This is a genomic window from uncultured Methanobrevibacter sp. (genome assembly GCF_937881195.1).
Classification (GTDB): domain Archaea; phylum Methanobacteriota; class Methanobacteria; order Methanobacteriales; family Methanobacteriaceae; genus Methanobinarius.
Window position 1 is genome coordinate 57,672 of the sequence record NZ_CALGFC010000025.1, and the last position, 57,671, is coordinate 115,342.

The 57,671-nt window shown below is 24.4% G+C and carries 43 protein-coding genes and 3 pseudogenes (2 of these 46 cut by a window edge); 39 read left to right on the forward strand and 7 right to left on the reverse strand.

What is annotated here, in order from left to right:
- A pseudogene (locus Q0087_RS03810) lies at positions 1 to 599 on the forward strand (MFS transporter); its annotated part reaches 640 nt to the left of the window's first position; the annotation flags it as partial.
- Positions 600 to 641: 42 nt separating this feature from the next.
- A complete protein-coding gene (locus Q0087_RS03815) occupies positions 642 to 1,088 on the forward strand; it encodes a CBS domain-containing protein (protein ID WP_297898437.1) in 447 nt (148 codons plus the stop codon).
- A 197-nt stretch (positions 1,089 to 1,285) separates the two neighbouring features.
- On the opposite strand, the gene aroC is transcribed toward Q0087_RS03815, so the two are convergent.
- Positions 1,286 to 2,383: a chorismate synthase gene (aroC, locus tag Q0087_RS03820; RefSeq protein WP_297898356.1), complete on the reverse strand. Its 1,098-nt coding sequence runs from the start codon at positions 2,381 to 2,383 to the stop codon at positions 1,286 to 1,288.
- Positions 2,384 to 2,864: 481 nt separating this feature from the next.
- On the opposite strand from aroC, the gene Q0087_RS03825 reads away from it, so the two are divergent.
- A complete protein-coding gene (locus Q0087_RS03825) occupies positions 2,865 to 4,394 on the forward strand; it encodes an MBL fold metallo-hydrolase (protein ID WP_297898357.1) in 1,530 nt (509 codons plus the stop codon).
- Positions 4,395 to 4,552: 158 nt separating this feature from the next.
- Here the strand turns inward: Q0087_RS03825 and Q0087_RS03830 are convergent, their stop codons facing one another.
- Positions 4,553 to 5,356 carry an MBL fold metallo-hydrolase gene (locus Q0087_RS03830; RefSeq protein WP_297898358.1) on the reverse strand — a complete coding sequence of 268 codons (804 nt, stop codon included), beginning with the start codon at positions 5,354 to 5,356 and terminating at the stop codon, positions 4,553 to 4,555.
- Between the two features lie 550 nt (positions 5,357 to 5,906).
- Between Q0087_RS03830 and Q0087_RS03835 the strand changes: the two genes are divergently transcribed.
- From Q0087_RS03835 to Q0087_RS03860, 6 genes are all read left to right on the forward strand, one after another.
- Entirely contained in the window at positions 5,907 to 7,100 is a 1,194-nt protein-coding gene (locus Q0087_RS03835; protein WP_297898359.1) for an ATP-binding protein, read from the forward strand.
- 302 nt (positions 7,101 to 7,402) lie between these two features.
- The gene (locus Q0087_RS03840; RefSeq protein WP_297898438.1) at positions 7,403 to 8,140 is read left to right on the forward strand and encodes an endonuclease III domain-containing protein; all 738 of its coding nucleotides are present in this window, start codon (positions 7,403 to 7,405) and stop codon (positions 8,138 to 8,140) included.
- A 298-nt stretch (positions 8,141 to 8,438) separates the two neighbouring features.
- Positions 8,439 to 9,428, forward strand: a complete 990-nt coding sequence (hemB, locus tag Q0087_RS03845) for a porphobilinogen synthase (protein ID WP_297898360.1) — start codon at positions 8,439 to 8,441, stop codon at positions 9,426 to 9,428.
- Positions 9,429 to 9,488: 60 nt separating this feature from the next.
- Entirely contained in the window at positions 9,489 to 10,397 is a 909-nt protein-coding gene (locus Q0087_RS03850; protein WP_297898439.1) for a triphosphoribosyl-dephospho-CoA synthase, read from the forward strand.
- Positions 10,398 to 10,420: 23 nt separating this feature from the next.
- A complete protein-coding gene (locus Q0087_RS03855) occupies positions 10,421 to 11,422 on the forward strand; it encodes an alpha/beta fold hydrolase (RefSeq protein ID WP_297898361.1) in 1,002 nt (333 codons plus the stop codon).
- A gap of 325 nt (positions 11,423 to 11,747) precedes the next feature.
- The gene (locus Q0087_RS03860) at positions 11,748 to 13,313 is read left to right on the forward strand and encodes a phenylalanine--tRNA ligase subunit alpha (protein WP_297898362.1); all 1,566 of its coding nucleotides are present in this window, start codon (positions 11,748 to 11,750) and stop codon (positions 13,311 to 13,313) included.
- 208 nt (positions 13,314 to 13,521) lie between these two features.
- On the opposite strand, the gene Q0087_RS03865 is transcribed toward Q0087_RS03860, so the two are convergent.
- Both Q0087_RS03865 and Q0087_RS03870 read right to left on the reverse strand, forming a co-directional pair.
- A complete protein-coding gene (locus Q0087_RS03865) occupies positions 13,522 to 13,986 on the reverse strand; it encodes a hypothetical protein (protein WP_297898363.1) in 465 nt (154 codons plus the stop codon).
- A 46-nt stretch (positions 13,987 to 14,032) separates the two neighbouring features.
- Entirely contained in the window at positions 14,033 to 14,437 is a 405-nt protein-coding gene (locus tag Q0087_RS03870) for an HPP family protein (RefSeq protein ID WP_297898364.1), read from the reverse strand.
- A 990-nt stretch (positions 14,438 to 15,427) separates the two neighbouring features.
- Here Q0087_RS03870 and nikR point away from each other — a divergent pair.
- From nikR to Q0087_RS03920, 10 genes and pseudogenes are all read left to right on the forward strand, one after another.
- Positions 15,428 to 15,847: a nickel-responsive transcriptional regulator NikR gene (gene nikR, locus Q0087_RS03875; RefSeq protein WP_297898365.1), complete on the forward strand. Its 420-nt coding sequence runs from the start codon at positions 15,428 to 15,430 to the stop codon at positions 15,845 to 15,847.
- Between the two features lie 382 nt (positions 15,848 to 16,229).
- Positions 16,230 to 16,820 (forward strand): annotated as a pseudogene (locus Q0087_RS03880) (methyltransferase domain-containing protein); the annotation flags it as partial.
- A gap of 315 nt (positions 16,821 to 17,135) precedes the next feature.
- Positions 17,136 to 17,231, forward strand: a pseudogene (locus Q0087_RS03885) (SAM-dependent methyltransferase); the annotation flags it as partial.
- 698 nt (positions 17,232 to 17,929) lie between these two features.
- Positions 17,930 to 18,442 (forward strand): hydrogenase maturation peptidase HycI, encoded by a 513-nt coding sequence (hycI, locus tag Q0087_RS03890; protein WP_297898366.1) that lies wholly within the window; start codon positions 17,930 to 17,932, stop codon positions 18,440 to 18,442.
- A 96-nt stretch (positions 18,443 to 18,538) separates the two neighbouring features.
- Entirely contained in the window at positions 18,539 to 19,729 is a 1,191-nt protein-coding gene (locus Q0087_RS03895) for an ATP-grasp domain-containing protein (protein ID WP_297898367.1), read from the forward strand.
- A 433-nt stretch (positions 19,730 to 20,162) separates the two neighbouring features.
- Positions 20,163 to 21,269, forward strand: coding sequence for a glycosyltransferase family 4 protein (locus tag Q0087_RS03900; RefSeq protein WP_297898368.1), 1,107 nt, complete (start codon positions 20,163 to 20,165; stop codon positions 21,267 to 21,269).
- A gap of 356 nt (positions 21,270 to 21,625) precedes the next feature.
- Positions 21,626 to 23,299, forward strand: coding sequence for a Mur ligase family protein (locus tag Q0087_RS03905; protein WP_297898369.1), 1,674 nt, complete (start codon positions 21,626 to 21,628; stop codon positions 23,297 to 23,299).
- Between the two features lie 693 nt (positions 23,300 to 23,992).
- Entirely contained in the window at positions 23,993 to 24,442 is a 450-nt protein-coding gene (locus Q0087_RS03910; RefSeq protein ID WP_297898370.1) for a hypothetical protein, read from the forward strand.
- A gap of 787 nt (positions 24,443 to 25,229) precedes the next feature.
- Positions 25,230 to 26,435: a hypothetical protein gene (locus tag Q0087_RS03915; RefSeq protein ID WP_297898440.1), complete on the forward strand. Its 1,206-nt coding sequence runs from the start codon at positions 25,230 to 25,232 to the stop codon at positions 26,433 to 26,435.
- Positions 26,436 to 26,869: 434 nt separating this feature from the next.
- Positions 26,870 to 27,277 (forward strand): DUF356 domain-containing protein, encoded by a 408-nt coding sequence (locus Q0087_RS03920; RefSeq protein WP_297898371.1) that lies wholly within the window; start codon positions 26,870 to 26,872, stop codon positions 27,275 to 27,277.
- A 401-nt stretch (positions 27,278 to 27,678) separates the two neighbouring features.
- On the opposite strand, the gene Q0087_RS03925 is transcribed toward Q0087_RS03920, so the two are convergent.
- Positions 27,679 to 28,188, reverse strand: coding sequence for a multiprotein bridging factor aMBF1 (locus Q0087_RS03925; RefSeq protein WP_297898372.1), 510 nt, complete (start codon positions 28,186 to 28,188; stop codon positions 27,679 to 27,681).
- Between the two features lie 753 nt (positions 28,189 to 28,941).
- On the opposite strand from Q0087_RS03925, the gene Q0087_RS03930 reads away from it, so the two are divergent.
- Entirely contained in the window at positions 28,942 to 30,171 is a 1,230-nt protein-coding gene (locus tag Q0087_RS03930) for a proteasome-activating nucleotidase (protein WP_297898373.1), read from the forward strand.
- A gap of 195 nt (positions 30,172 to 30,366) precedes the next feature.
- Here the strand turns inward: Q0087_RS03930 and Q0087_RS03935 are convergent, their stop codons facing one another.
- The gene (locus tag Q0087_RS03935) at positions 30,367 to 31,140 is read right to left on the reverse strand and encodes a UPF0280 family protein (protein WP_297898374.1); all 774 of its coding nucleotides are present in this window, start codon (positions 31,138 to 31,140) and stop codon (positions 30,367 to 30,369) included.
- 256 nt (positions 31,141 to 31,396) lie between these two features.
- On the opposite strand from Q0087_RS03935, the gene Q0087_RS03940 reads away from it, so the two are divergent.
- From Q0087_RS03940 to afpA, 3 genes are all read left to right on the forward strand, one after another.
- Positions 31,397 to 33,397 carry a PH domain-containing protein gene (locus tag Q0087_RS03940; RefSeq protein WP_297898375.1) on the forward strand — a complete coding sequence of 667 codons (2,001 nt, stop codon included), beginning with the start codon at positions 31,397 to 31,399 and terminating at the stop codon, positions 33,395 to 33,397.
- Positions 33,398 to 33,408: 11 nt separating this feature from the next.
- Entirely contained in the window at positions 33,409 to 34,653 is a 1,245-nt protein-coding gene (locus Q0087_RS03945) for an NAD(P)/FAD-dependent oxidoreductase (protein WP_297898376.1), read from the forward strand.
- 288 nt (positions 34,654 to 34,941) lie between these two features.
- Positions 34,942 to 35,499: an archaeoflavoprotein AfpA gene (gene afpA / locus Q0087_RS03950; RefSeq protein WP_323384486.1), complete on the forward strand. Its 558-nt coding sequence runs from the start codon at positions 34,942 to 34,944 to the stop codon at positions 35,497 to 35,499.
- Between the two features lie 198 nt (positions 35,500 to 35,697).
- Here the strand turns inward: afpA and Q0087_RS03955 are convergent, their stop codons facing one another.
- Positions 35,698 to 36,054, reverse strand: a complete 357-nt coding sequence (locus tag Q0087_RS03955) for a hypothetical protein (protein WP_297898378.1) — start codon at positions 36,052 to 36,054, stop codon at positions 35,698 to 35,700.
- Positions 36,055 to 36,939: 885 nt separating this feature from the next.
- Here Q0087_RS03955 and Q0087_RS03960 point away from each other — a divergent pair.
- The 16 genes from Q0087_RS03960 to Q0087_RS04035 form a co-directional block, all read left to right on the forward strand.
- On the forward strand, positions 36,940 to 37,491 hold the full coding sequence (locus Q0087_RS03960) for a helix-turn-helix domain-containing protein (protein ID WP_297898379.1): 552 nt from the start codon (positions 36,940 to 36,942) through the stop codon (positions 37,489 to 37,491).
- A gap of 251 nt (positions 37,492 to 37,742) precedes the next feature.
- Positions 37,743 to 39,413 carry an AMP-binding protein gene (locus Q0087_RS03965; RefSeq protein ID WP_297898380.1) on the forward strand — a complete coding sequence of 557 codons (1,671 nt, stop codon included), beginning with the start codon at positions 37,743 to 37,745 and terminating at the stop codon, positions 39,411 to 39,413.
- Positions 39,414 to 39,632: 219 nt separating this feature from the next.
- The gene (locus Q0087_RS03970; RefSeq protein ID WP_297898381.1) at positions 39,633 to 40,193 is read left to right on the forward strand and encodes a helix-turn-helix domain-containing protein; all 561 of its coding nucleotides are present in this window, start codon (positions 39,633 to 39,635) and stop codon (positions 40,191 to 40,193) included.
- Positions 40,194 to 40,544: 351 nt separating this feature from the next.
- Positions 40,545 to 42,236, forward strand: a complete 1,692-nt coding sequence (locus Q0087_RS03975) for an AMP-binding protein (protein WP_297898382.1) — start codon at positions 40,545 to 40,547, stop codon at positions 42,234 to 42,236.
- A 63-nt stretch (positions 42,237 to 42,299) separates the two neighbouring features.
- A complete protein-coding gene (locus tag Q0087_RS03980) occupies positions 42,300 to 42,563 on the forward strand; it encodes a ferredoxin family protein (RefSeq protein WP_297898383.1) in 264 nt (87 codons plus the stop codon).
- Entirely contained in the window at positions 42,564 to 43,778 is a 1,215-nt protein-coding gene (locus Q0087_RS03985; RefSeq protein WP_297898384.1) for a 3-methyl-2-oxobutanoate dehydrogenase subunit VorB, read from the forward strand.
- A gap of 22 nt (positions 43,779 to 43,800) precedes the next feature.
- Complete coding sequence (locus Q0087_RS03990; RefSeq protein ID WP_297898385.1) at positions 43,801 to 45,300, forward strand: 2-oxoacid:acceptor oxidoreductase family protein; 1,500 nt, start codon at positions 43,801 to 43,803, stop codon at positions 45,298 to 45,300.
- A gap of 230 nt (positions 45,301 to 45,530) precedes the next feature.
- Positions 45,531 to 46,844, forward strand: coding sequence for a Glu-tRNA(Gln) amidotransferase subunit GatD (gatD, locus tag Q0087_RS03995; protein ID WP_297898386.1), 1,314 nt, complete (start codon positions 45,531 to 45,533; stop codon positions 46,842 to 46,844).
- A gap of 213 nt (positions 46,845 to 47,057) precedes the next feature.
- A complete protein-coding gene (gene gatE / locus Q0087_RS04000) occupies positions 47,058 to 48,965 on the forward strand; it encodes a Glu-tRNA(Gln) amidotransferase subunit GatE (protein ID WP_297898387.1) in 1,908 nt (635 codons plus the stop codon).
- A 223-nt stretch (positions 48,966 to 49,188) separates the two neighbouring features.
- Positions 49,189 to 50,118: a thioredoxin-disulfide reductase gene (gene trxB, locus Q0087_RS04005; protein ID WP_297898388.1), complete on the forward strand. Its 930-nt coding sequence runs from the start codon at positions 49,189 to 49,191 to the stop codon at positions 50,116 to 50,118.
- An 850-nt stretch (positions 50,119 to 50,968) separates the two neighbouring features.
- Complete coding sequence (locus tag Q0087_RS04010) at positions 50,969 to 51,541, forward strand: GMP synthase subunit A (RefSeq protein ID WP_297898389.1); 573 nt, start codon at positions 50,969 to 50,971, stop codon at positions 51,539 to 51,541.
- A gap of 182 nt (positions 51,542 to 51,723) precedes the next feature.
- Positions 51,724 to 51,984 (forward strand): hypothetical protein, encoded by a 261-nt coding sequence (locus tag Q0087_RS04015; protein WP_297898390.1) that lies wholly within the window; start codon positions 51,724 to 51,726, stop codon positions 51,982 to 51,984.
- Positions 51,985 to 52,633: 649 nt separating this feature from the next.
- Positions 52,634 to 53,560 (forward strand): glutamine-hydrolyzing GMP synthase, encoded by a 927-nt coding sequence (guaA, locus tag Q0087_RS04020; protein WP_297898391.1) that lies wholly within the window; start codon positions 52,634 to 52,636, stop codon positions 53,558 to 53,560.
- A 205-nt stretch (positions 53,561 to 53,765) separates the two neighbouring features.
- Complete coding sequence (locus tag Q0087_RS04025; protein ID WP_297898392.1) at positions 53,766 to 54,551, forward strand: zinc ribbon domain-containing protein; 786 nt, start codon at positions 53,766 to 53,768, stop codon at positions 54,549 to 54,551.
- Positions 54,552 to 54,774: 223 nt separating this feature from the next.
- The gene (locus Q0087_RS04030; RefSeq protein ID WP_297898393.1) at positions 54,775 to 55,851 is read left to right on the forward strand and encodes a TIGR01177 family methyltransferase; all 1,077 of its coding nucleotides are present in this window, start codon (positions 54,775 to 54,777) and stop codon (positions 55,849 to 55,851) included.
- Positions 55,852 to 56,397: 546 nt separating this feature from the next.
- On the forward strand, positions 56,398 to 57,671 hold the 5' portion of the coding sequence (locus tag Q0087_RS04035) for a right-handed parallel beta-helix repeat-containing protein (protein ID WP_297898394.1). 628 nt of this gene lie beyond the right edge of the window; 1,274 of the gene's 1,902 nt are visible here — the first part of the coding sequence; the start codon lies at positions 56,398 to 56,400; its stop codon lies off the right edge, out of view.

The window sequence follows — 57,671 nt, forward strand, 5'->3', positions numbered from 1 at the left end:
AAAATTTTAATAAAAATAAATCTCTCTTGGAACCATTTAGACTAATGAAACAAAGGGATATTCTAGTACTTGGTGTTTTAGGATTTTTATATAATTTTGGATTTTTTACTTTATTTGCTTATTCTCCATTTGTACTTGGATTAGATGCAGAAGGAATTGGTTTTGTTTTCTTGGGTTGGGGTATATTAGTAGCTATATCTTCAATTTTCATGGCTCCCAAACTTAGGGAGAGGTATGGAACTTATAATTCTATATATTATGTTTTATCATTATTTGTAGCTATTCTTTTCATAATGGGGATCTTCACTTCAAATCAAGTTGTTCTCATAGCTGCAATAATATTTTCTGGTATTTTAATGGGTAATAACAATACATTACTTACAACAGCCATGATGAGTATCGGTAGTAAAGATAGATCAACAACATCTGCTGCATATAATTTTATAAGATTCATTGGTTCTGCTATAGCCCCTCTTCTTGCAACTGCTTTAGGTGAGAATATTTCTCCTAATTTACCTTTCATTGTAGGTGGACTATTTGTTTTGGCTTCTATTATTTTCTTATTCTTAAATAGGAAACATCTCCCTGATGTGGATGCTTCGACTGAATCTACTATTGGATCTTTCAAAGTTGAAGATTTTATGGTTAAAGAGGTTATAAAAATAAATCCCGAAACTAAAATTATTGATATATTAAGAATATTCGATAAAAACAAGATTAGTGGACTTCCAGTTGTTGATAATGAAAGTAAAATAATTGATATTATAACAATTGGTGATATAATAAGATATTTAGTTCCTAAAGAAGAATCACATGACTTTTTTTATAGTATATATGTAGAGGAAGAAACACAAAAAGATGTTTTAAACAGTAGGGTAAATGACACAGTTAAAGATGCATTATTGAACTCTAAAAAAAGATTATATACTTTATCAAAAGAGGATACATTTGAAAAAGCTATGTCTGTATTATCGAAACATCATTTTAAGGTGATTCCTGTTTTAAATAAAGATAAAAAAGTTGTCGGTATTGTAAGTAGGGGAGATATAAATAATAATTTAGTTAAAATGAGTATAGCTAATGGTTAGAATACTTATTTTAATATTTTTATTTTTATTAATTATTTTATTTTTTATTAATTATTTTATTAAATCTATTTTTCTAATTTTATTTAATTAAATATTATTTTAAATTAAAATTAAATTAAAATTAAATTAGAATAAAATCAAATATTATTTAAATTAAATTATAATATACTCAAAGTAGAATATAATTAAATTATATTTTAATTAGTTATCTTAGACGGATTAATAAATCCTGATCTTATCATCTGATCTGCTAAAACAATTGCTACAGCAGATTCGCTAACAACTGTTATTCTTGGGCATATACAAGGATCATGTCTTCCTTTGATTTCAAGTTTTGTTTCTTTGCAAGTATCTAGATTTATTGTATTTTGCAACATTGAAATGGAAGGAGTTGGTTTAACAGCTATTCTAGTTATAATTGGCATTCCATCACTTATACCACCTAATATTCCACCAGAGGTATTAGTGGTAGTTCCAATATTTCCTTTTTCATTGATATAAAATTCATCATTTATTTGTGAAGCAGTTGAATTAGCTACATCGAAACCAAAACCGATCTCAACACCTTTAACAGAACCAATTTCCATAAGTGCTTTAGCTAATTCCCCATCTAATTTTCCAAAAATAGGCTCTCCAACTCCTGCTGGAACTCCCATAGCTATTGTTTCAACAATTCCTCCAATGGAATCTCCTTTATTTTTATAATCTAAAATTAATTTTTCCATATCTTTAGCTGTATTTTGGTCTGCGCAATGAACGGCATTTTCAGATGCTTTTTCTTCAATAAGATTAATATTAACTTTTTTAGCTTTTATATCTCCGACCTGAATGACATGGGAAAAAACTTTGATTCCAAATTTAGATAAGAGTTTTTTAGCTACAGCTCCGCCTATAACATGCCCTATTGTAACTCTGCCGCTTCCACGACCTCCTCCATTGTAATCATAGTTCCCATATTTTTTCATCCATGTAAAATCTCCATGTCCTGGTCTAGGAGTATTTTCAAGATAACTATAATCTTTTGATCTTTGGTCTTCATTAAATACAATTCCTGTTATAGGAGTTCCATCAGTTTTACCTTGAAAGATTCCAGATAATATTTGAACTTTATCTTTTTCTTTACGGGGAGTTGTAATAGAACTAGTTCCAGGTTTTCGCCTATTAAGTTCATTTTGAATATCTTCTTCATTTAGCTCTAAGTTAGCTGGACATCCATCGACTATTGCACCAATAGCTTTTCCATGACTGGATCCAAAACTTGTTATAGAAAACATTTTTCCTGTTGTGTTTGTCATAAAATTCCTCTTTGAATCTATAATTTAATTTTTTAATACATTATTTATTTATAATAATTTAAAATAATTAAATTATAGTTTCTTTTTATTTTTAAGTGTGATACTTATTTTATATTCTATTAATAATTTTTATAATAATTTAAAAATAATTTAAATCTTTAATTATAAAAATCTTTAATTATAAAATATATTTTTATTATATTATTATGAAATTTATAATATAAAATTTATAATTATATTATAAATTAAGTATTATAATAATTTAATTAAATTTAATAATTTTATAATAAAATTTTTAACTATTTACTTCTTTTTTATAGGGACTTTTTTATTTTTTATTAAAAAGATTTTTTAGTTAAAAGATTTTTTTAGTTAAAAGATTTTTTTTATTAATATATTTATTATTAAATTGTTATATTAATAAAATTTTAATAAGATAATCCTTATAATATAATTGTATAGTTATTTTTGGTGTTTTAAAATGTCATTAAAGTTTTATGGTGGAGTAAATGAAATCGGTGGAAATAAAATATTAGTTGATAATTCTCGCTATTCTAATTCAGCTAATGAAAATAATTCTTCAATATTTTTAGATTTTGGGATGAGTTTTTCAAAAGCAGGGGATTATTTTTCGGAATTTTTACAACCAAGAAAGCTTAATGGGATAATGGACTTTGTTGAATTAGGTCTTCTTCCTAAAATTAAAGGGATATATAGAGAAGATTATTTAAAACATTGTGGGTTAGAGAGTTATAAAAAACCATCTGTTGATGGTGTTTTATTATCACATGCACATATGGATCACTGTGCATATATTCATCATCTTAGGGAAGATATTCCTATTTTCATGAGAAAAGAGTCAGAAATTATTTTATCAGTTTTAGAAGAAACAGGAAAATCTTCTTTTGGAGAAATAATGAACCTTAAAAATAGTTTTCATTATGTTCCCAAAAAGAGAGGTGAAGGTTATAAAAAGTTAACTGGTAAAGAAGCTAAGGTTGAAAGAAACATTGTAACAATTAAACCTTATTCTCCTTTTGATATTAATGGATTTAAAGTAACTTCTATTCCTGTTGATCACTCTCTTCCAGGATCTTCTGCTTATTTTTTAGAAAATGATGATGAAGCTATTGTTTATAGTGGAGATATTCGTTTTCATGGTAGAAATAAAAGTTTCAGTGATAAATTCGTTTCTAAATCTTATAAATTCAATCCTACTATAATGCTTTGTGAGGGAACACGAATTAATGAAAACAGTAAGGGAAATGAGGAAGACATCGAAACTAAAGCTATTAGTCTAATTAAAGATCATAAAGATATTGTTATTGTAAATTATCCAATTAGGGATTTAGATAGGCTTATAACTTTTTATAATGTTGCAAAAGCCACTGATAGAATTTTGGCTATTAATTCTAAACAAGCTTACATGTTAAAGTTATTAGAAGAAGATAATGGTATTGAAAATGATAAATATCCAAAATTGGATGATTCGAATATTATTGTTTATTTTCCTCGTAAAAAACAAGGTTTAATTTCTGGAGAGCATTATGTCTGTTTTGATGGGGATTGGAAAACCTTAGATTCTTGTGATTTAGAGCTTAAAAGTGATTATGATATTTGGGAAAGGGAATTTTTAGAAGGAGATAATTTAATTAATTATACTGATTTAAGAGAAGAGCCTCAAAAATATATCTTTAGGTGTGATTTTTTTGAACTTAATCAACTGATTGATATTAAGCCAAAAAATGGATTATACATTCATTCAGCTACTGAACCTTTTAATGAGGAGATGGAAATTGATTTTCAAAGGGTTAAAAATTGGTTGAGTCATTTCAATCTTCCTATACATAGTATGCATGTTTCTGGGCATGGTAGTGGAGAAGAAATCTTAAATATGATTCGTGAAATAAACCCTGAAAAATTATATCCTATTCATACAGAACACGTGGAATCATTTGATATATTAAGAGATGACGGTATCGATGTTATAGAACCTAATCTTAGTTTATAATTTATTTAAACTATTTACTTTATTGAAATTAGTTAAATTATATAATTATAATTTTAATAATAATTATAATAATAATTATAATAATTATAATAATAATTTTAATATAATTAAACTAATTATAATAATTTTAATATAATTATATTATTTTAATAAAATTATTAAACATTGATAAAATCAGTAGGGTCATCTTTTTGAGTGAAAGCTATAATATTAAGAGAATTTGAAAAAAAACTACAATTTTCAGATAAAATATTTGTGACTGATTTTAATGCAATAGATTTATTGTTGTGGTCATTACTTAGATGGCATAATACAATAGTGTGGGTATTTTCATCGATACAATTAGATAAAACACTTCCACAGTCCTCATTAGATAAATGACCAACTTTACTAAGAATTCTTTGCTTATTAAATTCTGGACGATTTCCATTTAAAAGTAAATCTACATTGTGATTACTTTCAATTAAGTAAACATCTGCACATTGGATTAATGATAAAATTTTAGAATCAACATGACCAATATCTGTCAAACACACTACTTTTTTATTTTGATGTTCAATCATGTAAAATTGAGAGTTAATAGAGTCATGACTGGTAGAAAATGCAGTAATCTTTAAATCATCTAGAATAATACTTTCCTCTGATTCTATAACCATTAATGAATCAGGATTTATAATGCCTGTTGTTTTTTTAAATTTATTACAACTCAATGTGTCCTCATTTCCATAGATTAATGTATTATGGCTACGATTAATAACTCCAACGCCTCTTATATGATCTATATGTTCATGAGAAATAAAAATAGCTTTAATACTATTTAAATCCTTACCAATTTTTTTTAAAAGAATTTCAGTTTGTTTTTTACTTAAGCCTGCATCTATTAATATTGAAGTTTCATCACTTTCTATATAAATAACATTTCCACTAGATCCACTTGCTAAAACAGATAATTTTAAGCTCAAATTGATTCGTCCTTTGATTAATGTATATATTTAGAAAAAACTTTAAAAATACTATTAAAAAGTTTGAATTTAGTATATTTATTCATTAAATAAATATTCTTAATCTTTTTAATTTTTATATCTTCTCTTATATCATCCTATATATTCTTAATTCTTATTTTTTCTTATTTGTATAAATATTTATGTATTTTTAATTAAATTAAAATTATTTTTTAAATTTTTTTCTGAAAAATTTATTTATTTATTTTTCAAATTTGTTTTTAAGAATTTTTCTTAAGTTTTTCTAATATTTTTTCACTTTTTTGAAAACTTATATATAATATAAAATTTAAATATACAATATAATCATTTTTAAGTATGTAATCATATATGATTATTTATTTTAATAATCATTTTTGAGTATGTAATCATATATGATTATTTATTTTAATAATCACTTTTGAATATGTAATCATATATGATTATTTATTTTAATAATCACTTTTGATTAATAATATTATGTTGTAATATAAAAATATTTAAAAAATTAAATATTAAATGGGGAAAAATCATGGAAAAGTTACCTTGGGGAACAAATTCACAGTTAAAAAATGATGAATTTTATAATAGAATAGATGATATTGAGCACCTCAAAAACTTTTTAGAAACAACAAGTTTAGGCACACCTCCAACAATCCTTTTATCTGGAATTAGAGGTATTGGAAAAACTGCACTTCTTAAAAAAATAAAAAATGAGATGGACTCTGACTATTTAATAGCTTATTTAGATTTAAGCCATAGCTATAGCTATCAAGTAGGAGAGTTAGATGAAATAGCTTTAATGCAATATTTTTATACTGCATGGATAGATGCATGTAGTAAAAAACACTTAAAAAGGTTCATACCTAGAATTAAAGAATACTTTCAAAAGAATAAGTTCCATTTTGAAAAAATCATAGAATTTGGAGATTATCCAATACCTATTCCAGAGATTAAAGATGATTATTCTGGACTCTTAAATTTAGTTTTAAATTTGCCTCAAAAAATCTATGAAGAAAATCAAAATCAAATTAAAGGAGTCATAATGATTATTGATGAATTTCAAGTTTTAAAAGACTTAGGAAAAAATTTAGATAGTTTTTTATGGTTTTTTAGAAGTATTATTCAAAGTCAAAGAAATGTTGCATATATTTTTTCTGGATCTTTAAATTCTAAAGATACAATAATTGAAAAAATATCTGGTAAAACAGGAGCTTTTGGGGGGAGAATGTTAACTTTTCCAATAAATCCCTTTACAAAAGAAACAGTCAAAAATTATTTAAATGAACGATTAAAATCATTAAACTTTGAAGATGACGGCTTTGAAAGGTTTTATAGCTGTACTAAAGGAATTCCTTACTATGTAAATACCTTTGCGAATTTACTTCCAAAAAATCTCCAATTAAATGATAAAACAGTTAAAAAAGAGTTTATTAATAGCTTGCCATTTCTTGCAGATCATTTAAAACAACTATGGGGTGGATTGGACTTAGTTGAACAGAAGATTATTACAACTATAATAAATGATGTTACTGAAAGGAAAATGATTGCTAATGAATTAAATAGGACTTCTGGTTCATTGAGTAGGCACTTAAATAAACTTCAAAATATTGGTTTTATTGAAAACATGGGAAATGGAAAATATGGAATTTCTGAAACAATATTAAAAGCATGGTTAAAAAAAGAATACAAAGATAAAGGAGTTTTTCCATATAGAATATCTTAATCATATAAAATATTTTAATTATAGAAAATAGCTTAATCATATAAAATATTTTAATCATACAAAATAGCTTAATCATATAAAATATTTTAATCATAGAAAATGGCTTAACCATAGAAAATAATTATTTAATCTATTTAATCTATTTAATCTTATTTTTAAAACTAATAATTATCTTTTTATCCTATTTTTTGATGCTATATTTAAAAATTAATTTTCTTTAAAATTAAAATAAAAATTTATTAATATATATTAATGAAAAAACAGTTATAATAAATAAAATAATTAATTGTATAATGAGTTGTATGTATAAAAATAATATAAATTTGATATATAATAAACTTCTTGAAACTTATTCTTATCAAGGTTGGTGGCCATTTATTGGATATATTGGTGTTAATCCTACTAAAACTGGGGCGATTAATGGTTATCATCCAAAAGATTATGATTTTCCAAAAAATAATGATCAGAAGTTTGAAGTTATTATTGGTTCAATTCTTACTCAAAATACGGCATGGCCTTCAGTAGAACAAGCATTAATTAATTTAAGCAAATTGATTGATTTTAATCCTATTTCTATTTTAAATTTTGCTGAAAGTAATGAAAATTCTTTTAAAGATGCTATTAGGTGTGCAGGGTTTGTAAATCAAAAGTTTGAATATCTTAAAAATATAGCTAAATTTTACATGAATTTAGAAAGAGAGGGGGAGAAAAGAGATAAAGTACCTTCAAGAGAATCTCTTTTAAAAGTTAAAGGAATAGGAAATGAAACAGCTGATTCCATACTTCTTTTTGCCCATAAACAGAAACAGTTCAAGATTGATGCTTATACAAAAAGAATATTTAGCTATTTGGGTTATATTAAAGAAAATGATAATTATATGTCAATTAAGAATTTTTTTGAAACTAATTTTTCAGGAGATGTTAATATGTTTCAAGAATATCATGCTTTGATTGTTGAACATGCTAAAAGATATTATTCAAAAAAGCCATATGGTTTAAATGATAAAATACTTAATGGATTTAAGATAAATATATATTAAATAATTTAATTTTATTAGTAATATATGTGTATTTATAAAATAATATTATATTTATAAAATAATTTTTAATAAAAGTTTAATTTTATTATTAATTATGTATATTTGTTAAATAATATATTTATGAAATAATTTTTATTAAAAGTTTTATTTTATTATTAATATATGTATATTTGTGAAATAATATGTTTGTGAAATAATATTTATTAAAAGTTTAATTTTTTAAGTAATATTTATTAATTTATAATTATATCTATTAAATAGTCTAATTTCATGATTATTTTTATCTAAAGGTGAAATGATGAATTTTCCAATTACAAGAATGCGAAGACTTAGAAAGTCTCCTGAAATCCGAGATATTTTCAGAGAAACAAAGATAAATAAAGAAGATCTTATATATCCCATTTTTATTAAAGAAGGTATTGAAAATGGTGAAAAAGAACCTATCTCTACAATGCCCGGGGAATATAGATATTCTATTGATGATGCAGTTGAATTTGGAAAATCATTGGAAAAAAAAGGATTGAAATCAATAATAATATTTGGGATGCCTTTAGAAGAAACAAAAGATGAAATTGGGTCACCTGCTTTTTCTGATGAGGGAATTGTTCAAAAATCTATTAGAAAATTTAAAGAAGAAACAAATTTAGTTGTTATTAGTGATGTATGTTTATGTCAATATACTTCTCATGGGCATTGTGGTATTTTAAATGAAGGAATTGATGATACTATTGAAATTTTAAACGATGAAACATTAGATTATTTAGCAGAAGTAGCTTTATCTCATGCTGAAGCTGGTGCAGATATTGTAGCTCCTTCTGACATGATGGATGGTCGTGTAATGGCTATAAGAGATATTCTTGATAAAAATGGTCATGAAAATACTTTAATCATGTCTTATTCTGCGAAATATGCTTCTTCATTTTATGCTCCTTTTAGAGAGGCAGTATGTTCTGCCCCAAGCTGTGGTGATAGAAAATCTTATCAGATGGATCCTGCCAACTCAAGAGAAGCTATTCGTGAATCAGAACTCGATATTGTTGAGGGAGCGGATGTTTTAATGGTAAAACCTGCTTTAGCATATTTGGATATAATCAAATCTTTAAAAAAAGAGTTTGATCTTCCATTAGCTGCTTATAATGTTAGTGGTGAGTATTCAATGATTAAAGCAGGGATTGAAGCAGGTTATTTAACTGAAGATGCTATTATTGAAAGTTTAATTTCTATAAAAAGGGCGGGGGCTGATTTGATATTAACTCATTTTGTTCCTGATGTTTTAGATAAATTATAGCTCTTTACTTTTTATTTTTTAGAAAGGGGTTTTAATAATATGAATGATAATATTGGTGGTATTAGTCCAGAATTAATAGCTAAAATAGCTCAAATATCATCTGCACTTGAAGTTAGTGGATATCCAAAACCAGGCAATGTTCATAGAACTCGTGATTTTCAAGATATGGTTTTTGAAGATTTTATTGTTAGTGGTATTGTAATTGGAGATACTATAAGAGAAGCTGCCTCTTTTGGAAGTGAAATTACTAATTCTAAATCATTTAAAGAAGCAAATATTGGAAAATATATTCTTAAATCTGTTAAAGAAACTGATAAATGGGTAGCTAATAATACTAACTTGGGAATTATTATGTTACTTACTCCAATAGCTATTTCAGCATCTTTTAGTTCTAATATTAATGATTTAAGGGATAATATTCATAATTTAATTGTTAATTCCACTATTCTAGATACAATTGCTTTATATGAGGCTATTGGAATAGCTGATGCTGGTGGAATGGGTGAACAAGAAGAGTATAGTGTTACAAATGAAGAGGCCACAAAAGAATTGATTGAGAATGATCTTAATATTTTTGATGTTTTAAATATATCATCCTCTTGGGATAGTTTAGCTAAAGAATTAACTAATAAAATGCCAGTGACTTTTGATATAGGATATCCAACATTTTCAAGAATAAAAAAAGATTCATCAACTAATTTAGCAACTATAAGTACATTTTTAACAATCTTGTCTCAAGTTCCAGATACTTTAATTTCAAGAAAATATGGGGATGAAAAAGCAAAGGAAGTATCTAATTTAGCTCTTGAGGTTTTAAATACAAGTCATATTAATGATAATCTTAAAACTTTTAATATTAAATTAAAAGAATTTGATGATTATCTTTTTGAAAATAATTTAAATCCTGGAACAACCGCTGATTTAACTGCTTCATCAATAATGGTGACTTTTTTAGCTGATTTTTATTAATTAATAATATTAGAAGGTTTTGTATGGTTGAATTTATTTCTGAATTAGAAAAGTTTGAAAAAAGTTTAAAAATTAAGTATTCAACTTTAAATAACTTTAAATTCTCTTCTGGAAAGGTTTTAAATAATCTTTCTATAGAATATTTAACTATTGGAAATAAGATTACTAATGATAAAAATGAAATTATTAATGCAGTTATATATTTTCATGGTTTAGGTGAGAATTGTCAATCAATAAAATATATTCATGAAATTATTGGTGAGAATAAAGTTTTAGATACTAATAAATATTTTATAATAGCTATTACTACATTAGGATCTCCAAATTCAAGTTGTCCTTCTAATTCAGGATTAGGAAAAAATTTTCCAGAGTATAATACAGTTGATATGGTTAATTTCCAAAAAGAATTTTTAAAATCTGAATTTAATATAAAACATGTAAAAGGACTTATTGGTAATTCAATGGGGGGTTCTGAAGCTCTTCAATGGGGGGTTTTATACCCTTACTATATGGATTTTATTATATCTTTAGTTAGTAGCTATAAAATATCAGGTAATAATTACATTCTTTTTCGTTTAATAAATCAGATAGTTGAAAATGATTATTTGTATAATGATGGGGATTATAAAGAACCTTTAAAGTCAGTTGGTATAGCTAATGAATTATTTTATCCTTTTGGATTTTCTACTGAATACTATAGGCATAGCGATATTGATACAATAAATAAGGAGTTAGATAGTCTTAAAGATAATTTTGATGGCTATGATGCTAATGATATTATATTAAGGAATTGTTCAGTTTATAATTATAATATTGAAAATGAATTAGATAAGATAGTAGCTAAAACATTGATTGTAGCTATTAATCAGGATCAACTATTTCCGCCTGTTCTTGATGCAATACCTATGTCAAAAATGATAAAAAACTCAAAATTAATTCTATATGATTCCATATTTGGACATTTAGGTGTTAATGAAATAATAAAAATAAAAAAAGAATTAGAAGCTTTTTTGTCTGAATTTTAGTTTTTTAATTTTGTTTTTAGTATATTATTTACTATTTTCTATAAAATTATTTTTATAAAATTATTTTTTATACATTATATCTATAAAATTTAAAACTGTTTTACTTATTTTAAAAATTCTATAATTTATTTTAAAAATTTTATTATTAATTTTAATATTATTAATACTAATAATATTTATACTAATAGGAACATAACTTTTAATGATATTTTACTAATTAACTATTATTGATTTATAATGAATTTTTCTTAATATATACTATTTAATATTAATATATACTATTTAATAATTATGAATATTATCTTAATCAACTTTTGGTGTTTAAATGAGTGAAAGCATTTCTAAAATCATTAATGAATTACATATATATGAAAAAAAGCTATTAAAATCTCTTGAAGAAAATGAGAATTATAGTCCTGAAGATATAGCTAATGCTAATTCTATGGATATTAAATCAGTTATGAGTGCAGCAGGATCTCTTGCTTCTAAAGATATTATAGAAGTAGAAAAATCTGTAACAGAATCAATTATTTTAACTGATGAGGGTAAAAAATATGCTGAAATTGGGTTGCCTGAAAGAAGAGTATTAAATGTTTTAGTAGATGAAAAAGAAATAGCTATGAAAGATTTAGCTAAATCTACTGGAATTGAGAATTATGAAATTAAAATTGTTATTGGATGGTTAGTACGTAAAAATTGGGCAAAGATTGATAAAGGAATTATAAAAATAACTGATTTTGGAGAAGAATTTAAGGATAAATTGGGGTATGATGAAAAACTTTTAGAGACTCTATTAAATAATGAAAATTCAAATAAAAATTCTCCATTATTAGTATCAAGTCTTGATGAAGATTTTTCTTCAGGATTGAAACAATTAAATGAAAGAAAAAATCTTATTGAAATTGAGAAAAAAACAACCCATAGTTTTAAAATTCTTGATAAAGGATTGCAAATATTGTCTAATGGAATAAATATTCAGGAAGAAGCTACTCAACTGACAAAAGAACAAATTAAAAGTGGAGAATGGAGAAATTTAAAATATCGTCCTTATGATATTAATGCTGAGTATCCAGAGATTTTCCCTGGAAAAGGTCATCCTCTTAGACGAATTATTGAGGAAATTCGTGAGATATTTTTGAATCTTGGATTTTCAGAGTCTAATGGCTGTATTTTAGAGTCTGCTTTTTGGAACTTTGATTCTCTTTTTCAACCTCAAGATCATGCAGCTCGTGAAATGCAGGATACTTTCTATGTAAAAAATCCTATTAAATGTGATCTTCCTGAGGATTATTTAGTTAAATCTGTAGCTAAAACTCATGAAACTGGGGGAAATACGGGGTCTGATGGTTGGAATTATGATTGGAGTGAAAAAATTGCAGAACAATCAGTTTTAAGGACTCATACAACTGGAATTTCAACAAGATTTTTAGAAGAAAATAAACCTCCTTTAAAAATGTTTTCTGTAGGTAGGGTCTTTAGAAGAGAGACAATAACTTATAAACATTTACCCGAATTTCATCAAGTAGAAGGTATTGTTGCTGCTGAAGGTATTAGCTATCAAAATTTATTAGGGACTTTAAAAGAATTCTACAAAAAATTAGGGTTTGAAGTTAGATTTAGGCCGGCTTATTTCCCATATACTTATTTATCTACTGAGTGTGAAGTTTATCTTGAAGAAAAAGAAAGTTGGATAGAACTTGGAGGGTCTGGAATGTTTAGGCCTGAAGTTTTAGAACCTTTGGGTATTAATGTCCCTGTTCTTGCATTTGGACTTGGAATTGAGAGATTAGCCATGATTAGGTATGATATAAGTGATATTAGAATGCTTTATAAAAGTGATATTAAGTGGCTTAGAGAACTTCCAATTGAAAATGGGATAAAATTAGAGTAATTTATTATTTTATTTATTATTTTCTTTGATTTTTAACATATATTTTAAAATTATTAGTATTAAAAATATATTTAATAAATGATGTATTTAATAGATGATATAGTTAATTGAAGTAATAAATAGTGTTAATAAATATATTTAATATATAAATAAGGTTATTGAAGTAATAAATAGTAATAAAATGTGAATTTAATAAATAAAGAGTTAATTAAAGTAATAAATAGTATTCTCCATCAGTTTTAGATATAGGTTTTATTATTCCCTTATTTTCAAGGGATAATATTATATGATACATTCTAAAATTAGTTAGTTTTAACTCTTCATAAAGTAAATTACCTTCTAAAATATATTTTGGTACTATTCTATCTTTATCTGCTAAACTTTCTATGATTTCAAGAGATTTTTTTTCTTTAGCATCTAAATCTGCTTTAATCACATCTTTTCTAGAATCTACTGCATTTATAACTATATCAAAATTAGATAATTTTATCTTTTTTTCTTTATAATCTATAAGATTTTTACTATTTAATTCTTCTAAAATTTCTCTTAATTCATGTTCGTACATTCCAAGTTCCATTTTTATTATATTTTCAGGTATTCCGTCCTCATATTCTAGATGGAATATTTTTATTTGATTAAAAACTATTTCTTCTTTTTTTGTAATGGTTATCATGATTTATTTCCTTGGAATTTAGTTTTTTTATTTTATTTTTATTCAATTATTCTTTTGGAATAATTAAATTAGCAGCTAATAATCTGCATATATCTGTTTTTGTAATCACTCCAACAGGTTTTTTAGATTTAACTACGAGAAGACCAGAAACATCTGCTCTAAGCATCAAATTTGCAGCATTTTTTATATCTTCTTGAGCATTTATTGTAACTATGTTTGTTGTCATAATATTTTTAATTGTTTTTTGATTGTTCTCTTTTGTTAAATCACTTAGTTCATTTAAAACTCCAATTAAATCACTATATGATACAACTCCTTTTGGAATTCCCTCTTCATCTATAACAAAAAGCCTCCGCACACCATTTTTATACATTTTTTCAAAGGCTTCAATTGGGCTTGTTTCTTCTTTTATAGATATTACTTCCTGATTCATTACATCTTTAATTTTCATATTTCCACCTTTTTTTTATTTTTAATATATTATTTATCTTATATTTAATTTTTTATTTACTATCTTCTTATATTATAAAAAACTATTTAGATTTCACTATTTTAGATATTTTAAATCAATTAACATTTACTAATAGTTAATTGATTTAATAGTTTTAATATTATTTGGGATTAATACCATTTCATTAAATAATATTGAATATTAATAAAATTTATACCTATAGTCATTATGTTTTTATTGTTTTGTTATTTTGATTTAATAGTGAATTTTTGTCTTAATCTAAAAAATATTTTTCTAATAATGCTTATTATAATTTTATGCAGATATTATTGTTTTAATTATTATTTGTATTATATTGCTCTATTTTTTATTTTTGGAAAAATTTATATTATATTAAAAATATAACTATAAAAGTTAATCATTTTGATAATATTTATATATTATAAAGTACTACTATAATACAGGGTACTAATAAAAATAATACAGAAATGATAAATTTCTTTAGATTTTCTATTAAAAAAATAAGTATAAAATTGATTTGATTTTAACTATTTTATAAGTAAAATATTAAATAAAATATTGCGCTAAATTTTATTAATAATCCAAGTTAGATTTATCTGGAAAAGTATTATGTGCTATTTTTCCATAGATATTGTATCTAATGTCCAATTTGTGATATTTTAATATAATTTATTTTACAATATCTATTTTAATAGTATTAGTTACAATATTTGAGAGTATTTAATTATTATCATATTAGAAATTCTTATTATTAATTTATTTTTTTATTTATTCTTTTATGATGAAATATAAATTCTTTTATTATAAATACGATGAATATTAACTATTATAATTTATATTTACTTATTTACAATTTTATTTGGGGTGCCTATAAAAGATATATGGTTTTATAATTAGGTTTATAATATGGACATTATATGCTATATATTTTATAAATATAAATGATGAAATTTGAGGAAGGTTTTAAACATGATGAGAATAAGTATGTCTTTACCAAAAAAATTACTCGCCGATTTTGATGAAGTCTTAAAAGACAGAGGTTACCAATCTCGTTCAAAAGGTATTCGAGATGCTTTGAAAGATTATATAGTAAGATACCAATGGATGAATGAAATGGAAGGAAATAGGATTGGTGTTATTACTGTTATCTATGATCATTATTATACTGGTGTTATGGAAAACTTAGCTGAAATACAACATGATTATAGAGATGAAATTAATACTAGTATGCATATACACATGACTTCTAAATATTGTATGGAAGTTATTGTTGTTAATGGTGATGTAAATAGTATTAGAGAGTTAACAGAAAAAATGATGAGACTTAAAGGAGTCGACCACGTAAAATTAACTAGTACTGCTAATGGTGAATCTTTCGACCCAGATTGATATTTGATTTACCACTTTTTATTTTTGAATATATAACTTTTTTAATTATAATATTAATTAAATAAGTTTTTTAATTTTTTTTCTTTTAATATATATTTATAAATTTATTTTTTTAAATAATCTAAATTCACCTTTTAAAGAGTTATTATCTTAATATTTAATATTTAATATTTTATTTTGATAATTTAATATTTCATTTTTAATAATTTAATATTCTACTTTTAATAATTTAATATTTCATTTTTAATAATTTTTAACAGATTTTTAAATATTCTTGGATTTTTTATTAATATTTCAATACTTTTTTATTTTTAGTTATAATTTTAGTATGATTTTGACTATTTTTATAATTATATTAATGAGGAATTATACATTAATTATAATGAAATTTTATACTACTCCATATCATTCAAATCTTATTAAAGATAATGATAGGCTTGCAGTATTTTATGAAGGAATTTTAGATTACTATAAATCTAATTTTAATTCAGATACTTTTAAAATTATTAATATTAGTGATAAAAATAATTATATTAATAATTTTACTGATAATAAAGATAAAGATAAAGATAAAGATAAAGATATAGATAAAGATATAGATATAGATAAAGATATAGATAATACTAATAATAATCATTCAATTGATTTTGATGGTCTTGAAAAGCAAGGTAGGGTGTTTGATATTGGTTGTGGATCGGGTGTTCTTTCTTATTTTGCTTCAAAATATTTCAAATCTGTTTTAGCTATTGATATTGATTATAAATCAATTGAATATGCTAAAAAAACTTTTAATGAGAATAATATTAATAATGTTAATTTCATCTGTGGTGATGCATCATTATTTGAGTTTAAAGATTCTGCAGATTTAATAATATGTGAAATGTTGGATACTGCTCTAATTGATGAAGAAGAAGTTCCTGTTTTAAACCATGTTAGAAAATATTTGAAAGATAATGGTGAAATTATTCCAAAAGGAATTATAAATTTTGTAGAACCTATCTTTCTAGAAAAAAATTATATACATTATGAAGATGAAGATTTTCATGGTAAAAAACCAGAATATAAAATTTTAGGAGACCCAATTTCATTTTCATGTATTGATTTTTCAAAAGAGATTTGTCCTGAATTTGAAACTATCATTGATTTTAATTTAAATTTAATTAATAATGAATTTAATTGTAAAGAAATCCAAGAGTCAGATAATGATGAAAAAATAAGTATATCTTACAATAAAAAGATTAATGGTGGGGATTATAAGTCTAAAAAAAGGTTTAAATCTATTAAATTTAATGGGCTTAAAATAACTACATTTACTATAATATATGATAATCTAATTTGTGGCCCAACTCCTATGTTAAATCCTCCTCTTCTAATTCCTCTATCCAATTTTTATGACATAATTCAAAACGATAAATATGAATATACTTATACTAAGTATGAAAATAGCATTTCTCAAAGAGATATTAAAAAAGAATATATCGCTGATATTTCAAAAAAGCGTATTCCGAGTAAAAATATGTTTTCAAAAGAATTAAAAGTTTCAGTAAGATTAAAATATGTCATGGGTGGAGGATTTAAAACTATTGATGCAAATATAGTTTAATATATCTATTTTTAGTTCTAAATAATTCTATTTAATCAAAAGTTTTTCTTATGAAATATCATAGCTAAATTTAGCTATAATCTATCAATTTTTATGTATTTTATAGGCTATTATTAATAGTTATTTATTTTATTGATGATTATTAATAGTTATATGTCTAAAAGATTATTAATATTTATGGGGATATAGAATTTAATGCTTATATATATTATGAACTTGTCCAAAGTTAAAAATATTCTTGATTTAAATATTCTTGATTTTTGTTGGGTAAATTATTAATATGCTAAAAACATATTTTTATTGTAGTATATTTTTTATTATATTTTTTATTTTGTAATATTATATGAGTATAATTTATAGGAGTATAATTTATATTAGTATAATTTATATGAGTTAATCGATATTAGAAATTATTTTAGTAGATATTATTATAGTATATACTATTTTAGGAATATACCATTTTAGGAGATATTAATTTCATGAAAAAAGAATTAGAATCTTTTTTAACTAATTATGATAAGCTTATTATTTTTGGTATTGGGAATGAACTACGTGGAGACGATGCTTTAGGTCCATATATTATAAATGAGCTTGAAAATATTATTGGGGATTATAATTCTTCTAAAAAATTGAAGAATAATAATAGTAATAGTTTAATATTTATTGATGGTGGTTCTGCACCTGAAAATTTCACAGGAGTAATAAAAAAAGAAAATCCTAGTCACTTATTAGTAATTGATGCAGCTTTTATGAAAACTATTCCTGGAACTGTAAAAGCTATTGGAAAAGAAGAATTATCTGAAGTAAATGCTTCAACTCATTCAATGTCTTTATCTTATTTAATCAAATATCTTGAGAAAGAACTTAATTTTAAATTTCTTTTAATTGGGATAGAACCATTTAAAATGAATTTAGGCGACGATATATCTTCTGATATTCTGAAAAGTGCAGATAGTGTAATTGATTCTCTTTCCTCAATATTGTTGAATTAAAGCTAAAAAACATGGCAACCTTTTTTCATGATTATTGGGAGTTTCATTGAATATATTTATTATTTAAAATTATGATTTAATTAATTATGGGGTATTATGAAGATTTTATTTATTGGAGCAAGATTGTTTGATGATGTCGATTTTTATTTGAAAGAAAAAAATATTGAAAGTGTTTTGACAGAGTCCAATCCAAAAGCTTCCAATTTAAATCTCGCTGATAAATATTTCATTGTTCCGCGAGGGATGGAAGAACCTATTGAAATAGCTAAAAAAGAAAATGTTGATGGTATAATTTCTCTTATTGGAATTGATGATCCTTTGATGGATGTAGCTATTGCTAAAGAATATGTAGAATCTAAATTAAAAATTCCTTTTATAGCATCTAATACATACACTGTTTCCATTAGTTCTGATAAAATAAAAACAAAAGAATTTTTCATTGACAATGATATTGACACTTCTAGATTTAAAGTATTAAATTCATTTGATTTTGATCAATCTATTAATGAACTTAAAACTTCTCAAAATTTTGTTGAAAATAATTGTAATCTAGAGAATAATAAATTAAATTTGCCTTTAGTATTAAAACAAAGAAGTGGCCAAGGTGGAAGAGACATATGTGTTGCTAAAAATATGGAGGATGTGAATGAATATTTCTCTAACTTTGATGAAGTTCTTTGTGAAGAGTTTATTGAAGGTAGTGAAATATCAATTGAAGTTTTATGTTTTAAAAATGAATATATACCATTGGTTCCAGTTTATAAAGGAGAAACATCTCTTGATGGTACACACCCTTTAAATAAAACTAGATGTGCACCAGCAAATATTGTTGATTTGGATAATAATTATGTAAAGAAAATTGCATATAAAATTGCAGAAAAACTTAAAGCTGAAGGTACTATTGACATTGATTTTATATTTTCTAAAAATGATAAAAAATTATATGCTTTGGAAATAAATACTCGGCCAAGTGGTACAAGATACTTAACTGCTGCTTCAACAGGAATTAATCCACTTAATAAATTAGTGGACATGGTTTCTGGAGATTTTAGTTTTATTAATAAACAAATAAAAAATTATTTTGCTTTAGAAATCCCTATTGGTAGTTTTAATGGTAAAAAATCTGATGAATATCCTAAAAAATTCACTGAAAATTCGTGGGTTGTTCATGGGCCTTCTAATTATGAACGTCTAACTATAAGTGGGGAATCAAAAGAAAAAACCATGAATTTAGCTAAAGAACTTCTTGGGGAAAATTTTCATGATTATAATTTAAATATATTATAGTTATATCAATTCAATATAAACAATTATGTCTTTTATTATTTTAAATATATGATACAATCTTAAACTATTGAATATAATCTTGAAAGTCTGTATTATAATCATTTATCCAATAAATAACTTAAAGCTATAGCTAAGTTTAAATATATCTTTGATTAAACTATTTATTATCAAGTTTTTATATTAAATTATATTAATATTTATATTTAAATAATATATTTTTATAAGTAAATTAATAATGTATGTATATTAAATTAATATTGTAGTTTTATAAGTAAATTAATAATGTATTTGTATATTAAATTAATATTTTAGTTTTATAAGTAAATATATAATACATTTATATTAATATTATATTTTTATTAGAGTAATAGTGTGAGTAATAGTGTATTTTTAATGAATTTTTTATTTTATAATTTTTAATTAGTGTGGTAAGATGAACTATTTTGATGTGTTGATACTTTTTATAATAAGTTTTGCTTCTTCTGTAGCGTTTACATATTATATACGGAAGATTTTAATTGGAGCAGATATTTCAGATAATCCTATTGTTTCAGAACATAGGCATAAAACTGGTACTCCTACTATGGGAGGCATAGCCTTTTTATTTTCTGTTTTGTTTGTTGCATCAATTTATTTTAAAAATCAATACATCTTAATAACTTCTATTATAATGCTTACTGCTGGATTAGCAGGCCTTTTAGATGATTTAATTGGGTTTAAAGTAAAAGAATATCAAAAAATAATAAAAAATATTACTAAATCTCCAATAACAATTGGTCAATTAACATTAAATTCTGGTGAAGAAGCTAGGGCTGCGACTCCTAAAGCAAAAGCTGTTGTCGATGATTTATTAAATGAAAAAAAGCTAGAACTTGTGGCTGAAATCCCAATAAAAAATGAAATGGGTGAAATTGAGAAGATTATTGGTCAATTAGTCATAGGCATATTTCTTGTTATAACTGGAACTGTAATTACTCTTGGAGGATTTTCTTTAGGTCCTTTTGTGGTAATTGGCGGAACTACAATTGGATTAATTGCTATTCCTATTATTCTTATTGCCATCATCGGGGCTATTAATGCTATTAATTTAATAGATGGGATGGATGGCCTAGCTAGTGGTATAATAGCTATTGCTTCTATTGGTTGTGCCATATTTGGATTTTTAAATGGAAATTTTGGAGCTATACTTGCTTTTACATTGTTAGCTGCAATAAGTCTTGGCTTTTTAGTATTTAATCGTTATCCTGCATCTATTTTTATGGGGGATACTGGTTCTTTTGCTTTAGGTGCAGGGTTTGCAACCGCGGTTTTAATAACAAATATTCCTTATTTTGGGGTATTATCTTTAGCTATTCCAATTGTTTCAGTTATTATTAGTTTGTGTCATAGGGCAAAAATTATAAGACTACCTGTAGAACCTTTACACCACACACTTAACTATAGGGGCATGTCTGAAAAAAAAATAGTATTTAGTTATTGGTTTTTAACAGCAGTTATTTGTATAATTGGATTATTAGTTGATTACTATATTTACTTATAATATTAAATTTTGTTCTACAATTTTGTTTTACATATTATAAAAATAATATTTTTTTACATTATCATTAATTTGTTTTTAATTTATATATTAAAACTAATATTTTTATAATTGTAGTAATTAATAATAATACAAATTATAATTATATAGATTATATAATATTTTTTTTAATGGATTATTTTCATATTTGTTCATATGATTTAATATAGGGATATTTATTATGGTATAAATAGTATTTATTTATATATAATGAATTTATAATAATATTTAAGTTATTGATTTTAAATTTTATATTTTTATTAAAATTATTATTTTTGTTTAATTTATTTAGATTATGGGATATTGGAGTAAATTTTAAAATGATAGATACAAAAATTACTATTAATTCATTAGCTGAAGCGATTTCTGGAAAAATTGTTGGATCTGATGATTTTAGGTCTCCTAATGGATTTACAGGTATTTTTAATATATTGAAAGACTCTAATGAAGGAGATATTGTAATACGGCATTGGATTGATGAAAAAGGAATAAAAATTGCTTCTAGTAAAAATGTAGCCTGTATAATAACTGAAGATCCTAGGGGAAATTCTGTTGATATAGCTACTGATTTAAAGATTCCAATAATCATTGTTCAGAAAATTGAAGAAGCTAATGCAATTGCTTTGAATTGGTCTATAAAAAAATTTGCCCCTAACTCAAAAAGAGTGATTATTAGTGGTACTAATGGTAAATCAACAACAGCACATATGATTTATCATATATTAAAATCTACTGGTGCAAATGCATTAACAAATACTGATTCTAAATCTGAATATAACACTTTAATAGATCCAATGGTTCCTAAGATTATTTCTGAATATTCTTTATCTAATGAAAAATCTTTAGAATATCTTGTTATTGAAGCTTCTGAAGTTCAAGGATGGTTAGGTAAATTAATGCACCATCATGCTCTTTTAATGACAAAGGCTGTTGATCCAGATGTAGGTGTAGTGACTAATGTTGCCATCGATCATATTGGCTTAGTAAACTCTATTGAAGAAGTTTTTGAAGAAACATCTGGTATAGCTAGGGGTATGAAAAAAGGTAGCCTAATTTTAAACTTTGATGATAAAAATGTATTTAGGATGGCTAATTTTGCTAAGAAAAATATTGAACCTTTTTATTTCTCAATGAATTCTAATATTGGTGGGTATAAAAATACTAATATTGATAATATTAAAAGTAATTCTGTAGATATTGATTTTCATATTAAAATGGATAAAATATTAATTTATGATACAGAAATTGAATCAATAGTTTTTAAATCTGAGCCTATATTGTCTATTGATGAATTACCTTTTAATAGTAATCATTTTATTCAAAATACTTTGGCTGCTATCTCTGCTTGTTTATCTCTTGGAATTGAAATTAAAGATATAATTAATGGAATAAAATCTTATAAATCTCTTAAAAGGAGATTTAGAAAGATAAATCATAATCCTACTATAATTGATGATTTTGCACACAATCCTGAAGGTATAAAAGCAACTGTAAATGCAGTATCTAATCTGCCTCATGAAAATTTAAAGATTCTTTGTGCAATAAGGGGATCAAGAGGTAAGGAAATAAATGAAATTAATGCTTATGCTCTTGCAGAAGTTATAAATTCTATAAATAAAAAAAGATTTAATAAGATTTCTATTAGTAATAGTACTGATAATAGTAATAGTAATAGTAATAGTAATAGTAATAGTAATAGTAATAGTAATAGTAATAATGAATTGACTAATAATTGTTCGGATATTGAAATAATTTTATCTAGTAGTTTAGATGTTGTTGATGAAGCAAATTTTGTTGAAGAATTTGAAGAAAATATATTTTTTGATGTTTTAAAAAATGAGGGAATTGACTTTATTCATTATAAAGAACTTAAAAAAGCAATTGATTATGTTTATAATTCTTCTAAAGTCGATGATATTATTTTATTAATAGGTGCTCAGGGAATGGATCCTGTCGAGGGATTATTAAATGATATAATTAATGAAGATAATTAGTATATTTATTTATCAAATTTTAATAATTTGTATATAATTTAATAATTAAATATACTTTATAATTCATACTTAAGTTTAAAATATTTATTTATATATGATTTTATATTTTTAGATTTTTTATAATTGATATTTTTAATATTACTTATTTTTTAATTGAATTCTAGAAAGTATTTTTTAGGAAATTATTTCTTATTAATTAAATTTTGGAAAGAATAATATTGTTCAATTATTAATCATATTTAGGAAAATAATTATATTTAGGATTATATTTAGGATAATAATTATATTTAAGAAAATATGTATAAGAGATAAGTATTAATATTAGTTTGGTCTAAAATATACTTATATAATGTAAGTTTTATATGATATATTCTACCAATAAATATTAATAATAATATGTTATTAATATTAGATATTTAATATTATTTCTTAATATGTTGGATTTGTTTTCAATACTTCAGTATAATAATACTCTCTTGGTATTATTTTAATACTTTGTATTATTTTAATACTTTGTGTTATTCTAATATTTTGTGTTATTGTACTTTTTAGTTAAGTATTTTAATAAATCATTGTATTGATTGATATTATTAGATTTTACATGGATATTCATTGATATATCCTAGTATTGATATTATATTGATAAATTTATGTGCATTTTATAAAAATAATTTATATTTAAGAGTGAAGCTTATGTTCATTAAAATAAGGAGAGATACATTAATAATTTTATTACTGGCTTTTATATTAATCCTTTCAGGTAGATTAATAACTTATATAGCCTTTGCATCTTCTCCAGAAATTGAAGATGGTGTTCCAATTTCGGGCATCATTATTAAAGGCAATGATATTGTTCCTATTGATAGTATAAGGGCAAATATTGCTAATTCAGGGTTACGTTCTGGAAGTTATATTAAGGGAGATATGTTGATAACTTCTAAGCGAGAGGTACCCCTAAATGAGGCGATTAAAAATGCTCAAGAATTTGCAACTTTGACTACAATCCCAGGAACTAAAGTTCAGCCTATTGCAGCTGCTGATGTTAAAGTTGATAAAAATACTGGTATTGTAACAATAACGGTAATTGAAGATTTTTCAACAGTGGATTTAACTAATGCTACGTCTAAATCTCCGACGGCATAATTTTTAATATTATGGTGAGGGGATTTAAATATATTAGTTGAAATACTATTTGTTAATTATATTTCTATTTTGATATTTTATTAAAATTTTTTTATAAAATAATTATTATAGAAATATTTAAATATTCATCATTTATAATAAAAAGTTTTTATAATGGGAAGTTTATTTTAATTAAATTTTATTTTAATTATTTTATATTTCATATAACAATTTTTGCAATAATCTTAATTGGATTTAAATATTAATTAGACTTAAAAATTATTTTTAATTATATTTTGCTTAAATAGTATAAATAAACTTAAATATTATAAATAAATTAATAATGTTGGTTGTATAATATTATATGATTGTATAATAATATATAATAATTAATTAATCCTAATTTATAAGTAATCAAATTATTCAAATTATGATTATTTAAACATAGTTTAGTTTGAATAGCTTAATTAGGTTAATAATACTGAATTAAATTGATTTATCTATATTAAATCAATATCTAATTAAATCGATATTTAATTAAATTGATATCTATATTAAATCAATATCTAATTAAATTGATATCTACATTAAATATCTAATTAAATTGATATCTACATTAAATATCTAATTAAATTGATATCTACATTAAATATCTAATTAAATTGATATCTATATTAAATAATATTAAATCTTTAAATAATATTAAATATTTCAATAAATTTTTATTTAAGGTAATACAAACTAAATGGATGATAACTTGAGAAAAATTCTAATCTTATTAAGCATATTCTTGATTCTTTTTGGTTTTATGGCTACTATTTCAGCTACAATGAATGTAATAGTAATTACTGATCCAACTGGTCAGGATATAAATGGTGTTGCTGGGGGAAGTATGTCTTTTGCAGATAATATGTTCCAGTCTACATTCTTAATGTCTAAAGAGAAACAATTTGTTGTTTTATCTGGTGGGGAAGGTGATTCTAGTAATAGGCTGAAAGCTATCGTGGATGCAATTAGTAGATTAGAAAATGGAGCAACTGCTGCCGAAGGCGCTGCTGCTGCTAGTAGTTATTCGGGGATTAGGCTAATGGTTGGTGGCCCTTCAATAGGCGCTGCTGTTGGTGGATCTTTTGATGCATATTTAATAACTGTTGAAGATGATAATAGTATTCAAATTACTCCTTATTCTGGAGGATTGGCAGTTTTACCTCCTGGAAAGAAAGGTGCTATTATTCATTTAAGAAATACTCATGGTAATCCTCAATATGGTACTGCAACTCAAGTTAGAAGAGAAACTGCTTTGAATATTGGTAGAATGATTCGTGATGGTTATTCTGCAACAACTATTGTAGGTCAGGTATTTAAAGAAGTTTCTAACGATGCTGGAGAGAAATATGGGGGAGGAGCTGTTAATTTAGTTGCAGGAATTTCTACAGGGGATATGTTCACTCCTGAAGAGATTAATACTACTGGTTATCCTATGAATGAACCTTATGTTAAAGTCTGTCCAAATGATGGTTGGTCTTCGGGATATCCTGCAGCAGAGAATTATGAGACTTGTCCTATTGATGGAACTCCATTAAAAGTTGTTTATGCTTATGAAGCTTTGACCGATGCAATAACTGTAACACAAGATTCTGTGAGTGTTTCTGTTTATGGAAGTGAAACTCCTGGTCTGTCTGAAACTACTAGTGAGGTTGTAAAAGCATCAGTAACTAAATATGGTTATGATTCTAATGCTATTGCCGGTTCCATAAATAAAGGTATTAGAAATGGTCTTATTGTTGGTGTTAACTATGTTGAACCTAAAGATATAAATGTAAAAGCAGGATCAAAAGCAGTTGGTGTTTATTACACTCCTCTGCCAGATGGAAGATCTTCTCCTCCTTGGAACTTGCCAGTAAGCTCATTTGTGTTAGATATATTAGGTAGTATTCAAACAGCTATTGGTATAATACTTATCCTTTTAGTTATATTTAGAAGTAGGTTGCTAAAATCTTTCCAAAAAAAATAATTTTGTAAAAAAATAATTTTACGAATGGATTTTAAAAAATAGTTTTAAATTAAATATTTTTTGTATTATTAATTAAAAAATTAATTTTTTTTAATTATCAATTGTAATATTATCTAAAAGTATTTTATATTTATTTTATATACTATTTATTTAATAATTAAAAGTTAAATATTATTTTGTAAGGAATAATACTATAATTTTTAATATGAGTTTTAATATTTATCTTATATGAATAATTATGGGTTTTTAAGATTGATAATTATTTATCTTAAGTTTAATAATTAGTTATAGTTCTATAATTAGTTATAAATTATATTTATATATTATAGTGAATATTATGGATTTATGTTCATAATACTATTTACTGTTACTTAATGTATTTTTATATATTCAGATGAAGTTATTTTATAAAATTAAATGTATATGTGATAATTATGGCATTAATATTAATTCGTGGAGATAATAATTCAAAATTACTCAATGCAATTGCAGATATTGAGAGACATGCTCAATTGCACTTAATAAATGACCCTCAAAAAATTGATGCGGAATTTGCAGATTCTATAGTTGAAAGTATACTCAATGCTCCTTTAAGGAACAAATCTAAAGTGGCAACTTCCTTTTTCGTTAGGGAGGATATTACTTTAGCTATAATGCAAATTAAAAAGATTCATCCTCCAGCTCATGTTGTTGTAGTTAGCGATGAATATAAAGAATATGCTTCTTTAAATAAAAAATTGGACGAAGCTCCAGTATTTAGGGGATATTATTCTAATAAAGCTCAAAAAGGAACAGAACTTAAAGATTATAAATCTAATATTTCTAACCAAAGACGTAAATAATAATTTAAAATTAATAATTTAAAAATAAAGTTTAAAAATAAAATTTAAAATTAATAATTTAAAAATAAAGTTTAAAAATAAAATTTAAAAATAGAAAATGATTAAAGAAAAATTAGTATTATACTATTGAATAATATTATAAAAAAATTATAAAAAATTAATAAAATGAATATTATATTATTGATAATTAATAAATTTAAGATATTAATATAAATTATCAATATAATAATATGTTAAAAAATTTATAATAAAAAATAATTTAGAATAAAAATTATAAAATAAAATCTAATAATTCCTAATATAAATTAAATTTCAAATAAAAATTAAAATAAAAATTATTTTAGATAAAATTTATAATATTTTTAAATTAATTTTCATTTATTTTACCATGATTATATTATTCATTTTCTTTTAATTTTAACAATATCTCCTAGTGTTGGTCCACCAGAAGACTTATTTTTAAAATCTTCTAATTCCATATTTGATATTTTTTCAATCAATATTATATTCAATGCTTTTTCTAATTTTTTAGCTAATTTTATGTCTGGGACCATTTTTCCAGATTCAATTCTGTTAATAACAGAAACTTTTTCATAAATTTTTTCACCAAGTTCTTCTCTTGAAAATCCTTTGTTTTCACGAGCTTTTCTAACTATTGATTGAAAATCTTCAACTAATTCTTCAGTAGGTTCATCAATTGAATACATAGGTCTTGAAGGTCTAGAATTTTTGTTAAATCCGCTAACTCCATCTTTTTTACCATTATTTTTAATATTTTTAGGTTTTGGAGGTTCTTTTTGAATTACGCCAAATTTAGAGCAATCTGGGCAAACTTCCATAACAGAGCCATCAATTTTTGTTCTTTTTGACTTACCTTCTTCTATGGGTTGTCCGCAAATTTCACATCTCATAATTAATAATATATTTTAATTATTTTTATATTTTACTTATTTTTTCTGAAAATTTTTGTTTTAATTATACTAAATATGATCATATTTTATGATAGATGATATTAAAAATACGAACATTTAAATATTATTAAAGACAATTCTTATATATACAAATTAAATTTAGAATTATTATAATATAAAATTATTATCCCATATCAATAAAATTAGTGTCTTATGTTTATTTTTTTATTTTGAAACTAAATTTCAATATTTTAGATTTTTTTAGAATTTAATATATTATTTACAATATTTAATAAGTTATTTATACATGATTAGTCAAATATCTTATTATATTAAGATTTTTACTAATATTTTATCGGTATCTTATAAATAGTATATAAATAATTATAAATATTATTTTATACATATTATATAATGTAAAATTTTTATAGAAATATTATTTAAATAAAAATTATATTAAAATCATATCTATTATATTTTTTAGATATTGCACATTTTCAAATATTATATATTTTTGAATGATATATTTTTTAATATTTATATATTTTAATAATATATTTTTTAATATTGTATATTTTTGAATGATATATTTTTTAATTTATGCATAATTTTATGATTATATGATTTTAAAAAACTTGTTTATTAATTCATAGTATATTTGAATATTAAAATATTAACTAATTTAGTATTATATTTAAGTAATTATGTCTTTATCCTTAAAATAAAATGAACTTATAGGAGTGTTCTAAGAAAATGGAAAATTCCCAGTCCCTTCTTAATAAGATCGAAGATCTTAAAAAAGAAGTAAGAATATTAAAAGAAGAAAATACAAAAACTAAAAGGAATTTAATGTGGAAAGTTAGAAAACTTGAAAAAGACAAAGTTCTAACTGAAAACGAAAAAATTCGTCTTGAAAGAGAAACAAAATCTCTTAGGGGAGAAGTTGAAAGATTTAGGTCTCCTCCATTAGTCTTGGCTACTATTATGGAAATTTTAGATGAAACTAGAATGACTGTAAAGAGTAGTACTGGTCCTCATTTTGTAATCAATTATTCAAAATTTTTAGATGAAAAATTACTTGTCCCAGGCTCAAGAGTAGCTTTAAATCAACAAACTTTCAGTGTTGTTGATGTTTTACCTGCTGAAAAAGATCCTAATGTTTCTGGAATGGAAATTGAAGAAAAACCTTCAGTTACTTATGATTCAATTGGTGGTCTTGAAGACCAAGTTATTGAAGTTAAAGAAACTGTGGAACTTCCTCTTAAAAAACCAGAACTATTTGAAAAAATAGGTATTGAACCACCAAAAGGTGTTCTTTTATATGGTCCTCCAGGAACTGGAAAAACTTTGCTAGCTAAAGCTGTAGCTAATGAAACAAATGCAACATTTATTAAAATTGTTGCTTCAGAATTTGTTAAAAAATACATTGGTGAAGGAGCTAGAATGGTTCGTGAAGTGTTTGAACTTGCAAAAGAGAAAGCACCAAGTATTATTTTCATCGATGAAATTGATGCAGTTGCAGCTAAACGTCTTAAAAGCTCTACAAGTGGTGATCGGGAAGTACAACGTACTTTAATGCAATTACTTGCAGAACTTGATGGTTTTGAATCTCGTGGAGATATTGGTATTATAGGTGCAACAAATAGGCCAGATATCCTTGATCCTGCACTTCTAAGACCTGGAAGATTTGATAGATTTATTGAAGTTCCTATTCCAAATGAAGATGGTAGAAAAGAAATATTAAAAATCCACACTTCTAAAATGTCTTTATCTGAAGAAGCAGACATTGATCTTCTTGCAACTCTTACTGAAGGAGTTTCTGGTGCAGATTTAAAAGCTATTTGTACTGAAGCAGGAATGTTTGCAATAAGGGAAGAAAGAGAAGAAGTGCTTGTAGCTGATTTCATGGACGCTGTTGATAAAATCATGGGCGTTGAACATGATGAAGAATACAAAAAAGAAGCTGGAGTAATGTTTGGTTAATTCCAATTCCTTCAACCTTTTTATTATTTTAATTTATTCTATATAAATTAATTTTTTAATTATTAGCCAATGATGAACCCTATGAGCTCTGATATGTGATGAATGATGGGCGAACTGAGGCTAAACTTCTTTTTACACTTTTATGTTTTTTTATACTTATTTTATAAATTTTTTTAATATATTATTATAATTTGTTTATTTTTCCTCAAAATCATTGGATATAAATTCATTATTTGTTTCAACAATTTTTGGAAGTTTTCCGATTGTCCCAATAGACTCTCCAACAATAATTAAAGCTCCTATAAAATGTTCTCTAAATTCTTCTGCAGCAGACAATCCGTTTTCAACTGCATCTTGATCTAAAACTCCATTAACATTATTGCCTATTGAAGTAGCTAAACCATCAGCTATACATGCATTTTTACTTATTACAGTAACACAATCTGATCTTCCATAGCTAATAGAATATCCTACTGACCCTGAAGATGTACATATTCCCATCTTTTCATTTTTTGATTTATATTTAAATTCAAAACCTATTTCTCCACTTAATGGAGATTCTCCTGCATATATTCCAAATATAACTTTTTTTTCTGGATAATTATTTAAAAAAGCTATATCTCCTCCATTTTCCAATATTGAATAATTTGAATTGTTTTTTGTGAGATAATCTAGCGAAAGTTCTGCTATTGTTCCAGCTAATGTAGCTGTAGGGCCTACATTTGCTATTTTTGATCCTTCAATCATTTTTCTTATTATTTTAGGATTTGAAGAAATATCTTGATTTTTTGGTTTGTATGGCCTTAAAGTTTTGAAAAATAGGGGATTATTAGCTATATACTTCTTTAGAATATTTCTTTGGGTTACAATAAAATTATTTAAGTTAACATTTTCAGAATCAATATCTGAAACAACATTCATTTTAGTTTCTTCTATTGATATTTTTTTTTTAAAAATAGACTTATCCACCAGTGTTTATTTTAATTTTTTCATGATATAATATTAATTTTATTTTTAATTATTTATTTTTTTATTATTATATTTTTAATTATTTTTTTCATTAGTTTATTTTATTAGTTTATTTCATTATTTTATCTAATTATTTTATTATTTTATTATTTTTATAATTCTATCTTTTTGTTCTCTGTTTTTAAATTTAAATTTTCCAAATTCTTATATGATATTCAAAAAGCTTATTTAAAAGTTGAAACATAAATATAAACCAATGTTTAATAGAGATGATGAAAAAATTGTTAATGAAAATATAATCCTAAAAGGAAGGCCAAGCTTTTTTTTAAGCTGTAAGAAGGTATTTATTTTATTAATTATATTAGGGGCTGTTTCATACATTTCTCCAATTGTAATTAATTATATAACTGAAATGCAAGTCCAAATAATTAGGTTTGTTGATTTACCTTTAACACAGGCAGCTACAATAATAACATTCTTGATCATATTTTTAATTATTTTATGGATTATTTGGACATTAATATCTTGGACAGGAAAAGAATATACTATTTCTGATAAGAGGGTTACCTATAAATCAGGTATATTATTTCAAAAAACAGTTCACATGCCATATTCAAAAATTCAGGATGTAATTATATCTCAAGGTGTTTTAGGGCGAATGGTATCTGTTGGAACTGTTACTGTATATAGTGGTTATGATGAATCTAAATTAGAGCTAAATAATGTTAGTAAACCTAAATTTGTTGAAGAAACTATTTTTTCTGAAATAAATAAACTTCAATCTTATTCAAATCAACCATATCAAAATGAATTTATTAGAGGTCCTAATTTCAGTAATGATAATTATAATAATTATGGGGGTTATAATCAGAATAATAATAATCATAATTTAAATAACCATTATTCTGGAGATAATCATAATATAAATCAAAATAGGGATGTTAATAATAATCCTAATATGAATCGTAATTATAATTCAGGTTACAATCCTAATTCTAATAATAATATTAATAATTCTAATTATAACTCTAATTATAATCATAATCAAAACAATTATAATGTTAATGAAAGGTATAATGATAATATTTTGAATAATAATGGTGATTTAAACAATAATCAGAAAATTAAGTCTAAATATTCTTCTTTTGATGAAAATCAACAACCTAAAAGAGTTCATGATTCTATTAATAATAATGATTTTCCATTTCTTAAAAAAGATAATAATAATCGCAATGTTGAAAATTTTGTAGAGAATCCTAATGAATATAAAAATTCTCCAAATTTTTTTAAAATTGATAATGAAAAAGAAAATTTAACTAATTCATATAATGATAATAAATTAAAAAAAGATTATGATGGGGTTAATATAAAAAAATCAGAACATGGAAATTATTATAGTGGGGATGAAAATTTTGATCAAACTATGGATAGAGCGATTAATAATATTAATGGTGAATTAAAGTTTAAAAATAATCATCAAGAGTATAATTCCAATGATAGGGCAAAATATGATGATATAAACAATGTAAATCAATTTAATAAATATTATAAAAGGGAAAATCCTAATTCATATAATATTCAGTTTAAACCGGAGAATAATCAACGTTATAATTCTAAATCAGAGATTAATGATCCATATTCTAATCAATCTAATCAAAAATCAGATTTTGAAAATTTAGATAGGGATAATTATAATCAAAATCCAAATTATCCATATAATCAAAATAGAAATAATCAAGAAAACCAATTTAATCAACAACAATCCTATAGAGATTCTAATATCCTTAATAATGAGTATGAAAATTTAAATCATAATAATCATAATAATAATAATCATAATAATAATTATAATGATTATGATGATGCATACTCTGGTGATAAATACCAAAAAAATAATTCTTATGATGATAATAAACCTTATCAAAATAATAACTCTAATGATAACAACAATAGGTATCAACAGAATAATCTTAATTTAAACGATTCTAATTATAATCAAAATAATAATCCTAATAATAACCAAAATAATAATCCTAATAATCAATATAATAGATATAATCAAGATAATCAGAATAATCATAATGGAATAGATAATCAAAATAATTGGAATAGTGAAAAAAATTATAATGATAGGAACCAAGATAATTATAATGCTAATTATATGAATAACAATAAAAATATTCAAAATAATCATCTGAATAATAATGAAAAAGAAATTTCTATTATAGAAAGACACTTTAGAAAGTTTAAAAAATAGTGTGTGTATTAATGAGTTTTGACTATGATGTAGCTATTGTGGGCGGAGGACCGATTGGTTCAACTTTAGCATATAAATTAGCTAAAGAAGGCTATAAAGTAGCTATTTTAGATAAAAAAAGGGAAATTGGAGTTCCTTTACAATGTGCAGGTATTGTTAGTAAAAAATTGATGGATGTCAATGAAATACCAGATAATTTAATATTAAATAAAGTTAAAGGTGCTTATTTACATTCTACTAATAAAACCTTGAAGGTAGAAAAAAATGATGTTGAAGCATTTATAATTGATAGAGTAGCTTATGATAAATTTTTAGCAGATAGGGCTATTTCAAATGGTGTTAAATTTTTCAATCAATATAAGGTTAATTTTATAGACTCTGAAAATGGCATAATTAAATGTCAAAATAACATAAAGATTTCTTCAAAGATAATTGTTGGTGCTGATGGATCTAAATCATTTGTTTCCAGTTTAATAAATGATAAATTTAAATATTTTAATGCATCTCAATATTTGGTTGAAGTTAATGATTTCCATATAAATGAAAATAATAATACTTCTACTATTAATAATAGTTTTTTGGATGATAATTTTGTGGTAAAAGACAAGGCTATTGAATTTGTTGATCTTTTTGCTATCTCCAAAATTTTGCCTGGTTTTTTATGGTGCATTCCAACTTCAAAATCATGCTTTAGGGTAGGTTTATTTTCAAATAATTCTTATAAAGATCAAAAAACAATATTAAACTCATTTTTAGATAATGATGATAGATTTAATGAATCTAAAATAATTGAAAAATATCATGGGAAGATACCTATTTTTGATAAAAATAAAAAAATTGTAAAAAATAGAATAATTCTAATTGGGGATGCTGCATCTCAACTAAAACCAACTACTGGTGGTGGACTGATACTTGGCTTTGATACAACTAATTTAGCTAAAGAGGCAATTATAAAATCTTTAGATAATGATAATATTAATTTTTTAAAAGAATATGAGAAAAAATTTAAAAAGAAATATTCTAAAGAACTTAGCTACCAAATAAAAGTTCAAAAAACTATTGAAAATTTATCGGATGAAGATTTGGATTATATGTTTACTAAATTGAAAGAAAAAAATGCAGAAGAGATTATTTCTAAATATGGTGATATGGATAAACAGTCTGTACTTGTGAAAGAATTTATAAAAAGGGGTTTAATTTTTTCTATTATTCCAAAAGTTTTCTTCAGAAAACTTGTTTCAATTTGGAAATTTTAATTTTTTTCATTAGTTTATATTCATAATATTTGGTTTATTTTATTTTATAGTTATTTTATTTAAAACTAAAATTATTAAAGGAGATATATTATAAAATTATATTTAATATAACTAATATTCAATTAAATAATAAAATCATGTTAATTATAGCTAATATTTAATCTAAATAATAATATCCTGTTTATTATGATTAATATTTAATCTAAATAATAATATCCTGTTTATTATGATTAATATTTAATCTAAATAATAATAAGAATAATAATATTCAAATTAAAAGTGATGATTATGAAAACTAAAAAAATAGCTTGGGCAGTTACTGGAGCTGGAGAAAAAATTGAAAAAACTTATGAAACAATGGTTGATATACAAGAAAAATATGGAGATAAAGTTGAAATTAGAGTGTTTGTTTCAAATGCAGGTAAACAAGTATTAAAATTTTATAGACTTTTTAAGAAAATTAAAGAAAATTTTGAGCATGTTTCTTTTGAAGTTAATTCAAATTCTCCTTTTTTAGCTGGTGATGTTCAACTTCATAAATATGAATTTTTGCTTGTTGCTCCTTGTACTTCTAACACAGTAGCTAAACTTGCAAGTAGAATTGGAGATACTATGATTACAAATGCAGTAATCATGGGTCAAAAATCACAAGTCCCTGTTTATATAATGCCTGTTGACTTTAAAGAAGGAGTTACAATAACTAAAATTCCAAATGGTAATGATCTTGTTTTAGAATTAACTAAAGAAGATATTGATTGTGTTAGAAAAATTTCAAAAATGAAAAATACTTTTGTTTTTGAAGATACTGATGAAATTTATAATATTTTTGAAAAGAATTTTGATTAATACTTTTCATTAATTATTTTTTTTTATTATGATGTATACTCATCATGATTATATATGTCTATTTATCTTCTTTTATTGATTCTATTTAATTATTTATTTATAAATCATTTTATTCAATAATTATATTAATAAATAAAATAATTTAGTAAATAATATTGTTTATTAAATTTAAATAATATTATTTAGTAAGTAAAATTATTATGAACAACTACATCCATTAGGAGCATCATCATCATAATTTTTTTTCAGTTCTTGTAATGTTATTGATAAAAATGAATATTCAAATCCTGTATCATCAGTTTGTTTTAAAAGTGGAGCAATTCCTTTAAAATAGCATTCAACATCTCCAGTATCTCCAATATTATATTTTAGTGACTCAGAACTTCTCATACCTTCAAAAAATTTTTTTATCTCACCTATGTCTGCATTGGGAGTTCTAAAATTAACAGTTAATATTCCTCCCTGTCTAGATTTAAGGCCAACATATTTTTGTAAAGTACTTATTTCTTCACCGGAATCCTTCTTAAAAACAATATTTTCAGTTATTTCAGACATATTTTCACCTATTTAGATTTAAATAATTTATGTAATATTTTTTACAACTTATATTATTATTAATTAATTTATTTAAGATTTATCTAATGTATAATTAATTAATATTTATTATTAATATTTATTTTTTCATCAATTGATTATATTATTAATTAATTTCTATTAGTTTAAATATAATTATTATATTATTATTTAATTTAAATTAATTATTCAATTTAAATTAATTATTTAATTTACATTAATTTAAACGTGCTTTTAGGGATTGAATTATAATCTTATAATTTAATTGTTGTTATTTAATTTTATATGTTTTTTTCTTTATAAATTTTTTATTGTATTTATTAATTCTACATTATTTTTCCAAATATTTATGATTCTTTTATTAAGCTTTTTATCAAGTTTTATAATATATTCATATAATAATTGATTAATAAAATATAAATCAAAATATATTAGTAATTTTATTAAAATTAATATATAAAAACATTAAAATTATCTAATTGTTAAAAATATTCCTTATTTAGTATAAATAATATAATAAATTAGTATGAATATTTTTTAGATAGTTGATTGTAAATAATAATTAATTATTATAATATGAAAATTAATAAATTATAATATAAAAATTGATAATATTTATATTATTTAAAAAATATACATTTTAATGTTAAAAAGTTATTATTATTGATTTGAATAAAATTTTTACATAATTAAAATTCAATTTAAATTATTGTTTAATATATCGAATATAATTTCATTAAAAATGATTAAATTATAAAAAAACTGCATTTAATTTATTGTGTATATTTTAATATGCTTATTGTGTTATATATAGTTAATAATTACCTATTCATTAAATTTTAAAGAATAAATGGGAAGAGTGTTAAATTGAATGAAACTATTAAAGATATTGGCTCTAGAGTAAAAGAACTTAGAGAGTTGTCAGAAATCACTACTAAAGAAATGGCTGAAGTTTGTAATGTAACTGAAGAAGAATATATTAGCTATGAAAATGGAGTGAATGATATTCCTGCAAGCGTTTTATATGAAATTGCTCATGAGTTTAAAGTAGATATGGGATTACTTTTAACTGGTGAAGAAACAAGAATGAATATTTTTAATGTTACAAGGAAAAATGAAGGAGTATCTGTTGAGCGTAGAAAGCAATATAAATATGAAAATCTTGCTGAGAAGTTCATTCATAAAAAAGGTGAAACTTTTATAGTAACTGTTGAACCAAAAGATATTGATGAGCCTTCTAAAAATACTCATCCTGGACAAGAGTTTAATTATATCTTAGAAGGATCTTTAAAATTATACATACATGATAATGAAATTATTTTGAATGAGGGAGATTCTATCTTTTTTGATTCAACTTATGAACATGCAATGAAAGCATTAAACAATAAACCTGCTAAATTTTTAGCATTAATATTATAAATATAATAATATTTAGTATTATATAAAATAATAACTAAACAATCAATCTTTAGTATTATATAGAATAATGCTAAATAATCAATCTTTAGTATTATATATAATAATGCTAAATAATCAACCTTTAGTATTATATAGAATAATGCTAAATAATCAATCTTTAGTATTATATAGAATAATAACTAAACAATCAACCTTTAGTATTATATAGAATAATGCTAAAAAAACTTTATTAACATATCATGAGGAATTATATGTCATCTTTAATTAAAGAATTTATTAACCGAGTCGAATTTGACTCTTATAACGATTTTAAAAATAATTTTGAGTTTAAAGTTCCAGAAAATTTTAATTTTGCTTATGACGTTGTAGATAGATATGCTGAGGAAGATCCAGAAAAAATTGCACTTTTATGGTGTAATGATTTAGGTGAAGAAAAAAAGTTTAGTTTTAAGGATATAAAAGAATATTCAAATAAAGCAGCTAATTTAATAAAAAGCCATGGTATTAAAAAAGGCGATAAAGTAATGTTAACATTGAAAAATCGCTATGAATTTTGGTTTGCTATTATTGCTTTACATAAAATTGGGGCTATTCCTGTTCCAGCTACTCATATGCTCAAAAAAAAGGATATTATTTATAGGATTGATAAAGCTAGCATTAATATGATTATATCTGTAGATGACTCTGAACTTCTATTAGAATTTGATAAAGCAGAAGAAGAATTAGGGGTTCCATTAAAAAAATTAGTGGTTACTTCTAATGATAATTCATTTTCTGGTTGGTTTGATTTTAAATCGGGTATTTCTAATTCAAGCGACTCTTTTCCTCGTCCTGAAGGTGCTGATGCAACTAGAAATGAAGATATAATGATAATTTACTTTTCTTCAGGGACTTCTGGTCAACCTAAAATGGTAGGGCATGATTTTAGATATCCTTTAGCTCATATAATAACTTCTAAATATTGGCATAATGCTATTGAGGATGGAATCCATCACACTTCTGCAGATACTGGTTGGATGAAAGCTGTCTGGGGAGGTTTGTATGGTCAATGGATTGTGGGAACTAGTGTTTTCATATATGATTATGACAGGTTTAATGCATTAAATTTAATTGAAAAAATTCAAAAATATAAAGTAAATACCTTCTGTGCACCTCCAACAATATACAGATTTTTGATAAAAGAAGATCTTTCTAAATATGACTTTAGTAGTTTAAAATATTGTACAACTGCAGGTGAACCATTAAACCCTGAGGTATATAATAAAGTTTATGATATTTTTGGATTAAAGCTAAAAGAAGGATTTGGTCAAACTGAAACTGTAATTAGTGTAGCTAATTTCATATGGGTAGAACCAAAACCTGGGTCAATGGGTAAACCTGCGCCATGTTTTAATGTGACATTATTGAATGGTAATGATGAAGAAGTAGATGTTGGTGATGAAGGAGAAATATCTATAGAAACCTCCAATCTTCCTCCGGGACTTTTCAAAGGTTATTACAGGAATGAAGAAAAGACTAATGAAGTTTGGTATGATGATTATTATCATAGTGGGGATACTGCTTGGAAAGATGAAGAGGGGTATTTATGGTTTGTAGGAAGAAATGATGATATTATCAAGAGTTCTGGATATAGAATTGGTCCCTTTGAGGTTGAAAGTGCTTTAATTTCTCATCCTAGTGTCTTAGAATGTGCAATCACAGGTAGTCCTGATCCTGTGAGAGGTCAGGTTATTAAAGCAACAATTGTTCTTTCAAAAGGTTATGAACCTTCAGATGAACTTAAAAAAGAGCTTCAAAACCATGTTAAAAAAGTAACTGCTCCTTATAAATATCCTCGTGTAGTAGAATTTGTTGAAGAACTTCCAAAAACAATCAGTGGTAAAATTAGAAGAGTTCAGATAAGAAATGAAGATAATAATTAATTTAAAATTATTAAGTAGTATTTAAATTATTATAACTAATTATATTTTAAATAAAATTATATTTTAAATAAATAATTAAATTTTAAATAAAAATAATTTGAAATCATTATAATTTGAAATCATTAAATGATATTATTAAATGATATTTGAATTATTCTGAATTAGTTATAAATAAAATAATAATATAAATAGAGAGTTAAATAATTAATGTGTTAATGGGTGTTTATATTGAATGATATAGTTAAAGATATTGGGTCTAGAGTTAAAGAACTTAGAAATCTTTCAGATATATCAATAGATGATATTACTACTGGCTTAGATATTAATAAAGAAGAATATCTAAAATATGAGGCTGGTGAAAAAGATATTCCTGTAAGTGTTTTGTATGAAATATCTCAGTTATTAAAGGTTGACATGGGACTTTTAGTTTCTGGTGAAGAAACAAGAATGCATATTTTTAACATTACTCGTAATGGGAAAGGAATTCCAACTGAAAGGCGTGAAGGTTATCAATGTGAAAATTTAGCTGACAAATTCATTCACAAAAAACTTGAAACTCTTACAGTGACTGTCGAACCAAACAATGAAAAACCTTCAATGAATCATCATCCTGGACAAGAATTTAATTATGTTTTGGAGGGTTCTTTGATGTTGTATATTCATAATCGAGGGATTGTTTTAAATAAGGGAGATTCTATCTTTTTTGATTCAAATTACGAACATGCAATGAAAGCATTAAATAATAAACCAGCTAAGTTTTTGGCAGTTATTGTACAGTAATTAGATTATATAATCCTATTAGAATATTAATTTTTATTAAAACATTTTTATTAAAAATATATAAAATTTCATTATTAAACTATATTATCAAGTGATTTATTCATTAATATTTATATTTTTGATTATATTTTCATTTATATATAATTAAATCATTAAAATTATTAAATTATAGAATATTGATTATATTTTAATTAATATGTCGTATTATTAAATTATTAAAATTATTAAAATTATCAAAATTATCAAAATTATTAAATTATTAAATTATTAAATTATTAAAATTATTAAATTATCAAATTATTAAAATTATTAAATCATATAAAATCATAATGGGTATGGAGAGGTACTTTAATGTCATCACTTACTAGAGAATTTGTTAATAGGGTTGATTTTGAATCCTATGAAGATTTCAAAGAAAATTTCGAATTTAAGATTCCAGAAAATTTTAATTTTGCTTTTGATATTGTAGATAGATATGCTGAGGAAGATCCAGAAAAAATAGCTCTTATATGGTGTAATGACCATGGAGATGAAGAAATTCTCACATTTTTGGATATGAAAAAATATAGTAACAAAACAGCTAACTTTTTTAAAAGTTTAGGTATTAAAAAAGGGGATGCTGTAATGTTAACTTTAAAAAATCGTTTTGAATTTTGGTTTTCAATGATGGGCCTCCACAAAATTGGAGCTATACCGATACCAGCTACTCATATGTTAAAAGTTAAAGATATGGTTTATAGAATAGAAAGTGCTGATGTTGACATGATTTTGTCTTTAGATGAAGGAGATTTAATAAAAGATTTTGAATCTGCTGAAAATTTAATTGGTGATTCAAAAGATATTAAAAAAATATTTGTTGGAGATAAAACTGGTGAAAAACAGATTGAAGGATGGTTAAATTTCACAAAAGGAATTGAAGATGCATCTGAAATTTTTGATAGGTCTATTGGTGATGAAGCTACAAAAAATGAGGATAAATTTCTAATTTACTTCTCTTCTGGAACTTATGGTCAGCCAAAAATGGTTTTGCATGATTTTACGTATCCTATTGGTCATATAATAACTGCAAAATATTGGCACAATGTTGTTGAAGATGGAATTCATCATACTTCTGCAGATACTGGATGGGCTAAAACTAGTTGGGGATCTTTATATGGTCAATGGATTGCTGGAACAGGATTATTTATATATGATTATGATAGATTTGATGCTTTAAATCTTCTTGAAAAAGTAAAAGAATATAAGGTAAATACTTTTTGTGCACCGCCTACTATTTATCGATTCCTTATAAAGGAAGATTTGAGTGATTATGATTTTAGTAATTGGACTTATGCTACAACTGCAGGTGAACCATTAAATCCAGAAGTATTTAATAAATTTCATGAAATCTCAGGGCTTAAAATAAGAGAAGGTTTTGGTCAAACTGAAACTGTTGTAATTATTGCTAATTTTGTTTGGTTAGAACCTCGTCCAGGATCTATGGGTAAAACAGCTCCAACTTTCAATGTTGAGATTTTAGACAGTAATGAAAACATTGTGGATATTGGTGATGAAGGAGAAATAACCATTAATGTAAGTAATAATGTTCCAACTGGTCTTTTTAAAGAATATTATAAAAATCCTGAGAAAAATGCAGAATCCTGGTATAATGGACATTATCATAGTGGAGACACAGCTTGGATTGATGAAGATGATTATTTATGGTTCATTGGAAGAACTGATGATATTATTAAGAGTTCTGGATATAGAATTGGTCCTTTTGAGGTTGAAAGTGCATTAGTTTCTCATCCTAGTGTATTAGAATGTGCTATCACTGGTTTTCCTGATTCTATCAGGGGCCAGGTCGTAAAATCTACTATTGTTCTTTCAAAAGGATATGAACCTTCAGAGGAACTTAGAAAAGAGATTCAAAATCATGTAAAAAATGTTACTGCTCCTTATAAATATCCAAGAATTGTTGAATTTGTTGATGAGTTACCAAAAACTATTAGTGGTAAAATAAAGAGAAAAGAAATTAGAACTGATGATGAAAAAATTAATTAATTAATCTTATTAAATTACTATATCATACTAATAAATTAAATAATAATGAATTTGGTGTTAGAAATGACAAAATCTAAAGAAAGACCTAAACCTTTTCCTATTATTCATAAAGAAGAGTGTAAATCTTGTAACAGATGTGTTATTGCATGTAAAAATAATGCTCTTGAAATAAGTAAGGATATTAATGATAGTGGTTATAATTATGTAGTATATAAGGGAAAAGGATGTAATGGTTGTGGAGATTGTTATTATACCTGTCCTGAACCATTAGCTGTTGAGGTTCATATACCTAAAAGAATAAAATCTAATAAAAAGGAGGATGATTAAATGGCCAGTCAAATGATTAAAGGAAATACTGCAGTTATTATTGGGGCTATGTATGCAGGTTGTGATTGTTTTTTTGGTTATCCTATAACTCCGGCAAGTGAAATATTACATGAAGCTTCCAAATATTTTCCAATGGTAGGGAGAAAGTTTGTTCAGGCTGAAAGTGAAGAGGCAGCTATTAATATGGTTTATGGAGGAGCTGCTACTGGACATCGTGTTATGACTGCTTCATCTGGACCAGGAATTAGTTTAAAACAAGAAGGAATAACTTTTCTTGCTGGAGCTGAACTTCCTTCTGTTATTGTTGATATTATGAGGGCTGGCCCGGGTCTTGGTAATATTGGACCAGAGCAAGGAGATTATAATCAAATTGTTAAAGGTGGAGGTCATGGAAATTACAAAAATATAGTTCTTGCACCAAATAGTGTTCAAGAAATGTGTGATCTTACAATGAAAGCGTTTATGCTTGCTGATAAGTACAGAAACCCTGTTGTTGTTTTAGCTGATGCCGTCTTAGGGCAAATGGCAGAGCCTCTTAGATTTCCTCAAGTAGCTATTAATCACTCTCCGGATAATGAATGGGCTGTCAGGGGAAGTAAAGAAACAATGAATAATCTTGTAACTTCTATTTTCCTTGATTTCGACCAACTTGAAGAATTTAATGAGGAAATTCAAACTAAATTTAATCAAATAGAAGATAATGAAGTTGATTTTGAGGAATATATGGTTTCAGGTAATGATATTGAGGATGCAGAAATAATAATTGTGGCTTATGGTATAAGTAGTAGGTTAGCTCGATCTGCAGTTGATATTGCAAGAGAAGAATCTGGAATTAAAGTAGGTTTGCTTAGACCAATATCTCTTTTCCCATTTCCAAATAAAGAAATTGCTAAATTAGCTAAAAAGGGTTGTGAATTTATATCTGTTGAAATGAGCAATGGGCAAATGAGAGAAGATATAAAATTAGCAGTTAATTGCGCTATATCTGATTGTAAGGATATACATTTAGTTAATAGGATGGGCGGAAATTTAATTGGAGTTAAAGACATTCTTGAAAAAATATATGATTTAGCTGAATGTGAAAATTGTAAGATAAAATTAGCTAAAGAATATCCTTATAAAGATGATGATGATAAATATGATAAACCTTATATTGATTCTAACTATAAGGATGAAATCGATGAGGATGATATCAAATATCAAATCATTGATTAATTGAATTTTGGGAGGTTAATAAATGGATTCTGATGAAACAAACAATTTTAATAATGATTATGAAACAAAAATTATCAAAAAACCAGATTCTTTATATGATGAATTTTCACGTAAAGGAGAATCTTTCACAAAAGTCACTCACTATTGTGCGGGCTGTGGTCATGGCATTTTACATAAACTTATTGGAGAAGCAATGGATGAACTTGAAATACAAGATAGGGGAGTGATGATTTCTCCAGTTGGTTGTGCTGTATTCGGTTATTATTATTTTGATTGTGGTAATGTTCAAACTGCACATGGAAGAGCTCCTGCAGTAGGTACTGGTATATCTAGGGCTGAAGATAATGCTATTGTAATGTCATATCAGGGAGATGGTGATTTGGCTTCTATTGGTTTAAATGAGACTATTCAAGCAGCTAATCGTGGAGAAAAATTAGCAGTATTTTTTGTTAATAATACTGTTTATGGAATGACTGGGGGGCAGATGGCTCCAACTACTCTTGTCGGTGAAGTAACTGTTACATCTCAGACAGGAAGAGATCCAGAATTTACTGGCTATCCTATGCATATGTGTGAACTTCTTGATAATTTAAAAGCACCTGTTTTCATTGAAAGAGTGTCTCTTGCTGATGTTAAATCTATTAGAAAAGCTAAAATAGCTGTTAAAAAAGCTTTAAAGATTCAAAAAGAAGGTAAGGGGTATTGTTTTGTTGAAGTACTTTCTCCTTGTCCAACTAATCTAAGACAAGATGCTGAAGGTGCTGAAAAATTTATTAAGGAACAAATGGAAAAAGAATTTCCAGTCAAACGTTTCAGAGATGTATCAACTGAACGAAAAAAAATTGAAAGAGGTATTTCTGATTTTTCTATTGATAGCCTAGATAAAATATTTAATATTGATAGGAATAATCCTATTGAAACTAAAATTGACCCTGATTTTAAACCAGTAAACGTAAAGATTGCAGGTTTTGGTGGTCAAGGTGTCCTTAGTGCAGGACTTACTCTTGCTCAAGCTGCTTGTAATGATGGAAAAAGTGTTTCATGGTATCCTAGTTATGGTCCTGAACAAAGAGGTGGAACTTCAAATTGTTCTGTTGTTATATCTGGTGATGTTATAGGGTCTCCAGTTGTTGATAAATCTGATGTTCTTATAGCACTTAATAGACCAGCACTTGAGAAATTTGCACCATATATAAAGAATAATGGTATTATTTTTTATGACTCTAGAGTTGGTAAATTAGATATAAATGATCTAGATAATTCTGAAGTTATTAAAGATAAAAAAATACAAATAATTCCTATTCCTGCATTAGATATAGCTAATTCAATGGGAAATCCAAAAGCATTTAATACTGCTATTCTGGGATGTCTTATGGAAATTGGAGATTTAATTTCAGAAAATGCATATAAAGAAGGAATAAGAGAAATATTCTCATCTAAACCAAAATTAATTCAGTTAAATATTGATGTTTTAGAAGCTGGAGCTAAATGGATGAAAGAGAATAAAAATAAATATGTATAGTACTTAATTTTATTATTTAATTTTAGTACTTAGTTTTATTATTTAATTTTAATACTTAATCTTATATTTAATTATATTATTTAATATTATTATTATTTATTCTTAATTTTATTAGTTAATATTATTAATTTTATTATAAACTTTATTATTTAATTATATTATATTGTTTAGAATTTTATCATGAATATTTGAATTATATTTAAAATTATTATTATTATTAGAGTGATTAAATGTCTTATAAAAAGTTAGCTAAAAGTTTTTTAGATTCTGCTAATGTTTCTATTGGAGATACTGTTAAAGTAGAGAAAGAAGAAGTTTTTTATGAAGGTATATTGTTAGATAGGTCTGAAGATGCGGATGATGAATATATAGTTCTAAAGCTTGATAGTGGGTATAATTTAGGCATCAACATTTTAAATGCTAAAATTGAACTAATAAAAAAAGGTGAAAAACCTAAAATTCAATATGACTCTCTTGAAATCGAAAAAAATTCAAATAAGATGGATATATCTATAATATCTACAGGGGGGACTGTTTCATCTATAATTGATTATAAAACTGGTGCTGTTCATCCTGCTTTTACTGCTGATGATTTGCTTAGGGCAAATCCTGAACTTTTAGACCTTGCTAACTATGAAGTTAAAGCTCTTTATAATATTTTAAGTGAAAATATGAGGCCTGAATATTGGATAGAAGCAGCTAATTCAATAGCTAATGAAATTTCTAATGGTGCAGAAGGTGTTGTTGTAGCTCATGGAACTGATACTATGCACTATACTTCAGCAGCTCTTAGTTTTATCATTGATACTCCTGTGCCTATTGTTGTTACTGGTGCGCAAAGAAGTTCTGATAGGCCTTCTACAGATGCTTATTTAAACTTATTTAATTCTGTTGGTGCTGCTAAATCTGATATTGCTGATGTTACTGTTTGCATGCATGAAGGATTAGATGATAATTATTGCAATCTTCATAAAGGAACAAAAGTTCGTAAGATGCATACTAGTAGGAGAGATACTTTTAGAAGTATAAATTCTGAACCTATTGCAAGGTTAAAAGATTCTAAAATAGTAAAAATTAATTCAAATATTACTTATAATAAAAGAAATTCTAAAGAATTAAATTTAATGGATGATTTAGAATCTAAAACCGCTATTATAAAAAGTTTCCCCGGTATTCAAAGTGAAATTATTGATTATCATATTGATAAAGGTTACAAAGGAATGGTTATTGAAGGAACTGGTCTTGGCCATACTCCTGATTATATGATTGATTCAATTAAAAGAGCAAATGAGGAAAACATAGCTGTTGTAATGACTTCACAGTGTATTTATGGTAAAATAAATATGAATGTTTACAGTACTGGGAGAAAGTTAATAAATGCCAATGTTATATCTGGAGGAGATATGATTCCTGAAGTTGCTTATGTAAAACTTTGCTGGGCTCTAGGTCAAAGTGATGATTTGAAAGAAGTTGAAAAAATTATGAATACAAATATTGCTGGAGAATTATCTGAAAAATCTTCTTTAAAACATTTTTTAAACTAATTTTTTTAGATTAATATTCTTTTTCAGATTAATTATTTTTATTTATTAATTTTTGTAAAGTATTTAATATATAATATTATTTTAGTTAAATAATGAAAATTTAGTTAAATAAGGAAATTTTAGTTAAATAAGGAAATTTTAGTTAAATAATGAAAATTTACACTTATTGAATATAATTTTAAGGTTATTTTATTATTAGGATTGTGTGTTTTTATGAATTGGAGTGAATTAGGTCTTAAAATGGGTTTAGAAATCCATCAACAGCTGAATACTAAACATAAGTTATTTTGCCCATGCGCAACAGAACTTGTCGATGAAGAATTTGATAAGGAAATTAAAAGAAATTTAAGACCAACTCAAAGTGAATTAGGTCAGATTGATAGAGCAGCTCTTCAAGAATCTCTTAGAAAAATGAAGTTTAATTATGAAACTTATAATTATCACACATGTCTTGTTGAAACAGATGATGAACCTCCTCATGATTTAAATTTAGAGGCATTAGAACTTTCAATGGTTATTGCTACATTACTTAATATGCATATGGTTGATGAATTCCACACAATGAGAAAACAGGTAATTGATGGGAGTAACACTGGAGGTTTTCAGCGTACAGGACTTGTGGCTACTAATGGTTATCTTGATACTCCTCATGGAAAAGTTGCTATTGAAAATCTCTGTTTAGAGGAAGATGCTTCTAAAAGAGTTGCAATTGATAGTAAAAACAATGATTCTAATAAAGAAAAGTCAAATAATTATACTCATTTTAGATTGGATAGATTAGGTATTCCTTTAGTTGAAATCACAACAGATCCTTCAATTCACCACCCAGAACAAGTAAAAGAAGTAGCTTATGCATTGGGTCAAGTTTTAAGAAGTACTAATGTTAAAAGAGGACTGGGTACTATAAGACAAGATTTAAATATTTCTATAGCTAAAGGAGCTCGTTGTGAAATTAAAGGTGTTCAAAATCTTGATTTAATGCCTAAAATAGTTGAAAATGAAGTACAAAGACAGCTAAAATTAGTTTATATTAAAGAAGAGCTTGAAAAACGAAATGCAAAAGTTATTGATGAAATTTACGACTTAAACTCTATTTTTAAAAATAGCTCTTCAAAGATTATTTCTGCTGCTGAATCAGTAAAAGGAGTAATATTAAAAGGATTTAATGGACTTATTGGTTTGGAAGTTCAAGAAAATAGAAGATTTGGAACTGAAATTGCTAGTTATGCCAAAAAAAGAGGAGTTTCCGGTATTTTTCATACAGATGAACTTCCTGCTTATGGTATTACTAAAGAAGAAGTTGAATCAATGCGAAAATATCTAAAAGTTGATGATAATGATGCTATTATTATTGTTGCTCATGATGATGATGTAACAACATCTGCATTAGAAGAAGTCATAAGAAGGGCAAATATGGCATTTGAGGGGGTTATTGAGGAAACTAGAAAATCTCTTGATGATGGAAATACTGAATATATGAGACCATTACCAACTTCTAATAGGATGTACCTTGAAACAGATATTCCTCTATTTAAAATTGAAAAAGATTCAATAGAACAGATAAAAAATAATTTACCTGAACTTCCTGATGTAAAAAAAGAGCGAATAATTAAAGAATATCATCTAAGTGATGATTTAGCTAATCAGCTAGTAAGAAGACTTAAAGCTGATGACTTTGAATTTATTATTTCAAAAATTTCTGATTCCAATGTTGATTATACGACTATTGCTTCTGTTTTGGCTTATGATTTAAAAGAGATTAAAAGAGAAGGGTATGAAATATCAAATATAACTAATAATTTATTAATTGATATTTTTACTCTACTTTCAGATTCAAAAATTTCAAAAGATGGTGTAACTCCAATCATTATTGAATTGACTAAAAATCCTAATCTAAATCCGGAAGTAATAGCTAAAAATAAAAACCTTTTATTAATTGATGAGTCAGATGTTTTAGATGTTATTAAAGATATTGTAGCTGAAAATAATTTAATGATTCAAGAAAGGAAAATGGGTGCTATTGGCCCATTAATGGGAATGGCAATGGGAAAACTTAAAGGAAAAGCAGATGGAAAAGTTGTAAATAATCTTCTTAAAAAGGAGATAGAAAAATTAATTTAATTATCATTCTTAAAAAGTAGATAGAAAAATTAATTTAATTTAAATTACATATAATAAATAGTCTAGTTGACACAATATTATTATTATATATTTTATTATATTTTAAATGGTATCAATCTTTATTAAAATTTGATAAATATTAAAATTATTGATTAAAATTGATTAATTTCTAAATAGTATATAAATAAGTTAATAATATATTAAATAAGGGTTTTGGGATAAAATGGAAAAATATGATATTGTAATTATTGGCGCAGGTCCTGGAGGTTTAACAGCAGGGTTATATGCTGGAAGGCAAGGAACAAAAACTTTATTATTAGATAAAGGACTTACTGGAGGTTCTGGTTTAATGGTCCCTTCGATGGAAAATTATCCAGGGTTTGATTTAATAGCGGGCATGAGTTTAATAGCTAAAATGAAAAAACAAACTGAAAGAAATGCTACTATATATGAAATGGAAGGAGTTGAATCTATCAATAAAACTACTGATGGATTAATTATTAAAACTTCTAATAATAAATATTGTGCAAAATCAGTTATTTTAGCAACTGGAACCACTCATAGGAAATTAGGTGTTTCCGGAGAGGAAGAATTTAAAGGGCTAGGTGTTTCTTATTGTGCTACTTGTGATGGATTACTTTATAAAGATAAAGATATTCTTATGATTGGTGGAGGAAATAGTGCTCTTCAGGAAGCTATATTTTTACATAATGTTGGATGTAATGTTACTGTTGTTCATAGAAGAGATGAATTTAGAGCTGAAAAATATCTTCAAGATAAACTTGATGAAAAACAAATACCAGTTATTTGGGATTCTAAAGTAGAAGAAATAAAAGGTAATCAAATGGTTGAGTCCGTTGTTTTATCAAATACTAAAGATGGTTCTAAAGAAGAGTTAAAAGTTCAAGGAATTTTTGTAGCTATTGGTGATATCCCTTCAAGTGATTTAGCTAAAGAATTAGGTGTTAATGTTAATAAATACAACCAAATAATTGTTGATAAAACACAAAGAACTAATGTTGATAATGTTTATGCAATCGGTGATGTAACTGGTGGTGTAAAACAATGGGTTGTTGCTTGTGGTGAAGGTGCGATAGCTGCAACTTATGCATATCAAGATCTTGAACAAACTAAAAATAGAGAAATAGAATAGTATAAGCCTATAATTTTAATTTTTTTATATTATATTATATATTATATAATTATATAATTATATTTTAGTCTTTATATTTAATCATAAAACTAGCTTATAGGCTATTTAATTAATATTAACAATTTGGAGATTATAAAAAAATATATGGATAATTTTTATAATTATATAAATATTTTAATAATTATTAATATTTTTTATATTTATTAGATTTAAAATAGCTATAAATCAAGAAAGCTATTATTAAAACTATGATAATTGGTAAAAGTATTGGTATTATCCATAAAAATATATAAACAATTAATGCCCCAATTAAGACAGCTACTATCATATATATTAAATCTTGAAGTTCCATGATTATTTTATTTATAAAAAGTACTATATAAATAATTTGAATTTATATTTTGTCTTATATAACTTTACTAAGAGATTATATAATTAAGATATTAATTAATAAATATGTTTAATTTACTGTTAATAATCAAATATTAATTAAAATTTTTAAATATAATAAAAATTAACTATATTATATATTAATATATTATATTTCAATATATTATATATTAATAAATTATATTCCACTATATTATATTTTAGTAATATATTAAATAATTAAAATATTGAATATTATAATAAGAATATCTTAAATTAGCATATATTAAATAAGAATATATTAAATTAGTTATATTAATGTTAATCTTTTATTTAATAATGAATATATTTTGGATATTTATTTTGTTATAATTGTTTGAATGCTAATTACAAAATATATTTTGGATATTATATAATTTTACTTGTCTGAATAATAATTATAAATTAATAATAAAAAGATTAAATAATAAAGAGTAAAAATATGAAAATTCTAATTATTAATAATAAAGGTCAATATAATCATAGAATTGGGAGAAGTTTAAAATATCTCAATATTCCTTATGAATTAGTTTCAAATGAACTTTCAATAGAAGAAATTAAGGAAAAAAAACCAATGGGATTGATTTTTGGTGGAGGTCCTTCTATTGAAGAATCAGGAAATAGTTCGGAATATATAGATAATTTTGATGATATTAATGTCCCTATTTTGGGTATATGTTTGGGTCATCAGCTTATAGCTAAATCATTTGGTGGCGATGTTTCAAGTTCTTCAACAGAAAGTTATGCTCAAATTGAAATTGATATTATAGATGAAGATAATCTTTTTGAAGGAATTTCTTCTCCTATGAAAGTTTGGACATCTCATAAAGATGAAGTTAAAACATTACCTAAAGATTTCAAAATATTAGCTAAATCTTCTATATGTGATATTGAAGCTATGAAACACATTGAAAAGGATATTTATGGAATCCAGTTCCATCCTGAGGTTCATCACACTCCTGAAGGAGAATTTATTTTTAAAAATTTCCTAAAAATTTGTGAAAATAAAATATAAAAAATTATTTATAAATAACTTAATATAACTTTTATAAGTAATTATAACATAAATAATAATTATATAAACAAAAAAACTATTATTATTATTATATTTGCACTATGATTATAAATAAAAATATTTAATTATTAACTCATAATTAGATAAAAAAATGATAAATGAATAAGATTTGAGGTATAATGATGATTGATAATTTTGAAGAATTAAAAAACAAAGCAGTGGATTATAAACAAGAAATTAAAAGAGAAGGTTTATCTGTTACAATAGGAGATTCTGAAGAAAATTTTAGGATTTCTGGAATTGGTGAAAAAGCTGTCAAGATAGAAAAATTTATTAAATATGAAGATATGATTGAAGCTTCAGAGCTTGGCAGAGATGATAGTCTTGAAGTCCTTATAAAAAAGGTTATTGAGAATTTTGAGCCATCTGAGGATGAAGAATAATTTTCAATAAAGATAATAATTAGAAATTTTTAGAAATAACTGTTTAAAATTAAAATTTTAATCAAAATTTATAATAAAATTTTAATTATTAAATCAAATCTATAAATTAATTATATTTTGCTCATTATCATTGTTATTATTAATAAAATAATATTTAAAATTAAGATTTCTACCTAAATAGTTTTTAATTTTTATTTGAATTAGGAAAATCATAATTTTAAAATAAAAATATATAAATTAAATATGCTATTAAAATAACAATTATTACTGGAGCTAACCATCTTAGGACTTTATATGCAATATATGCTAAAAAAAGACATACTAAAATAATTAATATATTTCCAAGTGTTATCATATATAAGAATATGTTATTGGTTAATATAAATCTTTTTAATAAAATAGGTTATATTTTAATAGAAATATAAATTTCTAATAAAATTAACATTTTTTAAATTTTATTTATTTAAGAAAGTATATAACTAATTTTTATTGCATATTGTTTTAAAAATTTTCGTATTATAATTGTTTTAATAAACTTTTAGACACTAATGGGTTATTATATATGAATTCAAATTGTTTAATTGTTTTATAATAAATTTTACTTATTATATTTTTTAATATTATAATTTTATTTAATAGGTGTCATCACATGTTTAACCCATCGGAATTTATAAAAGAATCCATTGAAAGTATCAAAAATGAAATTAATGGTGAAAAAACAATAATTGCCTTATCTGGCGGGGTCGATAGCTCAGTATGTTCTGTTTTAGTTAAAGAAGCTATTGGGGATAATTTAGTTGCAGTTTTTGTTGATCATGGCCTTCTTCGGGAAGGAGAAGTTGAAGAAGTCTGTAATATTTTTGAAGATAGGCTAAATTTTGTTTATGTTGATGCAAGTAATGAATTTTTAGAGGCGCTTTCTGGAGTAGAAGATCCTGAAGAAAAGAGAAAGATTATTGGAAAAATTTTTATAGATGTTTTTGAAAGAGAAGCAGAAAAAATAGAAGCTAAATTCCTTGTTCAAGGTACAATAGCCCCAGATTGGATTGAAAGTGAAGGTAAAATAAAATCTCACCACAATCTTGCTTTACCTGGAGGTATGGTTTTAGAAGTTGTTGAACCTGTTCGTGATTTATATAAGGATGAAGTTAGGGAAATTGGTTTGGAATTAGGTCTTCCTGATGAACTTGTTTATAGGCAACCTTTCCCAGGACCCGGTCTTGCTGTTAGGGTTGTAGGAGAACTTTCAGAAGAAAAATTAGAAATCTGTAGAAAAGCAGATAGTATTGTTCGTGAAGAAATAATCAAAAATGGTATTGATAAAGATTTATGGCAATATTTTGCAGTTTTAACAGATACTAAAGTAACTGGTGTAAAAGGAGATCAAAGAGATTTTGGTTATTTGGTTGTTTTGAGAATGATTGCATCTGTAGATGCTATGACTGCTTATGTTCCAGAATTGCCATGGGATGTTGTTAGAACTATATCTAAAAGAATTACTTCTGAAGTTTCGGAAGTTACTCATGTTTCATTATCTATAAGTGATAAACCACCAAGCACAATTGAATTTGCTTAAATATTAAATGGTTATTAATTTAAAAATCTTATTATATATTTTATTATTAATTATATTAAAATTATATTATATTATTATATTATATTAAAATTATATTATATTTTATTATTAATTATATTATTAATTATATTATTGACTATATTATTGACTATATTATTAATCATATCAATATTATACATTATTTGTGAAGATAATTTATATTTTTATGATATGGGGACAATTTATAGTTTTATGGATGGACTTTAGTGGTATCATGGAAGATAAAGATTTTAATTATTGTATGTATTGTGGTGAAAAAGTTTCTGCAGGGGTTACAAGGTGTGAACATTGTGGAGAATGGTTAGGAGATAATTCTGTTTCAAGAAATCATATTCCAAACAATTATGTTTCACAAGAAAGATTGAATAATAATAATATGGAACTTGAAAACCCTATTAAAAAAGAAGTTATAGATACTAAATCTTTAAAAAATACTAAAAATGATTCATCAGATAATAAGAAGAATATTGAATATTCAAACGCTATTCCAATAAGAAGATTATTTTTATTGTTATTTTTAACAATGGGGCTTTATGGCTTTTATTGGTTTTATAAAAATAGCTGTTATTTAAGAGATGATCTTGGCCATGATAATAGTCCTGGATTAAGAACTATCTTATTATTAATTCCAATACTTAATATTTTTGTTTTCTATGATTTATTATCAAAAATAAATAATAATATTGAAAAAGAAGGAATTGAGTCATATTCTCCATCATTAAATACATTAATAATGATATTTCTAGGCCCAATTAGCATTTTTAGCTTTTGGGTTTTCATAAATGTTCAAGAAGTTATTAATGAACTTTGGAGATTTAAACAGCCTAATCTTCCTGTAAGAAGAACATTTAGTGGTTCAGAGAGGATTGTATTATTTTTTGGAATATTATTGTGGGTAATTTACATTTTTATTATATTCCCAATGCTTATGGTAATTTCAGGTTCAGTTTAAATTATTTTATTTAGTTTATTGATTAAGAAATCAATTTAAAAAACTAAATAAATTTTCAATTTTGATTAGTGTTATGATTTAATTTATATAATTTATAATTTAGAAATATTGTATTATATGATTTGATATATTAAATTATAATTTAAAATACCAGTGCTTATTTTATTTAAAAAGATTTAATATATAATTTGATTTTTTATTTTTATTCAAGTTGGTTTTATTAATGGAATTACTTATTATACAATCCCAAGAACATGAAACTCTTCCTTTGGCTGAGTTAAAAGCTGTTTTATCTACTGAAAATATTGATTGTGAACTTGAAGTTATTACTCAAGGTTTAATTTTATTAAAATCACTAGATGAATACGATTTTTACAAAAATTATAAAATATTAGTTAGAAGATTAGCTTACACTCATGAAATTCATGAGTTGATATTTAGGACAGAATTAAATAATCTTGAAAATGTTTTTCAAAATGTTAATTGGGAGAGATATATTGAAAAAGATTTTGTTGTTAGAATTAAACGATTTGAAAAAGTTGATATTGATACAACCTCTATAGAACGAAGATTAGGTCATTTAGTTTTAAATTCTGATAATTCTAATGAAGAAAACAAATTTAAAGTAAATTTAAAGGATCCAAACTCATTTATTAGGGTTGTAGCTACAAAAAAAGAAGTTTTTACAGGGCTTGAAAGATTTAAACTAAACAAAAAACATTTTCAAAATCTAAAACCTCATAAACGCCCTTTCTTTTATCCAGGATCCATGAGTCCTAAATTAGCTCGTTGTATGGTTAATTTATCACATATAAAAGAAAATCAACTTCTTTTAGATCCATTTTGTGGCACTGGTGGTATTCTTATTGAGGGAGCTATGGTTGGGGCTAAACTTATTGGTTCTGATATCAATTGGAAAATGAAGAATGGAACATTAATTAATCTTAATTATTGTAGGGATCTTGATTACTGTGATATTAATGAGACTGATTTTGAAGCTCACCATATTGATGTAAGAGAATTAAAGTTATACGAAAAAGTTGATGCAGTTGTTACTGATCCTCCTTATGGTATTTCAACTTCAACTGGTGGCGAAAAGAGTGGTAAGATATTTCATCAATTTTTAGAGTCAATTGATTATAATATGAAAGAAAATGCATATCTTTGTATTGCTCATCCTCATTATCTTGATATAGATCCTATATTGGATGAATTTGACTTTAAATTACTAGAAAGACATGAAATTAAAATGCATAAAAGTTTAACAAGAATTATTTCTGTTATATGTAAAATTAAGTAAAAATCAATATTTCTATTTTATATTATTTTTTGCATTTTTCAACTTTTATATTTTTATATTTTTCAACTTTTATATTTTTATATTTTTCAACTTTTATATTTTTTATATTTTTCCAATTTTTCTATTTTTATTCTTTATATTTTTAAATTTTTCAAAGGATATATATTTATATTATAGTTATTCTAAATATTATCATATTATATAAGATTTTTATTCCTGTCAATATTCTTAAAATTTAATAAAATAAATTATATTTTATCTAAATTAGAATATATTGTAGCTTATTGTATAAAAAGAGCTATTTTTTTATTTTATATTATATTATTTTATCATTTTCTTACTTATTTAAATAATATTTATATAAAATAAACTTAGTGAATGTTTGCTTTAAAATTGTTATTATGTAAAATGACTTTTAAGACTAATAGCTTAAAAACTTTTTTTAGAAGTAATGGCTTAAACATTTTTTTAGAAGTAATGGCTTAGACATTTTTGAGATAAAGGCTTAAAAATCTTTTATAATTTGTAATTTGGAGATGATAATTTATGCAATTTAAATATAAAAAACTATTTAAGGAATATTTTAGCAAGATTGTGGTTTTCACTATATTTTTTTCTTTGTTTGCTGTAGTTTCTATATCTTCTGTTAATGCAGCTAGTTATTCTGTTAATGAGACTTGGGATTTTGTAATGATTCAAGATTTGTTGGATAATACTAATGATATTACTAATTTGCATTTTACAAGCGATATTAGTGGTGTTTATAATAATATTATATTAACTATTAATAAAGCAGTTAGCTTCACCTGTGATGAGGGTGTTATTCTTAATGGTTCTTATAATGGTGGGCCGTGGGGAACTGCTTTTAATATTTTATCAAATAGTGTCAATATCACTGGTTTTACAATTATTGGTTATAATCAGGGTATTTCTACATATAATGTAAATAATATTGGGATTTTTAATAATAATATTTCAAATAATAATCATGGAGTTGATATTAAGAGTGCAACTAATGTTTCCATAGCTAATAATACTATTAATAATAACGAATTTTCAGGGGTCAATGTTAATTCTTCCAAAAATGTTATTGTTGATAATAATATTTTGGAAAGTAACTCTGGGGATTCAATTTTGGTTGTTTCATCTGATTCGGTTAATTTAAAAAATAATAAAATCAGAAAAAATAATGGAGATGGTATTTCAGTTAATAATTCCAGTTTGGATGCTTTAAATAATTTAGTCGAGGAGAATGGGGGTAATGGTATTAGCCTTAATTCTTATAAAAGTTCTAATGGTGCTAATATAAAAGATAATATTGTTAAAAAGAATAAAGGCAATGGAATTAATCTTGAAAACTTTTCTAAAGCTTATATTAATAATAATATTGTAGAGAGTAATGCTGAAGATGGTATTTCTATACAGGACTCTTCAAATGTAGATATTTTAAGTAATAATATTTCAAAGAATAATAATGGTATAAGTGTTGATTCTTGTGAAGATGTTAACATAAAGAATAATAAAGTGATAAACAATGTAATTGGTGTTTCTTTAGATCATTCTAAAAAAAGCAATATAGAAAATAATAATATTGAATCTAATAATAAAAATGGGATAAATATTTTTAATTCTATTAATTCTAAAATTATTAATAATAATATTAGAAATAATCAAGATTATGGGATTTTAGGTTCTGGAAATTATAATGATATTTCAAAAAACACATTAACCAATAATAAATATGTTGGAATAGACTTTGAAGGAAATAAAAATAATATTAAAAATAATATTATAATAAAGTCTTATAGGGGAGTTTTGTT

What these genes read in the sequence shown, in the direction of transcription:
- Q0087_RS03910 (WP_297898370.1), top strand. Translation starts at nt 23,993, where the DNA reads ATGTTCATTAAAATAAGGAGAGATACATTAATAATTTTATTACTGGCT.
- Q0087_RS03920 (WP_297898371.1), top strand. Translation starts at nt 26,870, where the DNA reads ATGGCATTAATATTAATTCGTGGAGATAATAATTCAAAATTACTCAAT.
- Q0087_RS03815 (WP_297898437.1), top strand. Translation starts at nt 642, where the DNA reads ATGGTTAAAGAGGTTATAAAAATAAATCCCGAAACTAAAATTATTGAT.
- Q0087_RS03990 (WP_297898385.1), top strand. Translation starts at nt 43,801, where the DNA reads ATGGATTCTGATGAAACAAACAATTTTAATAATGATTATGAAACAAAA.
- nikR (WP_297898365.1), top strand. Translation starts at nt 15,428, where the DNA reads ATGATGAGAATAAGTATGTCTTTACCAAAAAAATTACTCGCCGATTTT.
- hycI (WP_297898366.1), top strand. Translation starts at nt 17,930, where the DNA reads ATGAAAAAAGAATTAGAATCTTTTTTAACTAATTATGATAAGCTTATT.
- gatD (WP_297898386.1), top strand. Translation starts at nt 45,531, where the DNA reads ATGTCTTATAAAAAGTTAGCTAAAAGTTTTTTAGATTCTGCTAATGTT.
- aroC (WP_297898356.1), bottom strand. Translation starts at nt 2,383, where the DNA reads ATGACAAACACAACAGGAAAAATGTTTTCTATAACAAGTTTTGGATCC.
- gatE (WP_297898387.1), top strand. Translation starts at nt 47,058, where the DNA reads ATGAATTGGAGTGAATTAGGTCTTAAAATGGGTTTAGAAATCCATCAA.
- Q0087_RS03905 (WP_297898369.1), top strand. Translation starts at nt 21,626, where the DNA reads ATGATAGATACAAAAATTACTATTAATTCATTAGCTGAAGCGATTTCT.
- Q0087_RS03855 (WP_297898361.1), top strand. Translation starts at nt 10,421, where the DNA reads ATGGTTGAATTTATTTCTGAATTAGAAAAGTTTGAAAAAAGTTTAAAA.
- Q0087_RS03940 (WP_297898375.1), top strand. Translation starts at nt 31,397, where the DNA reads ATGTTTAATAGAGATGATGAAAAAATTGTTAATGAAAATATAATCCTA.
- Q0087_RS04030 (WP_297898393.1), top strand. Translation starts at nt 54,775, where the DNA reads ATGGAATTACTTATTATACAATCCCAAGAACATGAAACTCTTCCTTTG.
- Q0087_RS03985 (WP_297898384.1), top strand. Translation starts at nt 42,564, where the DNA reads ATGGCCAGTCAAATGATTAAAGGAAATACTGCAGTTATTATTGGGGCT.
- Q0087_RS03975 (WP_297898382.1), top strand. Translation starts at nt 40,545, where the DNA reads ATGTCATCACTTACTAGAGAATTTGTTAATAGGGTTGATTTTGAATCC.
- afpA (WP_323384486.1), top strand. Translation starts at nt 34,942, where the DNA reads ATGAAAACTAAAAAAATAGCTTGGGCAGTTACTGGAGCTGGAGAAAAA.
- Q0087_RS03860 (WP_297898362.1), top strand. Translation starts at nt 11,748, where the DNA reads ATGAGTGAAAGCATTTCTAAAATCATTAATGAATTACATATATATGAA.
- Q0087_RS03900 (WP_297898368.1), top strand. Translation starts at nt 20,163, where the DNA reads ATGAACTATTTTGATGTGTTGATACTTTTTATAATAAGTTTTGCTTCT.
- Q0087_RS03835 (WP_297898359.1), top strand. Translation starts at nt 5,907, where the DNA reads ATGGAAAAGTTACCTTGGGGAACAAATTCACAGTTAAAAAATGATGAA.
- Q0087_RS03925 (WP_297898372.1), bottom strand. Translation starts at nt 28,188, where the DNA reads ATGAGATGTGAAATTTGCGGACAACCCATAGAAGAAGGTAAGTCAAAA.
- Q0087_RS03825 (WP_297898357.1), top strand. Translation starts at nt 2,865, where the DNA reads ATGTCATTAAAGTTTTATGGTGGAGTAAATGAAATCGGTGGAAATAAA.
- trxB (WP_297898388.1), top strand. Translation starts at nt 49,189, where the DNA reads ATGGAAAAATATGATATTGTAATTATTGGCGCAGGTCCTGGAGGTTTA.
- Q0087_RS04015 (WP_297898390.1), top strand. Translation starts at nt 51,724, where the DNA reads ATGATTGATAATTTTGAAGAATTAAAAAACAAAGCAGTGGATTATAAA.
- Q0087_RS03895 (WP_297898367.1), top strand. Translation starts at nt 18,539, where the DNA reads ATGAAGATTTTATTTATTGGAGCAAGATTGTTTGATGATGTCGATTTT.
- Q0087_RS04025 (WP_297898392.1), top strand. Translation starts at nt 53,766, where the DNA reads ATGATATGGGGACAATTTATAGTTTTATGGATGGACTTTAGTGGTATC.
- Q0087_RS03955 (WP_297898378.1), bottom strand. Translation starts at nt 36,054, where the DNA reads ATGTCTGAAATAACTGAAAATATTGTTTTTAAGAAGGATTCCGGTGAA.
- Q0087_RS03945 (WP_297898376.1), top strand. Translation starts at nt 33,409, where the DNA reads ATGAGTTTTGACTATGATGTAGCTATTGTGGGCGGAGGACCGATTGGT.
- Q0087_RS03870 (WP_297898364.1), bottom strand. Translation starts at nt 14,437, where the DNA reads ATGAAAATTAAAGATGTAATGAATCAGGAAGTAATATCTATAAAAGAA.
- Q0087_RS03965 (WP_297898380.1), top strand. Translation starts at nt 37,743, where the DNA reads ATGTCATCTTTAATTAAAGAATTTATTAACCGAGTCGAATTTGACTCT.
- guaA (WP_297898391.1), top strand. Translation starts at nt 52,634, where the DNA reads ATGTTTAACCCATCGGAATTTATAAAAGAATCCATTGAAAGTATCAAA.
- Q0087_RS03915 (WP_297898440.1), top strand. Translation starts at nt 25,230, where the DNA reads ATGGCTACTATTTCAGCTACAATGAATGTAATAGTAATTACTGATCCA.
- Q0087_RS04010 (WP_297898389.1), top strand. Translation starts at nt 50,969, where the DNA reads ATGAAAATTCTAATTATTAATAATAAAGGTCAATATAATCATAGAATT.
- Q0087_RS03930 (WP_297898373.1), top strand. Translation starts at nt 28,942, where the DNA reads ATGGAAAATTCCCAGTCCCTTCTTAATAAGATCGAAGATCTTAAAAAA.
- Q0087_RS03865 (WP_297898363.1), bottom strand. Translation starts at nt 13,986, where the DNA reads ATGATAACCATTACAAAAAAAGAAGAAATAGTTTTTAATCAAATAAAA.
- Q0087_RS03840 (WP_297898438.1), top strand. Translation starts at nt 7,403, where the DNA reads ATGTATAAAAATAATATAAATTTGATATATAATAAACTTCTTGAAACT.
- hemB (WP_297898360.1), top strand. Translation starts at nt 8,439, where the DNA reads ATGAATTTTCCAATTACAAGAATGCGAAGACTTAGAAAGTCTCCTGAA.
- Q0087_RS03980 (WP_297898383.1), top strand. Translation starts at nt 42,300, where the DNA reads ATGACAAAATCTAAAGAAAGACCTAAACCTTTTCCTATTATTCATAAA.